Source organism: Undibacterium sp. Dicai25W (genome assembly GCF_049340505.1).
Classification (GTDB): domain Bacteria; phylum Pseudomonadota; class Gammaproteobacteria; order Burkholderiales; family Burkholderiaceae_D; genus Undibacterium; species Undibacterium jejuense.
In genome coordinates, this window is the sequence record NZ_JBMPOQ010000005.1 from 173,014 (window position 1) to 230,684 (window position 57,671).

Below are 57,671 nucleotides of genomic sequence, written 5' to 3' on the forward strand. Positions count from 1 at the left end.
GATACGGCAATTGACGGCATCATCACCGTAGATGAACAGCAAATTATCATCCTCGCTAATCCTGCCGCTGCCGCGATTTTTGGCTATCAGGCAGATAGTCTGATCGGTGCGCCACTAGACAACTTAATTCCTATGCGCCATCGTCATAGCCATGGCAATCATATGCGCGAATTTGGCGAAGCCGGTACAACACGACGCAAAATGGGAACGCATTATGAAGACTTTTATGTCACCGGCTGCAAAGCGGACGGCAATGAATTTCCGATCGAGGCATCGATTGCCCATCAATTAGAAAATGGTAAGCGTTATTACACCGTCATTTTCCGCGACATTACTGATCGCAAAATTGCCAGAGAAAAAATGGCAGCCTACCACACGCAATTGAGCCAGCTATCGAATACGCTACAAACCATACGTGAAGAAGAACGCAAGCATATTGCGCGCGAGTTACATGACGATCTAGGGCAACTGTTAGCAGCCTTACGCATGGATCTCTCTTTACTGCAAAGAGATCGTCAGCTCATAGAAAACAATCAACAAACCATGAAGAGCATGGATCAACTGATCTTAAGCGCGATCACAACGCTGCGCCGTATTGCAACCGATCTGCGACCACGGGCGCTAGATGAAGGTGGATTATTTTTTGCCTTAAAGACCTTACAAAAAGATTTTTCCCAACGGCATAAGATTGAATGTGAACTGGTTGCCGATGAAAAACATTTAATCCTGGACGATGACCGTAGTACGGCGATTTACCGCATTATCCAGGAGTCGCTGACCAATGTTGCGCGCCACGCAGAAGCAAACTATGTACAAATCGAATTTCATCATTCCAGTGACAAATTAAGTTTTACTATCAGCGATAACGGCAAAGGGATTGATGATCAAGACATGCAAAAAACGCAATCCTTCGGTTTAGTTGGCATGCGCGAGCGCGTCAAGGCGATGCACGGAGAATTTCATGTTGTTAGCAATAATATAGAAGGAACAACATTGAAAATCACATTACCTTTAGAACAGGAAACCTAAACTCAGCTCGGGTTCATTATCATTCGGTCAAGACAATCTCTTACCTTAAACACCATTGATTCTGCAGCGACGCTTGTGGTAACTTGAATTCCCCCCGTCTCGACCTGCTATTACAAAAAAATGGGCGCAATACTGAAAGAAACGGTATATGCTTCCCGTTAGCAAACAACGTGTTCACCCTGTCTGCAGGAGTTTATTATGTCAATTTCATCATTAAGCAGTGGCTTATCAGGCTTAATCGCCAACAGCACAGCACTCGACAGTTCGGCAAATAATATCGCCAATGCAAGCACTAATGGATACACACCTGAAGTCGCTAATTTCCAACAAGGAACCACGGGTGGTGTGAGTGTCAATATCAGCAAAGCGGGTGCTGCCGCCTCTGCCAATTCTAATGCCGATGCTAATGCGTCTAGCGGGACTGATTTGACCACGGAAACCGTTAATTCTATCCAATACAAAGCTGGTTTTGACTTGAATGCCCAGGTAGTAAAAACTGCCGATCAGGTTTTGGGGACATTACTAAACATCAAGGCCTGAAGCTCAGTCTGAAATTTTTATTCATTCGAAAGGCGACCTCTATCACGTCGCTGGCATTACGCATAAAAAGGCAGGCATCTGCTTCATATCAAAATACCACAAGCCTATCAAGCCTAAACCTATCAAACTCACCCCACCCGCATTTCTTAGCCAGGCGGGGGCTTTACGCTCACTGGCAAAGGCAAAAATACCCTGACTCAGCAACAGATGCGGCAAGGCACTTAGCCCGAACAAAAGCATCAACATTGCACCTGCAAACCAATCCCCCGACAAAAGTGCGAAAGGGATCACGCTGTAGAGCAAACCACATGGCAAACAGCCCCAAACCATGCCTGTCAAAAAAGGAAAACGCACGCCGCTTTTAAGTGCAGGCATACGTTCAAAGAGCTTTTGCTGGAATTGAGCGAATATCTTGCTTAGCCATGCAAAATGCAAATTAAATCCCAAAACCCTTAGACCCAGCGCCAGCAAAGCGAGATTGCCGAAGATAAATAAGATTTGATGCACCAGCAAATAAGGGCCAAACACCAATCCGGCACTGCCGAGACCGCCGAACATGGCGCCGATCAACATATACGTTGTCAACCGTCCAGACTGCAATAGCATTTGAAAATACAATGATGACCGTGTGCTGTCAGATACTTTGCTTCGCTTGTGGATCGAAGCGATATTAATTGGAATGATTTTAGTCTGACGAATAGCAGCCTTGCTTAACAAGGTCGAAATTCCACCACACATTCCTATACAGTGTACGCCTCCAGCAATACCGGCGGTTAAAGCTGCAAGTGCCAGAGGCAGGGTCAGCATAATTAAATCAGGCGCGAATATTTGGCCGCAGTCTGTTTTGCCAGATAACCGTCAAACGCCATGCCAAAAGCACGCACAAACAATCGCCCTTTCGGTAACACACGGATACCAGTGTCAGTCATCCCTACGAGGCCTTCCAATGCGTAAGCCCCCATCGTCTGCAATTCGTTGGCAAAATAATCGCGGAAAGAAATACCGTACTGATTCTCTACAGAGTCAAAATCAACGCCAGTGCTGCACATCATATCCATAATGATCTGGCGACGCATCAGATCATCTTGATTCAGATCGAAGCCTTTTTCGACTGGCAGCATGTCCCGATCAAGACACGCGTAATATTCGTCCAGAGTTCGCAAATTTTGCACATAAGAATTGCCCACCTTGCCAATGGCGGATAAGCCAAGAGCAATCAGATCACAATCAGAACGCGTGGTGTAGCCTTGGAAATTTCTGTGCAAACTACCATCCAAAGTTGCTTTTGCCAGACTGTCATCGGGTTTTGCAAAATGATCAAGACCAATATACACATAGCCTTCCGCCAGCAAGCGACGCAAGGACATCAGGAAAATTTCCAGACGTTGCTCCGCGCTCGGCAAATCCGCCTCCGCAATCCGACGCTGAGGTTTAAAGCGGGTCGGTAAATGCGCGTAGTTGTATAAGGCAATACGATCTGGCGATAAACTAATAACCTGATCGAGCGTCTTGGAAAAACTCTCAAGAGATTGCTTAGGCAGACCATAAATCAAATCGAAATTGATAGACTCAAAGCCAAAACGACGACTCTCGCTGATGGTATGTGCCACCATGTCAAACGCTTGAATTCTGTGCACCGCTTTTTGCACCTCAGGATCAAAATCCTGCACGCCAAGACTGGTGCGGTTAAAGCCAATTTCTTGCAGTATTTGCAAACTCTCTGAAGTAACAGTACGCGGATCAATTTCAATCGAGATCTCGGCGTCGTTGGTAAAATCAAAGTGCTGACGTAACATCGCCATCAGTTGACGCATTTCATCATGACTCAAAAATGTCGGCGTACCGCCACCCAGGTGCAATTGGCTCAGACTTTCACGCTGTGACAAATGCTGAGTGACCAGTTTTAATTCTTTTTCCAGATACGTCAGATATATTGCTGAGCGACTACGATCTTTGGTGATCACCTTATTGCACGCGCAGTAATAGCAAAGCGAAGCGCAAAATGGGATATGGATGTACAAAGAAAGCGGCGGCTTGTCGGATAAACCGTCACGCTCTTTCAGATAAGAAACGTACGAATCAGCATTGAATTCCGCATGAAACCGGTCAGCGGTTGGATACGAAGTGTATCTCGGACCGAAAGAATCAAAACGGCGAATTAATTCTTCTGGTATTTCTATCGCTGGGAAAATAGCTGATTCATGCATATTCATAAGTTTTGGTTCGATTCTAGTGAGCTTTTTGTACGAGTAAGGCAGTCAATCCACTAGAAAGAATTCCGAGCAACCAAAATGCAAAAAAGCCTATCGTATACACGCCTGAAATATGCATTTGCAGACGCTCATCCAACACGATAAGCTCCATCGGATCAACGAGACTAAAAAACAATCCTGTCGCAGCGCACGCCATTAAAAATGCTGGCCATAGCACTATCATCAACATCGGTCGCAAATGCGCTTTGCGGTGTTCAGAAATAGCATGTTCCAATCTCGTCCCCTTCTAGTGATTATATTTAGGACTCGCGCCAAACGATCCAGACGGTCCACGACCATTCAGGGATCACTATTCACAAGCCCTCAGACAACAAATCTTAGGGAAGCGCTACAATTATGACGCTTTTAGCTGCGCAACCTTTTGCTCTGGCTCAAACCAATCGCCTGTTAATCTCCAGTCAGAGGCTTCCAACTTGAGATGAAACAATTTAACAGAACTGGAAGAAATATTCGAGATCAGTTTTGAGTCGCCCTCATACACGCCCGGACTGACCTGCGTCATCGGCAAACGGCGTATGATTTCTGACACAGACATGCCATCATTTGCTGCATGAGCAATGCTTAATTGCAGAGAAGAAGGAAACTCTCCCTTGCCACTTAGTTGCATGCGTATTTTACTGTTGGCAGCATCGAAATTCAGCGTCGCGCTCAATTGCATTGCTCTGGCTTTGGCGTCGCGCTGGATATCTTTATCAATCGTCAAACCTTGCTTGTAATAATCTTCTGCGACGACTTTATCGGAGCCCATAAATGCAATGGCACCTGTAAAAATACTCGCGCAAACAACCACGGCAGGACCACCAACCACCAGGAGCAACCATGGCTCTTTATACCATTTATCTTTTTTCTTCGGAATCAGAACGGCGTCCATTACTTCTCCTAACGTGGAACTAAAAATACTGCTTTTTCTATCACTTTAACATCTGGCGCATCCAGATCTTTAATCTCAAACCGGATGCGGTTGGAACCTGGCTGCAATGTATTAGCTGGCACCCTGACCCGGATCGGCACCGCGGTCGCATTCGCCGACTTAACTTCGACGACAGGGTTATTCAGGATAGTTGCCCCCGGCAACCCGATAATCTCAACACTATATCTGCGCGCTGATTCCTGGGTGTTCATTACCTGCAAACGATAGACGTTTTCGATCGCTCCCATTTCAGTAATCTTAGGCATAGTGCGGTCACGGATAACATCGACTTTTAACGGTATATGATTAAACAAAGATACTGCAGTCGCCAAAATAATCAGCGCTAAAATTCCAGAATAAATCAAAGTACGGAGGCGGAAAACACGCGCCCACATTGCTTTTTGATCTAATTTTCGCGTCAAAGCGTGTTCAGTCGTGTAACGAATCAAGCCAGGCTCGTAGCCCATCTTATCCATGACCTGATCACAACCATCAATACACAAACCACATGCAATACATTCATATTGCAAGCCATTACGGATATCAATACCGGTAGGGCAAACTTGAACACAAATACCGCAATCAACACAAGAACCAAGTCCTTTGGCTTTGAAGTCGACTTTTTTATTACGTGATCCGCGTGGCTCGCCACGTGCTGTGTCATACGTCACAATCAGCGTATCTTTATCGAACATCGCACTTTGGAATCGCGCATACGGGCACATGTATTTACAGACTTGTTCACGCAACCAGCCGGCATTACCGTAGGTCGCAAAGCCATAAAATAAGAGCCAGAATATTTCCCATGGGCCGAGTGTAAAACTAAAAATTTCACTCGCTAATTGTCTGATCGGGGTGAAATAGCCAACAAAGGTAAAGCCAGTCCACAGGCCTATCATAAGCCAGATGAAATGCTTGATAAATTTGAGAGAAAACTTGTGTACAGTCAGAGGTCCTGCATCGAGTTTGATACGCGCATTCCTGTCGCCCTCAACCTTGCTCTCCACCCATAAAAAGATTTCGGTGTAGACCGTTTGCGGACACGCATAACCACAAAATAACCGCCCGGCGATTGCCGTAAATAGAAAAAGGGATAGCGCAGAAATGACCAGCAATACTGCCAGATAGATAAAATCCTGAGGCCAGAAAACAAAGCCAAAAATATAAAATTTACGTGCAACCAAATCAAATAATACTGCCTGCCTGTCATTCCAACCAAGCCAGACAGTGCCGTAAAACAATAATTGAGTCAAAGCCACCATTACCCAGCGCCGGGAGGCAAACCAACCTTTCTGCGAACGTGGATAAATCTTCTTACGTTCTTCAAATAAGGCTAACTCTGCCTCTTCAATTGGTACTGGAGTAATGGGGATATGCTTCATTGTTTGCTTCTTTATTTAATAAAACTTACTTCACAACATTGCTTGCATCAGGCGTCGCCGCAGTAGCAGTAATTTGCCTCAGGGCATTCGTATCCGCATCTGACACACTTGCTGCATTGCCAGTATTCGACAAACTCCAGACATAAGCTGCTAACAAATGAATTTTTCCTGGTGTCAGGATACTCTTATGTGCTGGCATCTGATTGTTACGGCCTTTGTTAATGGTTTCCATGATGGTATTGATATCGCCACCATATAACCAAATCTTATCAGTCAGGTTAGGCGCACCAACCATCTGATTACCCTTACCATCAGCGCCATGACATGCAGCACAAGCAGCAAATTTTGGCTTACCAATCGCTGCTTTGATCGGGTCATGTGCAGAATTGGAGAGACTCAGCACGTAGTTAGCAACATTACGTACATCATCATCTGTACCGACCACAGCACCCATTGGTGGCATGATGCCGTGGCGACCTTCTGTGATAGTCAATTCTATCGTTTTAGGATCACCACCATACAGCCAATCATTATCTGTCAGGTTTGGATAACCTTTACCACCCTGTGCGTCAGAACCGTGGCATTGAGCACAATTATTCAGGAACAAACGCTGACCAATTTCATGCGCCTGAGGATCACGAGCTACATCTTTAATATCCATCGCTAAAAATTTATTAAAGATAGGACCGTATTGCGCCTCGCCGTCCTTCATTTCTTTCTCATAGGCCCCTACCTGACTCCATCCCAAGGTACCCTGACGAGCACCGAAACCAGGGTAAATAATCAGATAAACCACGCTAAATGCGATCGTCAGATAGAACAACCATTTCCACCATTGTGGCAATGGATTATTCTGCTCCATTAAGTCACCATCCCATACGTGACCTGTGGTTTCTGCAGGCAAAGGTTTTCCGTCAGCACCCACTTTGACTTTGACCTTGGACTGCGACCACAACAACACGACGCAGGCAACCATACTTATGGCAACAACGATGGAAATCCCTATTCCCCACCATTCACTAAAGAAATCAGCCATGACTATTTCCCATCCTCATTTTCAATTGGCAACCGAGCCATTTTTTCGAAACGCTCCTTGTTACCGGAGCTGAACGCCCAGTAGACGATGCCCAGAAATACAAACAGGCTAATCACCGTCACCACACTGCTCAGGATCGTGAAATTCATAATTTTCCCCTTCTCAAAAAGTGATAACCCAAGGAAGCACTTTTCTTAATTTTTGTTTTTAATTGCAGTTCCCAGAACTTGCAGATAGGCAATCAGCGCATCCAGTTCTGTCTTGCTCTCGAGTTCAGCCGGACCTGCAGCAATTTCTTCATCGGTGTATGGAACACCTAAAGTTTTCATTGCTTTCAACTTCGGCACGATATCTGCAGGAACCAGCTGCGTTTTGCCCAACCATGGGTAGGCTGGCATATTAGATTCAATGACAACGGAACGTGGATCTGTTAAGTGATCACGGTGCCAGTTGTCACTGTAACGACCGCCAACGCGTGCCAGATCCGGACCAGTACGCTTACTACCCCATTGGAATGGATGGTCATAAACAGATTCACCTGCGACCGAATAATGGCCATAACGCTCGGTTTCAGCACGGAATGGGCGAATCATTTGAGAGTGGCAGCCATAGCAACCTTCTCTCAGATAAATATCGCGGCCTGCCAATTGCAGCGGCGTGTAAGGTTTGAGGCCTTGCACTGGCTGCGTGGTCGTTTTCTGAAAAAACAGCGGAACGATTTCCACCAAACCACCGACACTGATCGTCAAAATCACCAGTATCAGCATCAGGCCGACGTTACGCTCAATCAGATCATGAGTAAAATTACGCATCAAACTTCTCCTTTTGATTTCTCTGACTTATTTCTGCGAACTATGCATGCGCATGCGCAGCTGGTAAGGCAGGAATCGCATTATTGACAGGCTTTGCAGCCATCAACGTTTTCGCTACGTTGTATGCCATCACCAACATGCCGCCTAAGTACATCGCGCCGCCAGTGAGACGAATTACGTAGTAAGGGAAAGTTGCTTTTACAGTTTCCACGAAGGTGTAAGTCAAAGTACCGTCCTCATTCACTGCACGCCACATCAAACCTTGCATCACGCCTGCAATCCACATCGAAGCGATGTACAACACCACGCCGATGGTTGCAACCCAGAAATGCACCTCAATCAAACGCTTGCTATACATTTGTGTCTGACCAAACAAACGAGGAATCAGGTAATACAAGCTACCTATAGAAATAAAGCCGACCCAGCCCAGCGCACCGGAATGCACGTGACCAATTGTCCAGTCAGTATAGTGAGACAAAGAGTTGACGGTCTTGATCGCCATCATAGGTCCTTCAAATGTCGACATACCGTAGAACGATAAGGACACAATCAGGAAGCGCAGAATAGGATCGGAGCGCAACTTACTCCAGGCACCAGACAAAGTCATGATACCGTTGACCATACCACCCCAGGATGGGGCCAGCAGAATCAGAGAGAACACCATACCAATGGACTGTGCCCAATCTGGCAAAGCGGTGTAATGCAAGTGATGCGGACCCGCCCACATGTAGGTGAAGATCAACGCCCAGAAGTGAACAATAGACAAACGATACGAATACACCGGACGCTCAATTTGCTTAGGAATAAAGTAGTACATCATGCCCAGGAAACCAGCAGTCAGGAAGAAACCCACCGCATTATGACCGTACCACCACTGCACCATCGCATCTTGCACACCAGAATAGGCAGAATACGATTTCAACAGAGATACTGGCATTGCCGCACTATTGACGATATGAAGAACAGCAACCGCGATAATAAACGCACCGTAGAACCAGTTGGCGACGTAGATATGCTCAACTTTACGTTTGACCAGGGTTCCGAAAAACACGATGGCATATGCAACCCACACCACAGCGATCAGGATATCAATCGGCCATTCAAGCTCAGCATATTCTTTACCTTGGGTATAACCCAAAGGAAGGGTAATCGCCGCAGCAACAATCACCAGTTGCCAGCCCCAGAATGTAAATTCTGCCAGGCCATCAGAAAACAAACGCACGTTAGACGTGCGCTGCACTACATAATACGAAGTTGCCATCAATGCACAGCCGCCAAATGCAAAAATCACGGCATTGGTGTGTAAAGGTCGCAAGCGTCCATAGCTAAGCCAGGGGATTCCGGTTAAAAATTCAGGCCAGGCCAGTTGAGTCGCAATCACCACGCCTACCAGCATGCCGACTATTCCCCACACTACAGCCATGACTGAAAATTGGCGTACAACCCGATAGTTGTATGAGTTTTCTTTAGTTATCGTCATGATCTCACTCTGTTGTAAAAATACACCGTCAGAATAACAACCGCACTCATCAGTTACATTGATACACATCAAATGTTGCCAAAATCTAAGCAAGCTTAGGTCTCCGCGCGACCAGATGACAACAAATACCAGAATAACACCCAATGACTTTTTAGCAAAAAAAAAGCGGCGCCAAATTGGCACCGCTTTTTAACACAACTAAATAAAACTATTTCGATTATTGAACTGGCTGCGCTGGCGCTTCCAAGGCCGACTTATTGACTGTTACTTTGGCTTTTTTCTTCAACACTTCAACATAGTTTGCCAATTCTTGCTGCGCTAACAAATTCGACACTTGTTGTGCCTCAGCTGCACGTTTAGCAGGATCAGCTTTGCCTGCATTCACTTTGGAAATGCGATAGATAGCGTATCCGGTGTTCCCCAACGCAACACCAACAAATGATGGCAATTTTTGCGTATCCGCTTTCATGATCTGTGCCATTGCCTGAGGTGAAACATCTTCCTGCTTGGCGCGTGAAACCACTTTCACATCTGAAAAACCAGTCGTAGCATCAGCTTGTTTCAAGGCAGCTAATTTTGCTTTACCCTCTTTTTCAGCGAGATTATTTGCTTCCGTCTGTGTCAAACGCGCAACAATCATCGCCTTAACTTCTTCCAGAGGGCGCTTACTTGCCGACTTGTATTCCAACATGCGACCAGCAATCAACGTGTTTGGAGCAACCTCAATCGCCTCGGTATTGTGTTTTTTCTTCACAACATCATCGGCAAAAATTGCTTTTAAGAACTTAGGATTGTTCGCAAACATAGTTGCTGGCGCACCAGGGTTACCTTGACGAGTCAGATTATCTGCAGTTTCAATCTTCAGCTTGAGCTTGTCAGCAACTGCTTTCAGGCTATCAGACTGCTCATAGACGGTATTGCCAAAAGTTTCGGCAGCTTCAGCATAGGCTTTAGATGCTTTTTGCTTTTTAATATCCGCAGCAATTTGCGCTTTAACATCGTCAAGTGGCTTAATGCCCGCTGCTTTGATATCAGTTACCTCAATGATGTGGTAGCCAAAATCAGATTGAACGACATCACTGATTTCGCCTTTATTGAGTTTAAAGGCGGCATCCTCAAAAGGCTTAACCATCGCGCCTTTTCCAAAGAAATCCAAATCGCCGCCACGTTCAGCAGAAACAGGATCTTGTGAATTTTCTTTGGCTAACTTAGCAAACGCTGCCGGATTTTTACGCAAGTCAGCCAGCAATCCATCCGCCTTCGCTTTTGCTTTTGCTTTATCAGCCGCACTCGCGTCTTTAGCAACAGCGATCAAAATATGGCTGGCACGACGTTGCTCATCTACACTGTATGCCTTGGCATTATTTTTGTAGAAGTCCTGCACTTCAGCATCAGTCACGGAAATCTGATCTGCAAGAGCATCGTTACTCAATACCACATATTGAGCCTTAATCGATTCTGGGATCTCAAATTGTGTCGCATTTTTATCATAAAACGCCTTCACCATCTCGTCAGTAACTTTGACCTGAGAAACAAAATCAGACGCTTTAAATGTCAACGCTTGCACCTCACGCTCTTGCTCACCAATCAGAGCAATACGTTCAGCCACTGCCTTTGGAACGATGTTTGTATTTTGTACAGAGTCAATTAATTGTTGTAACGCCATATCCTGACGCAAGCTTTGCTCATACATGGCAGGCGTCATACCGCGCGAAGCCAAAATGTTTTTGTATTTTTCTGAATCAAAGCTTCCATCGGCTTTCAGCAAACCAGGGTTTGCCATAATTGCTTGCTGCAAGATGTGATCAGTAATAAATAACTTATTGTTTTTAACCTCGGATGCAACGACTTTACGAGAAATAATTTCGTCCAGAACGTTTTGCTTCACTTCTGGTGTGTTCATCAATTTCGGATCAAATTGCGCGCCATAGGATTGACGGAATTTTTCCAATTGGTCGCGCAATGCAGCATCGAGCTCAGCCTGCATCACCGACTGACCGCCGACGGTCGCCACTGCAGCGCCGGCAGCAGCTTGCGATCTGGTATAACTTTCAATACCGAAGAAAGCGAACGAAGGGAAAATAATCAGCAATAATAAAAATTGCATTAAACGCTGATGGGTACGAATATATTCAAACATGGTCAACCGATCGTATGACTAAGGATAACAATTTCGAAATTGCGAATACAAAAAAAGGCGAACTTTCGTTCGCCTTTTCGATTTTCTGGCGGAGCGGACGGGACTGTGAAAAACTTTCACCCATAAAATTTTTCCACCAATATAATCAAGGACTTAGCAACACTATTAATAAAAGGAAACAGAAAAACTCTTACCAATTCTGTTACCACTGCTAAACGAGCGAAGATTTTACCAGTATTTTAACGATACTTGAGAGAACAATATGAAATAATAAGCAGAGGACATGGTCACTTGCTTAACAATATCAAGTTTTGTTACAATTCAGTAATTGCAATAATTACAAACCATTAAACTCGGAGCATACTTTGTCTAAGATTTTTTCCTCTATAGCAATTTTATCAATTCTGTTATCTGGCTGTGCTTCCCCGCCAAGATACGATTATGTAAAACAAGGTGCAAGTCAATATGACAAGACGAATGCTATGTCTGAATGCAACTATCAAATCAAATTGAATAAAACTGCTGCTCAGGAGCAAGGAAATTTGTTAAATTTATGTATGCAAGGAAAAGGTTATCGCTATGTGCAGGTTCACTAACCTGAAATGCCCTAACTATATTGACAAGTATTAAATTCCTACTATTATCTGATTAGTGCTTATCAGCATATCAAATCTGGGAAGAATTGAATAAAGGAGCCAGCGAAAGCTGGTTTTTTTATTTCAAATGAATAATTTGACAAATTAAAAATTTTTAATATATTTGCATTATTGTTTATGTATTATTCGTCAATTCTTCCCAGTCTTCACGGTTCGTATATAAATAGCTAAATATTTTCAAAACTGGCACAGGTAACAATAGAGTGTAAAAACTTAACTGGAAAAGGCTCTGAGAAAAAGGTAGGCACTGAACCAATAAAATCATTCAGTAAGTAGGCAAGAACGGTAATCAAGCAAAGCCACAGGGAAGTCAATCAGAGAAACCCCGCTTGAGCAGTATTAAGACTGTGAATTCTCGAAACTGGAAAGCTTAATAAATTTCAGTCTGGTGCTATGTGGTTAGCCTCCCAGTAAAGACCTCAAGTTCAAATTTTTAAAATTTGTCCTTTGGGTAAGTCTTTGCTGGAACCGTGTGATAGCACGGTGAACAGCAAAGACACAAACAAGACCGATAGGTCTTGTATACAGAATCTATATTATTATTTTTACATATTATTATATTAATAACACACTAACAAAGAAGAACTCGTTAGAGATTTACGATAGTAAATAAAAAAGGAAACGGCGAAAAATTCCATTATTTTTTGTATTTTTGGAAATTATCAGGAGTTTTACCAAACTTTTTTTCATACCATTTCAAAGTATCAGCAAGGTCCTGAATTTTTTCCCTTTCCTTATCTAATTCTTTATTCAATTCTTCAGTTTTAGCCTTTTGTTCTGTAATCTGATTACTCACATTCGCAACTCGTTTATCAGCCCATTCCTTCGCTTGTTTTTTGTATTCTTCAGCTTTCTTTTTTTCTTTTTCAGCAAGTTTTTTTATCTGCTCTAATTCTTCATTCACTTCAATACTTGGTTTATGCCAAGCAGATAAAACACCCGTCATTACACTGCCAATTTTTGCACCCAGACTTTGAGCATTTTTTTCTGCTAATTCTATTATTTCATTCGCTTTATTTTCTGCTTTGGCAATTCCTGCTTTATAACCTTTTTTCATATACTGCTTTGCTACAGCCTTGGCATCTGCAAAAAATCTTGCTTGTGATTTTTCTGCTTGCCACTCACCACGAGTTAATCTTCTACGACCTGGACCTAATCTAGTTAACCCGTGTTTCAATGCTACCTGATTAGAATAATCGTCTTGAATATGTCGCATTGATTCAATGTAGGCAAGATTTTGTGCACCTGCATTTTTACCTTCTTTTTTAGCTAAATTTTTAGCTTTAATTCCTTCGTGAATATCGTCAAATCGTTCGCCAATTCTTGGCACTACTGTGAAATGTAAATGTGGGTGCGATTCGTCGTCATGCACCACAACACTTTTTAATCTGTCACCGTATTTATTTTTTAACCATTGCAAAGTATCTTCTGCAAATTTTGGGAAATTATCTTCCATTTCACGAGGAAGACTTGCCACACCAACCAGAGCAACCATACCGTCTTTTCTTAATTTTCTACCAATAGAATCGGTTGCCCATTCTGCCCATTCTTCTGCAATAGGTAAAACTTCCATTGGTGGAACACCGTAAAGTATTCCTGGTCTTCGTGGTTCTTGAATATGAGGGCAAGCCTTTTCAATACGAGCTTGTTCCTCAAGAATTTCACGAAGACTTTTAACTTGTTTTGTTGTAGTTATTTTATTACCGTTCTTTTTGGTAACTGTTTTAGTTTGCTTTGAACCTTCACGAGCATAAGCATCAAAATGGATAAATTGATAGGACATATTATTATATTTTTGTTATTATTTAATATATCTTTTTTTATCTCCTTGTCAACGAATTGGCTTTTAATTTTCCTTGTATAGTGACCGACTATACTTATTGCATAAGTGTCGGTCCTGCGGAGCAAAAACCAAATCAAAACCAACAGCCAAACCTTAAGGGTTTCACCCTTAAAATCCCGTTCCGAATAAAAAAAATCCAGCTCAAGGCTGGATAATTTTTTAATCGGCTTGAGGTAATTTTTTAAACATTTCACTTTCAGGAATAAGCTTTGTCATTCGCAATAATTTAAGTTGTTGCTGAATAATAATTTCAGCCAATTTATCCACACCAAATTTATTGGAGTAGGTTGCTACATTGACAGATTCAATTTCGTGCCCAAAAAATTGGCAACGAGGTTCATAAGGAATTTCATTTTTCATAAAATAATCATTCAGAAATTTTCTGAGTGAATGAAAAACTAACTTACCCCGATTAATTTTCAGTTCAGCCAAATGCCGAGCAAATTTTTTACCTACTGCATTTCCTGAGCCCTTACCTTCACGACTCACATATCTAAAAATAAAATCTTCTTTTGAATCAAAATATTTTTTGAAGTCATCATCAAAAAAATGACTCGGCAATGGAATCTCTCTTTTTCCTGCTGAAGTTTTAGAATCCCGAATCACAATAAAATTATTGCGGTGTTCGGAAATTTGAAACTGCGATTTTGTCAGGGTGGTTATTTCTGAAATTCTGCACCCAGTGACTAACCCCAATAACAGCACATAATAATAATCGGGGTCAGATTGTTTCTGTTCCTTGTAATAATCACTGGTAAAAATCTGTTTAATTTCTTCAGTTTCAAAAATCAAATAACCGTCTGATAATTTCTGCCGTTTGGTCATTAAGGACATATTTTCAGCAGGATTTTTCTGATTCAAGAGATACCCCTGTTTAATCGCAAAATTTAATAATGCTTTAATGTAGCCAATTTTCCCGTCAATGGTCCGAGGAACATTTCCCTTACTTGCTAAATATTCTTGAAATCGGGTTATATCTCCAACCTGAATTTCAGAGATATGACATTTCAATTTAAAGAAAGCTTCAAATTCTTTTACGGTATTTTTGTGAGCCAATATCGTGGCAGGTTTTACTTTTTTCAGTAAAAAATATTTGTCTAATAATTCCAACAGAGTCAGGGACTTCGTAGAAGGAAATGGACTGGCTCGCCCAGGTCCTTCCGATATATGGGGTTGCTTTTGACTTTGATTTTGACTTTCTCGCATAAATGCCATTGCTTCTAATAATCGCTGGTGGTCTTCAGGACCATCCGATTTAGCAATACCCCTAGACAGGTCCAGTTCGTATTTTTTTATGTTTTTGAAGTCAATATCCATTTGAATGCATTCAAGTAGCCTAGAGGCTCTTATAATAGCAATTTGACGGTCTGCTGTATGTAATGACCGTTTAAATTGCTTACCGTGAATACGGGTATGGAAATAATAGGAAGAATTTCGGAAATAAACTGGCAAATTGAGCATAGATTGCTACCAAATTTGCTACCAGCCCAAAAGGAAAAGGTCTTATAACTCATTGAATTATAAGACCTTCTTTATACTGGCGGAGCGGACGGGGCTCGAACCCGCGACCCCCGGCGTGACAGGCCGGTATTCTAACCAACTGAACTACCACTCCTAAATACTGCAATGTTTAACATGGTGGGCGCTGAGAGGCTCGAACTCCCGACCTAAGCCTTGTAAGGGCTCCGCTCTACCAACTGAGCTAAGCGCCCGCACCTACATCAAACTCGCGCCACCAGTCACAGAAGCGCGAAAGAGCATTAGTTTACAGCATCTTTCAAAGCTTTGCCAGGTTTAAATTTAGGAACCTTGGCAGATTTGATTTTAATTGCTTCACCAGTACGTGGATTACGGCCAGTTCTTGCTGCACGTTTACCAACAGAAAATGTACCGAAACCAACTAGAGTAACTGTTCCATTTTTCTTCAAGGTTGTTTTTACCGCACCGATCAACGCGTCCAGGGCGCGGGAAGAAGCCGCTTTAGAAATGTCCGCTGTTTTCGCAATATGATCGATCAACTCAGTTTTATTCACGTAAAGCCCCCTCACAAAAATTTGAATTCGCGACGATGTCTTCGATTATTTGATAAGTCGTGCATCAATCGCGGCAAGCAGGAAGTCTGCATTCAGTATTAAAACAAGCCGCAAACCCTTGTGTCAAGCGGTTTGCATCGTTTCAATATAATCTACAGATTAAATTCCGATTTCATCAGTATAATTTCATTTTTAATCGGTAACAAACGACACCGATATAATGCAATGTTAGATCAGACGAGACAGAATCAGCTAAACTAGCTATAAAGTTCCGATCCGCGCAGCCACTAGCACTTCCAGAATACCTTACCACTCAATCAAAAACGCTATGAAACTTCCTACCGTCTTAGGCACCCCACTATCATCCACAGCCACCAAGGTTATGCTCCTGGGCTCCGGCGAATTAGGCAAGGAAGTCATAATTTCTCTACAACGCTTAGGTGTCGAAGTCATTGCCGTTGATCGCTATGAAAACGCCCCCGGTCATCAGGTAGCGCATCGCGCCTATGTCATTGACATGACAGACGGTGACGCGTTGGCAGCGTTGATCGAAAAAGAGCAACCAGATCTCGTGGTGCCAGAGATTGAGGCTATCGCAACGCCGATGTTGGTCAAATTGGAAGGCGCTGGCAAGGTTCAGGTCATCCCTACCGCAAGAGCAGCATGGCTGACCATGAACCGCGAAGGCATCCGCCGTCTTGCCGCTGAAACGTTGGGTTTAGCGACCTCACCCTACCGTTTTGCCGACAGCCTCGATGACTTGAAAGCGGCATGCGCAGAAATTGGTTTTCCTTGTATCGTCAAACCTGTCATGTCTTCATCCGGCAAGGGTCAATCCAAGCTCGACAGCGCTGCTGATGTAGAAACCGCGTGGAATTACGCTGCAGCGGGTGGCCGCGTCAATTCTGGACGCGTGATTGTCGAAGGTTTTATCGATTTCGATTATGAAATCACACAACTGACTGTGCGCGCTATCGGCAAAAACGGGAATGTTGAGACGCATTTCTGCGAACCTATCGGCCACGTGCAAGTTCACGGTGATTACGTCGAATCCTGGCAGCCACAAGCAATGCATCCTGTTGCACTCGACCGCGCGCGCGATATCGCTAAAAAGATTACCGATGACCTAGGTGGCCTGGGCTTATTTGGGGTCGAGTTATTTGTTAAAAACGACATGGTCTGGTTCTCAGAAGTTAGCCCAAGACCGCATGATACTGGCATGGTGACCATGGCGAGTCAGACACAAAATGAATTTGAATTGCACGCCAAAGCGATACTAGGCTTACCGGTTGACGTTTCATTGCACACACCAGCCGCATCTGCCGTCATTTACGGTCAGCATGAAGCCAAAGGAATTGCCTTTGAAGGCGTAGCAGAAGCTTTGCAAGTTCCTGGCACAGACATCCGCTTATTTGGCAAACCAGAATCATTTACGCGCCGCCGTATGGGGGTCGCCCTCGCAAAAGCTGTCGATACGGATACTGCCCGCAACATGGCCAAAGCGGCGGCAGCCAAAGTTAAGCCCGTGATCTTTAAAGGCAAGTAAAATCATTGCTTTCGAAGAGTAATTATTTAAATAGTTAATACCAGCCAGAGCCCTCCATCTTTGGTTGGTAGCAATTTCACCATCGCGCAGCAAATTTAAAGCACATACCAATGAAGAATTTCGATGTTGCCATCGTTGGCAGCGGCCTCGCAGGACTCTCGGTTGCACTGCACCTGGCACAAACCCGTAAAGTAGCCATTATTTCAAAACGCGAATTACTCGATGGCGCCAGCAGTTGGGCACAAGGTGGAATAGCTGCAGTTCTGGACTCTCACGACAGCCATGAGCAGCATATTTCGGATACCTTGATCGCTGGTGGCGGTTTGTGCGATGAAGGTGCAACGCGCTACATCGTTGAACACGGGCGCGAAGCAATCGACTGGCTAATCGAACAAGGCGTGCCTTTTACCCGCGATGAAGAAGCTGAATTAGGATTCCACCTCACGCGCGAAGGCGGTCACAGCCAGCGCCGAATTATTCATGCTGCCGATGCAACAGGTCATGCGGTACAAGTCACACTTGAACAAAAAGTGCGCAATCATCCGAATATCTCCTTGTTTGAACATCACTACGCCATTGATGTAATTACGTCAGGCAAGTTAGGTGATGCATCAGCCACACCACACTGCCTCGGCCTATATGTGCAGGACGTAAAAACCGGCAAAGTTGACACGTTTTCAGCGCAACATACCGTGTTAGCGACGGGCGGTGCTGGCAAAGTTTATCTCTATACGACCAATCCAGATACCGCAACCGGAGATGGCATCGCGATGGCGTGGCGTGCAGGCTGCCGCGTCAGCAATATGGAATTCATCCAATTCCACCCGACGTGCTTGTACCATCCGTACGCCAAATCTTTCCTGATCACCGAAGCAGTTCGTGGCGAAGGCGGCATTTTGCGCCTACCGCCAGAAGCAGGTAGCGCTGCCGGAACACGTTTTATGCCAACGCATGATGAACGCGCAGAACTCGCACCGCGCGACGTGGTAGCACGCGCAATCGACTTTGAAATGAAAAAACGCGGTCTTGATTACGTCGAACTCGATATAACGCATAAATCTCCGGAATTTTTAAAAGAACATTTCCCGACCATTTACGCGCGTTGCCTTGAATTCGGCATCGACATCACCAAGCAAGCAATACCGGTCGTTCCGGCAGTTCACTTCACGTGTGGCGGCATCGTTACCGATACCGATGGACGCACTGATTTACCTGGCTTATACGCTGTTGGAGAAACCGCCTACACCGGCCTGCATGGCGCCAATCGTCTCGCCAGCAATTCTTTACTAGAATGCCTGGTGGTGGGTCGCGCGACTGCAAAACATATAGAAAAGCAAGAACGCGTCACGCCGATTGCCCTCCCCGACTGGGATGAAAGCAGGGTTTCCGATGCTGATGAAGAAGTCGTGATTGCGCACAACTGGGATGAGCTGCGTCGCTTCATGTGGAATTACGTCGGCATCGTTCGCACCACCAAACGTCTGGAACGCGCAAAGCATCGGATACGCTTACTGAAAGAAGAAATTGACGAGTACTACGCGCATTTTCGAATTTCAAATCATCTGCTGGAGTTGCGCAATCTGGTTGAAGTCGCATCACTGATCGTCAATAGCGCCCTGAGCCGTCGCGAAAGCCGTGGCCTACACTACAGCCGCGACTATCCAGATACCTTACCGAAGGCGCTACCAACGGTACTAATGCCAAAACGAAAAAAGAGCTAAATCAGCTCTACCTAGTGCAATAAACGAGCATTTTTGCAGGGCGGAGACAATCCGCCCGCAAGACTATCTCCGCCATCACATCTGCTGAAACAAATGCGCATGGTTGCGACTGATTTCCAATTTCTCACTGCGGCCTTTCAACCCCATCAATTGCTTACCGCGAAAGTCGCGCGTGACGTCGGCGATCGCAGTAACGCGCACCAGCGTGGAACGATGAATGCGCCAAAACTCATCAGGATCCAATTCATCTTCCAATTCTTTTAATGACTTCCGGATCAGGTATTCTGCTTGCTCAGTTTGTACCAACGTATATTTTTCGTCAGATCGAAAGAATACAATTTCTTTGGTACTAATCATACGTAAAGCATTGCCAACGCTCGCTTGTATCCACCGTAAATATTCGCGTTGCGGCGCTTGGCGCAGCATCAGTTGTTGCAAAATTTCCTTCATTTGTTGTGACTGCTGATCAGCAGTCACAACAGTTTGCGTCGATTTAATATCTGGCGTTGAAGACTGTAAAACTTGTGCGCGCTTTTCTCTTATCCGCAGTTGCAGGCGCTCAACAGTTTGCTGCAGACGCTCCAGCTCAACCGGTTTGAGCAAATAATCTACCGCCCCGCGTTCAAATGCCTGAATCGCATATTCGTTGTATGCAGTTACAAAAACAACTTGCGATCGCTGCGCCAACTCGACCGCTGCTTCAATGCCATTTTTGCCGGGCATACGAATATCAAGAAAAATAATATCCGGCGATAATTGAGCGGCTTGTTCTGCGGCCGCGATACCATTAGCGGCTTCACCAATGATTTGCAATTCCGGCCACACTTTGAGTAAACCACCGCGCAAATAGTCGCGCATTGGCGCCTCATCATCGACCAACATGGCAGTCACTACGAAATTATCATGCATAGCAGATCACTTTATTATTGATGATTAACATTATTGATTCAGATACGGAATTTGAATACGGAATCGGGCACCACCTTCGAACGGCACTTCAATTACCAGACTGGCCTTAGCACCGTACAACATTTTGAGCCGCTCACGAATATTCGTTAAGCCGAGACCTTCTGCAACATGCACGTCAAAGCCCATGCCATTGTCACTGACCTCGACCCATAGTTCATTGTCGTGACGTTGAGCGCTAATACAAATCTGACCACCTTCAATTTTAGGCTCAAGGCCATGCTTAATCGCATTCTCCACCATAGTTTGTATCATCATGGAAGGAAATTGCGCCTGATCTAAGCCCTCACCAACCTCAATCTGATACTGCAAGCGTTCTTGCATCCTCGCTTGCATGATATTAAGATAAGCACGTGACAAAGCCATTTGCTGCCCAAGCTGCCCTATTCCCTGCTGACGTATTTGCGGCAAGGCAGCTCGCAGATACTTAATCAGATCTGCATGCACCGAGGCCGCCCGCTCCGCATCGGTAGCCATTAACTGGCCAATCAAAGCCAATGTATTAAACAAAAAATGCGGCTCTATCTGCGCCTGCAGGGCTGCCATTTCCGCTTCCAACAAACGTCTTTCAAGCGACTCGACATTGGCACGCGTTACAGCGGCACTTGCCATCAATTCTGCTTTTCGCTTTCCACCGGCAACGGTTTTGATCACGATGGCGGCTAAGACCATCATCACCATAAATGGTCCGATACCTATAAAGCCAGCAAAAATCATCGCAAAAAAACTGGTTAAACCAAGAGAGAGCCAAGGAACCACTGCAGCCCAATCAAAAAATTTCCACCACAAAACACTAACTGTTTCCGCCACGTTTAACACTGCATGCAACACCGGGTTTTCGTCTTTGGTTTTCATTTTACTTCTCCATCAAACTGATTTGAAGACGCAGATCCGAGCATGATAACTGCCCCCTTCTCTGCACGGTGACGCAGAAATAATTTATTCAATATCGAGATAGTAACGATTAACTTCGCCAGCGTCGTGAGATGTAAAACTGCACCTGCAATCAGCACCATAATACAGCCAACAAAGACACGCGCCCACGATGTAGCGTGAAGGCGACTACCGAACGCTGACCAATAGGTAGAAATTCTGGAAAATATTCCTGTTTGCTTGCGACTCATCACCATTCTCCATAAGTTAGAAACCGGACATCAATCAGGTCCGACATCATTTTTACTTCGATGTATGGAGAATAATGGTAATGAAGGCCAACCCCTATTGAAATGCGACTAAGTGTTGCTTGGCGGGGTTAAGTGGTTGAGAAGACGGATAAATGGGACATCGAACATCCCTGCTTGTCCGTTAGTTCACCTACCAGAGCTAGCTAAACCAAGCAATAACGCCAATAACTCATTGAAAATAAAAAAACGCCACACCCTTTCTATTAGGGTGTGGCGCTTATTGTTCTCATTGAAGGCTAAATCAGAGTACCCGCAAAGAATAATCTGTTGCCTTGATATCCTTGGTCAAACTGCCAATAGAGATGCGGTCAACGCCGGTTTCTGCGATGGAACGTACAGTGCGCTCATCGACGCCACCTGATGCTTCCAGCAATGCACGACCAGCATTCAAGACGACTGCTTCCCGCATCATGTCGGTGGTGAAATTATCGAGCAGCACTGAAGTAGCGCCAGCAGCTAAAGCCGCACGCAATTCAGCGATGTTCTCTACCTCAATTTGTATCATCGCATTGGATTTTAAATCAAACGCCTGCTGCATCGCTGCTGCAATTCCACCTGCTGCAGCAATGTGATTTTCTTTGATCAAAATACCGTCGTACAAAGCTAGCCGTTGATTTTTACCACCACCAACCCGGACTGCGTATTTTTGTGCAAGGCGCAATCCTGGCATGGTTTTGCGCGTATCTAGAATAGCTGCTTTCGTGCCAGCGATCATGGCAACGTATCTGGCGGTGGCAGTCGCAACGGCAGAGAGCAATTGTAAGAAGTTCAGTGCTGAGCGTTCTGCAGTCAACAAAGCGCGCGCTGGCGCATCGATTTTGCAAACAACAGAATTGGCGATCATTGCATCACCTTCGGCGTATTTCCAGTCAATACGAATATCTGGGTGACAGCGCTCCATCACAGCATCAAACCACGGTGCGCCGCACAGGATCGCGTTTTCACGCACGATCACTTGCGCCTTAACACGTTCTTCAGAGGGAACCAGCAAGCCCGTCAGATCTACCACACCAACATCCTCCACCAAGGCATCACGCACGTTGCGATCAAATGCCTGCTGCAAATCTGCATCGAATGGAAAATGCTTATTTTTTAAATTACTGGACATAAAAAACTATCCTTGTTTCAGATAAATATTCAATCAAATGACGAAACTACTCAGGCGGGGCCTATCCCAGAAAACAAAGCGCCGTCTTTCGCCAGATCGCCGGATGGACGGACATTCGCTTTTTTCGCGGCAGCAAAATCGAGCATGCGGTTGATGCATAATTTAGCCTTGTCGGCCGTGTCAGGGTCAACCTGAATTTCATTATGACCTTGCTCTAGTACCTGCACCAGATTGCGTAAGCCATTCATTGCCATCCATGGGCAGTGAGCGCAGCTCTTGCAAGTCGCACTATTACCAGCAGTTGGCGCAACGATGAAGCGTTTGCCAGGTGCAGCCATTTGCATTTTATGCAAAATACCGTTATCGGTCGCAACGATAAACTCTTGCGCATCCAGCGTTTGTGCAGCATGGATCATTTGCGACGTTGAGCCAACCACGTCTGCCAGCGCCACGACGGATGCGGGCGATTCAGGATGCACCAGGACTTTAGCGTTTGGATATTCGGCTTTCAACACATCCAGCTCTATACCTTTAAATTCATCGTGTACCAGACAAGAACCCTGCCATAACAGCATGTCAGCTCCAGTTTGCTTCTGGATATAGCTACCCAGATGTTTGTCCGGTGCCCACAAGATTTTTTTACCTTGCGCGTGCAAGTGGGCGACGATATCCAGACCAATGCTTGATGTCACCATCCAGTCAGCACGCGCCTTGACTGCGGCACTGGTATTGGCATAGACGACCACTGTACGATCCGGATGCGCATCGCAAAACGCTGCAAATTCATCAGCAGGACAACCCAAATCAAGGGAACAGGTGGCGTCCAGATCTGGCATCAGAATTGTTTTTTCCGGGCTCAGTATTTTGGCGGTTTCGCCCATGAACTTAACGCCAGCCACGACCAATGTTTTGGCAGGATGATCCCGACCAAAACGCGCCATTTCTAAAGAATCGGAAACACAACCACCAGTTTCTTCCGCTAAATCTTGTAATTCGGCGTCAACATAGTAATGCGCCACTAGCACAGCCTGCTTTTCTTTAAGCAGTTGTCTAACGCGGGCTTTAAGAGCCAATTTTTCTTCCGCATCCGGCGCTTCCGGAATACGTGCCCAGGCATTGGCGGTACAGCTCAGGCCTACGTCCATTTGCGGACGTTCAAATTCGATAACTTTGGTGGTTTCCATACTTAGTCAACGTAAACTAACAAAAGCAAAAAAGTAAAAATGATGGGTGAGAAAACCATTTCAAACTTGGTCGACTGTCTGATCAATCTCACCTTCAAATCTATACTGGGTAGGTGTATATAAAAACACCCTAATATCCGTAAGGACAAAAGGGTGTATTTTTAAATATACTCCTACCTCACCCTGAAATTTCTAACTACATGTAGCAAGCCATGCGACATTTTTAGCTTGCTACCATGGATTAGAAACAATTAATTCAGGCGATAGTATACGCTGTTACCAGATAATTACCTGCTTACCGCCATGACGCAAAGGCGAGCGTTCCCCTTTGCAGCTAAATGCCTCGGAAAATTCTGGCATATTTGCCAATGGTGCAATAACGCGATATTTATCTGGAGAGTGAGGATCGGTAGCCAATTTTAGGCGCAAACTCTCGTCACGAATCAGGCTACGGAAACTTTGACCATTCGCCACAAAGAAACGCTGCTCCGGCGTCAAACCATCAATTTCTGCTGCCTGTGGCTTCGTCTTCAGGGATTTACGCAAAGCTTGCAAAGCGATCTTCATACCGCCAAGATCGGCGATATTTTCACCGGCCGTTAATTTGCCATTGATATGCAATTGATCGATAGGATTAAATTCATCGAATTGCTGCTCTATGGTTTTGACACGCGCCAGGAATTGCTTTTGATCTTGTTTGGTCCACCAGCTCTTCAGATTACCTTGCGCATCAAATTGGCTACCTTCATCGTCAAATGCATGCGTCAATTCATGGCCAATGGTAGCGCCGGTATTGCCGTAGTTAGCCGCAGGATCGGCATTAACGTGATATAGCGGCGGTTGCAAGATACCCGCAGGGAAAACGATTTCATTCATCGTCGGGTTGTAATAGGCATTGACTGTCTGCGGTGTCATGCCCCATTCATTGCGGTCAATTGGCTTACCTAATCTTGAAAGGACGCGATTGAATTCGAATTCATTCGCGCGAGCAACGTTGGCAACATACGAGCCATTGTCAATATGCAGAGCGCTGTAATCACGCCAGACATCTGGATAGCCTATTTTTACCATGACAGTATCAAGCTTTTTGTAGGCTTGTTGTTTGGTGATGTCGGACATCCATTCCAACTTGCCTATGCTTTCACGCATAGCATCTTTGATGTTATTGACCATTTCAAGCACACCAGCCTTGGCTTCCGGACTAAAGAATTTAGCCACGTATAATTCGCCCAGCGCCTCACCGGCATCCATATCTATCTTCGCCAGAACGCGCTTCCAGCGCGGCTGCAACTCTTTGGTGCCAGCCAGAGTTTTGCCATAGAAATCAAAATGCGCATTGACAAAAGCAGAGCTCAGTTCATTGGCATAATCGTTCGCCAGATGCCAGCGCAAATAGGTTTTCCATTGATCGAGTGAAACACCATTAATCATACGCCCCGCTTCAGCGATGAATTTTGGATGGGCTACATTCAGTTGACCCGGCTGATTTAAACCTACCGCGTTAAAGTAAGTCGGCCAAGATGTAAAGTGATCAATTTTATGCAAGCCATTCAGATCTGACAGGTGGTAGCTGGCTTCCGGATCACGCAAGGCAACCTTGGTCAATGATGCTTTTGCCAGGCGCGTTTCCAGATCCATGACTGTCTTAGCATTTTGTTTAGCAACATCAGGTGCATCACCAATCAACTCAAACATTTGCGCAACATAAGCTTGATACTTATTGCGAATTTCTACCGTTTTTGCGTCTGTCTTCAGATAGTAATCGCGGTCCGGTAAGCCAAGACCACCTTGCATCAATTGAGGAATGTAGCGTGTCGCTTTTTTCGCATCTTGCTGGACATCGAAACCAAACAAAGCATTCACACCCTGCTTATGCAAACTCGCAATAGCCGCCATTAATTGTTGTTTGTCTTTGATGTTATTAATCGCATCCAATTGTGGTTTCAACGGCGTTGCACCATCTTTTTCAATCTGCGCCTCATTCATACCACTGGCATAAAACGCACCGACTAACTGACCGACTTTTGATTTCACTTCGCCTGCTGCTGCCGCTTCGGCAATTTGCTTCAATGCTGTCAGGTTGCGTTCAGTCACTTCGTCATAAGCGCTGTAACGGGAGCGGTCCGCAGGAATTGGATTATTTTTGAGCCAGGTACCATTTGCGTATTCAAAAAAATCCGTACAGGGATCTACTTTCAAATCCATGGTCGCAGATTCCAACACGAGTTGGTTTGAGGTCGCAGTATTTGCCAGTGCCGTTGTTGGCGTTTGTGCATGAGCAGAAGCTGCGCAGACCAAACCAACCAGAGTGCTGATAGAAGTACGTTTGAAATATGGAGATAGCATGAATTGCATCCTATTTATCGAAAGAAGTGAAGTGTGAATGTCTATTTTGTTCAGATCCGGCATTCTACTTTGCCAAAACTTGTACTGCTACGCCAGAATATTGACCTGGCGTACGGTAGATACGCTGCGTCGCTTTTTGAAAATCTTCCGGGTTGGCCTTAGGAATATCCATGAATTGTTGCGGATTCAAATCCACCAACGGGAACCAGGAACTTTGCACCTGCACCATAATCCGGTGACCACGACGGAAGGTGTGATTAATATCAGGCATTTTATACGTCAAGGGTGTAATTTGATTAGCAACTAAAGGCTCTGGACGTTCGAAGCTATTGCGGAATTTTGCACGCATCGGTTCGCCACGTACCAGTTGCTGATAACCAGCCATCGTCACCGTAGGCGGTGGCACATCATGACCTCGTTCACGCGGTGCGTGTTCATCCGGATAATCTGATGGATACACATCAATCAGCTTAACCACCCAATCCGCATCAGTGCCTGTTGAAGACACAAATAACTTAGGCATAACCGGCCCGACTACCGTAACGTCTTCTTGCAGCACTTCAGATTGGTACACCAACACATCTGAACGGGTTGAAGCAAAGCGTTGATCCGACACCATGTACTCACGCGGAACACCAATCGCCACGTAAGAAATATACGGTACAGGTTTTTTAGGATCGCTAACGTATTCATCATAGGCTGCGGCTGTCACAGCTGGCGGCGTCCAACTCAAAGTGCCATCAGCACCAAAATACAAGATCTTGCTTTGTGCCTGCTGAGGCGGCCAGCTCGCATATTCACGCCAGACATTGGTGCCAGTTTCGAACACAGTTGCCTCGGCCAAGGGTTTAGCCTCTACGCCTTTCAAGTAGTGTTCAAAGAATGGGAAAAGGATGTTTTTGCGGTAGTATTCGCCCGTTTTGGCTCCAAAGTCGACGTCTCCCAACATTCTTCCGTCGGCTCCGGCCCAGCCACCATGAACCCAAGGGCCAAGTACAAGACCATTAAATTGACCTTTATTATTAGCTTTAATGCTGTCATAGGTGGCCACCGGACCATGAACATCTTCAGCGTCGTACCAACCACCTACCGTTAATACCGCTGCTTTGATATTTTTGAGATGTGGGGCAATATTCCTGGACTTCCAAAAATCATCGTAAGTACTGTGCTCAACATTCGGCATGAATAGTTCACGCTGCTTATCACTGAGTTGTGCAGCGATATTTTTAAGGCTTTGATATTTCAGAAAATATTGATAAGCATCTTTTGTCCCATAATCAAAAGATCCCCAGTTTTTAGGCAGTGGTGTAGGATTTTTTTCTGTTGTGAAACTAGAGTAAAAATCAAAATTTGCCGCCAACATGAACGCGCCACCATGATAAGAATCGTCGCCCATAAACAAATCAGTCACTGGTGCCTGTGGTGAGGCCGCTTTAATCGCCGGGTGCGAATCAATGATGCTGGCCGATGTATAAAAGCCTGGGTAAGAAATTCCCCAAATCCCGACTTTACCATTATTGCCTGGTATGTTTTTCAACAACCAATCGACCGTGTCGTGCATGTCCCGGCTTTCTATCCCCTGACCAGGTTGAAGGCGAGAATTGTTATGCGGAGTCATTTCTTGCCACACCCCCTCCGACATATAACGACCACGAACATCTTGATTTACAAAAATATAACCGCTATCTTCAAAATCCTTGGATGGACCAAGACTTTTGGGATAAAAATCAACACCATAATGTGATTCATCGTTGTAATGCACCCCCGTCCCGTATGGTGTACGTACCATCAAGAACGGATAAGTGTGCGCCTTGTCTTTGGGTACATAAACCACCGTGAACAAGCGCGTACCATCACGCATGGGGATCTGGTATTCGTATTTTGTATAATGTTCACGCACATTCGACGTGACTGTTTCTGTACTTTCCGAACTGGAGGCGACGGCAGTCGTAGCGGCTAATGCCTCCCCGCTCACTGAAATAATTGCAAATATAAATAATACTTTTTTTAATTGTAAAAACATGTCGTCCTTTATTTTTATCAATTGAACTTTTTGGCGAAATAACTGCACTAAGTAAGGTGCAGTGATGAATACCAGCAGAAAAGTCAACCCCGAAGTCTTTTAAACGCTTTTTGGGAATTTCAACCACTGGTAACAGAGTACAATTTACGCAAATAGTTTCGTTTTTTTGACGCAAACTTATCTATTTACAATAAAAGGTAGTCACAACATGAAAACCTTGAAAATTTCCTTACTACTCTTACTCAGTCTGTCGATGGTAAGTAGCAGCTTTGCTGGCCCATATGGATACTGGAGAGGACCCAGAGTTGGATTTGGTGTTTATATCAACCCGTTTCCAATCGTGGTTGGCACACCTTACTATGCACCGACTTATTATGGTCCAACTTATTATGGTCATTCTTATTACTACGGTTCACCGTATTATTCTTATCCGCGTGAAGTCGTTATTCAATCTCCAACGGTGATTTATAGCCCCCCAAGCTATTCCACCGCGCCAGCGACCACCTCAACCTATAACCTGTACGAAGCTCAGCCTTCTGCACCAGCATTAAATGGCAATGAATGGTTATATTGCGACCAGCCAGATGGCTTCTACCCTGCCATCAAGGACTGTCCGGGGGGATGGAGAAAAATAAGTAAATAAGCTTTCTCACCCTAAAAAAAAGGGGAGCAATATAAATTGCCCCCCCCTTTTTTATTCGAATATATTTTACTTCGCGGCCAATACCTTGCGAATTGCAGCAGCCAGCTCTTCAGCCACAAACTTTGCAACATACGCATCAGCACCAACCGTTTTAATATGCTCTTCATTTGTCTGGCCAGACAACGACGAATGGATAATGACAGGCAAAGACTTATAGCGGTCGTCCTGCTTAATTTTACGTGTCAACGTAAAACCATCCATCTCAGGCATTTCAAGATCAGTCAACACCATTGCAACTTTATCACGTAACCCTTTACCTTCAGATTGGGCAGCAGCAGCCAGAACTTGCAGCTTATCCCATGCTTCCTTACCAGTTTTGGTCATAATGAATGGCGCACCTATCGCGCCCAACGCCTTTTCGATCAGGCTGCGAGCTACACCTGAATCATCTGCCGCCAAAATCACAGAACCTTCTTTCATCTGCAAACGATCGCCTATTGTCTCAGGGTCGACGTCTTTTGCATCTGATGGTGTAATCTGACGCAAGATTTGCTCTACGTCCAGTACTTGTGCCAAGCGGGTATTTTCTGTATCACCATCCAGACGAGCGATACTGGTAACCATACCACCGACGGCACTGTTTTCTGCTGACAACACCTGACTCCAATCGAGACGCACGATTTCTTCGACTGATTCAACCGCAAAACCTTGGGTCGTGCGCGCATATTCGGTGACCAGCATAATGTTTAAGCCGGTTTTTGGCACGCAGCCAACCACTGATGGCAAATCGATCACAGGGATAATTTGACCCCGCAAGTTAACGACACCCAACATATGTGGCAATGAACCTGCAACCGCAGTAATCGCAGGCATAGCAACGATTTCGCGGACTTTAAAAACGTTGATACCAAACAACTCGGAGCGATCACCACCACCATCGCCACCCAATCTGAAAAGCAGCAATTCAAACTTGTTTGAACCGGTAAGATTGGTGCGCTCATCAACTTCTTGCTGTACGGTGCTCATAATTATGATCCTCTAAATTGATAGAATTGATTTGCCAACATCTTACCAACTTCAAACAAATTGCCCAAAATAAATTTATGTCTTTTCAGAAATGTTCATCATAGTACGAAATTGAAACACGACAGCACCATCAAGGACTATGCCACATAAGTTCACAATAAGCGGTGTAGCAATATAACCCAATCACATTACCTGTCTATTTCATTATTTTATGATGCGATAGCAAGGAGTGTAAGCTTTACCTGGTAATTTCATGCGATTTTGCACAACAAAAGAACTTAGTAATGCGTCCATCGATTCCATAATAGCAATATCACCACAAATTTCAAAGTTTCCGTATTGTTCAATGGCACGAATTCCTTGATTTTTCACATTTCCAGCCACCACACCCGAAAAAGCACGTCGCAAATTCGCTGCCAGCAAATGTGGCTCCTGATTTTTGTGAAGTTCCAGACTACGCATATTTTCATGGGTAGGCTCAAATGGTTTTTGAAATTCAGCGTCAATTTTCAATAACCAGTTGAAATAATAAGCATCACCTTTTTGTTTGCGATATTCACGCACTTGCTTAATGCCCTTTTCCACTTCCTGTGCCACCTGAGCCGGATTATTAACAATGATCTGGTAATGTTTCTGCGCGGCCACGCCTAAGGTATCAGCAATAAAGCGATCAATTTGAGCAAAGTATTCAGCGGCACTTTCTGGGCCCGTGAAAATCAATGGGAACGGCAATTCTGCATTTTCAGGATGCAACAAAATCCCGAGCAGATACAAAATCTCTTCCGCTGTTCCAGCACCACCAGGAAACACAATCACCGCATGACCAACCCGAACAAAGGCCTCAAGCCGTTTTTCTATATCCGGCATAATCACTAAATCATTCACGATAGGATTAGGCGCCTCAGCAGCAATAATGCCAGGCTCAGTCAGCCCCAGATAACGGCTATGCGTCAATCTTTGTTTAGCGTGACCTATGGTTGCGCCCTTCATTGGGCCTTTCATTGCGCCCGGGCCACAACCAGTACAAATATCCATGCCGCGCAAGCCCAGTTGATAGCCAACCTGCTTGGTGTAATCGTATTCAACACCTGAAATCGAGTGCCCACCCCAGCAAACCACCAAATTAGGGTTAACCTGAGGGCGCAACAAATTCGCATTCCGCAGCACATGAAAAACCGTATCGGTAATACCTTCAGACGATTTCAGGTCAAATTTCTTACCATCGGCAATCTCAACATTGATAAACAAAATGTCGCGCAGGACTGCAAACAAGTGCTCCTGTATACCTTTGATCATGACACCATTGACGAACGCACTTGCTGGCGCGCCTTTGACATCAAGCTTAATGCCGCGCTCACGTTGGATGATACTGATATCAAAACTTTTATAACGCTCGAGCAACTCCTTCCCATCATCCAGACCACTACCACAATTCAGTACCGCCAATGCACAGCTACGAAACACCTGGTACAAACCACCATGACTATTGTCGAGTAATTTGCCAACCTCGGCCTTCGATAATACTTCCATACGGCCTTCTGGTGAAATTTGGGTGTCAATTACGTCATATTCGATCACAGTAATACCTCCTCATCATGCACACCATATCCCGTTTAACTACAGCCACCAACAAAGTCACTGCGATGCAACTCCTGGATATGTTTAAAAATAAATGCAGCAGCATTTCTAGCCAGACTTCATTATGCACGGATTAATGAAAATGCTTGTTATATCTACTATATTTTCTTCAATTAACATCAGCCATACAAATAAACTAAACCAATTCAACGGAATCAATTTAAAATATTTTGCTTAGTCACTTGTATATTCGCACTGCGCCCTGTATAGTTCGCCCTCTCAGACGCGGGGTGGAGCAGTCTGGCAGCTCGTCGGGCTCATAACCCGAAGGTCGTAGGTTCAAATCCTGCCCCCGCAACCAAACAAATTCAATAAAATCAAAGGCTTACAGATTTCTGTAGGCCTTTTCTGCTTTTAAAACGTATTTTTTGCTGCATTTATGCTGCACTTGGCAGCATAAAAAATCTTTAATACGTAGAAAAAAAGCGTAGCTATCCCTTGTTCCTTAATAATTTGGAGCATCAGAGTATGGCAACTATCAATCACCGCGGCCCGTATCAATTTCAAGCGATTGTCCGTCGCAAAGGTTAAGCTCTACAGCACCAAAACCCCGATTACGGCTGCTGATCTGCTCAATGACAAGGTGTTACCGCTCTTTGCCTAATACGAAATGGGCTTAATTCGAATCCTGACTGATCGAGGAACCGACTATTGCGGCCGACAAGAAGCGGACAATTATCAACTCTATCTTGCGTTAGATGAAATCGAACACGCAAAAACCAAAGTGCGTCATCCTCAGACGAATGGCATCTGCGAACGCTTCCATAAAACCATTCTGAATGAGTTTTACCAGGTCACGTTTCGGAAAAAGATTTACTTGTCGATTGATGCGTTGCAGAAAGACCTGGACGACTGGCTGCATTACTACAATCACGAACGTACTCATCAAGGAAAAATGTGTTGTGGTCGCATACCAATTCAAACACTAATTGACGGAAAGGAGGCGTGGCACGATAAAATCACAAAACTAAATAACTGAATTTGATCTGACAATTCCACACTTCAAACCGGGTGACTGTCAGATCGGGGCGCAACTACTACAAAATCACATAAACGAGACAAACACCAACATCTCATCAACTCGGTGATCAAGGCGTAGCATTCGTCTGCCCTACATGCGAGCGACATAACTCTACTAATTGTCGTAATACTTCAGTCGTTGCCAGCCTGCTAGCGATAACTCCACCATAGGCATCCTCAGTAGGTGCAGCCTGCGTGACGTTAAATTCTTGCCAAGCGACGATCGTATGGGATTTATTTTCAGTTAAATAAGCGCGCAGCCCTAAATGAATCACGCTTGGATACGTTGTGAATTCCTGTTCCAGTTGGACGAGCTCCAACTCTAAACGGTAGTTAACATTGGTCGGATTAGGTGACCGCAAAACAACTTGAAATAAGCCGCTGGCTTCAAGCGCTGCCACCACAAGAGGCGTTAGCATGCTTGCCGGCTTTTGCTGCCATTCACTTTGCTGAAAGCGTTCAATTTGATAAGGGTGTTGAACATAGAGCATATGACGGCTATCGAGCTCCGGAACTGCCCGGATAGTGCTAATCTCAATACTCAAAGAGGATGGTGATGACACCATCGATTTAGCCATCGAAGCTGCCTCTAAACGATACTCTTTCAATACTGGTGGCGATACCGGTTGTAATATCGAGCAACCTGACAAGAGCAGAGCAAACGCTAGTATGAGGGATCTATAATGAAAGACAATCATGGTGCCACGACCTCGTTCTGCATTTCACCAGGACCGGGCGGTGCAGCCTTGCGACCACGCAGCAGACTTCCAGGGTCTTGCTGAGTTTGTTCAGCCAGACTTTTTAATGTAGCGGATAACTCTGTTATTTCTAACATCATTTTTTGCAGTTCAGGCAAACTATCGACGCGTACCTGATGGATGCCACCGCCAAGTTCTTGCGCGGTTTTTTGCGCCTCTCCACTGGCTTCGCTCAGTTTATTTGCCATGGCAGTGATAGCATTGGCACTATCGCTGATGCGTAAAATTAAAGGATCTAGTTTGGTGCTTGCCTGCGCGGTATTGTCCATAGTAACGGCTGCCTTGTTTATGCCGCGGCTGATATTGGCTTTCTGCGAAGCTAAACTCGCCATTAAGCTTGACGTATCAATGAGGATTTTTGTTATTGATTGTCTGTTCTCGTCGCTTAACATTGCATTAATGTTGGCTGTTGTGTGATCCAGGTTGGCCATTGCAGTACTTAAAACATTTTCCAGACGAGTACTTAAAGATGGCTTACTTGGAATCTGTGGGTATTCAAAACCTGATTGAGCCATCAATACCGGTGCCGCGGGCGTACCACCACTGAGTTCAACATAAGCAATACCTGTGAGCCCCTGCGTTTCGAGCACCGCTTGTGTATCGGTTTTGATTGTCGTGCTTGGGTCAATGGCAAAAATGAGCAGAACCTGCTGCGGATTTAGTCGATTGAGGGTGATTGAATGTACCTTACCAACAATCACGCCTTGATACTTCACTGGCGCATCCAGATTAAGTCCGGCAACGGATTCATTTATCACGGACAAATATAATTTAGGTTTGTCATGATGGTTCAGGCCGACAGACAACCACAATACAATAACCACAAATAGAGTCCCGAGAAGTATGGCAAAGAGCCCTACGACCACAAAATTCACTTTGGTTTCCATGCTACCACCTTTTTATCATTGACGTTGATGGTGCGATTTGCTGCAAGATTGCTTGCCTGCTCTTGTGCAGCGCGTCCACGTGCGCCATCAAAGTATGCTCTTATCTCTGGATTTTCTAGCTGAGATAGCTCCATCATCGAGCCAACTGCAAGCACTTTACCGTCCCCTAAAACGGCAACCTGATGCGTCACTTGCCATAGCAGATCCAAATCATGGGTAATCATCACAATGGTCGGGCGATAAACCGAGTGAAGCTGCAAAATCAAGGTATCGATCCCATCTGCACTCGTAGGATCAAGTCCGGCGGTTGGTTCATCCAGAAACAATAACTCGGGATCAAGCGCTAATGCGCGCGCCATCGCAGCACGCTTCAACATGCCACCACTGAGTTCGGCGGGATATAAACTGGCGGACTCCGGCTGCAATCCTGTCTGTGCTAATTTCCAAAGCGCGACTTGATCAATCAGGACATCATCTAAATCGGTATGTTCGCGCAAAGGGAGGCCTATGTTTTCGCTGACAGTCAAGGTTCCAAACAATCCGCCTTTTTGAAACAGGACGCCACAACGTTGACGCAAATCTTTGGTCATTGGCTCACTTATATCGGCTAGGTCTGTACCAAGGATTTTCACGCTTCCGCTATCAGGCTTGTGGAGTAAGATCATCTCTCGCAGCAAGGTTGATTTTCCCGAGCCACTACCACCGACAATAGCAAAGATGTCACCACGCCTCACTTGCAGGTCGACACCATCGTGGACGATTTTTTCACCAAACCGGGTACAAATCTGCTGCATCTGAATGACATAATCATCCTTTCTTGCCTCGGACTCTATCTTGCCGGAATTCATCAAAGATCCAGCAAGTTGAATACAATAGAAAAGCCAGCATCGAGCACAATCACGATAAAGATGGATTGCACCACGCTACGCGTAGTTTGCTGACCAACACTATCGGCATTGGACTTAGTACGAAAGCCTTGATAACAACTAATCAAAACAATTACGATCGCAAAAACCCATGATTTACCCAGACCAATGAATAAGGTTTTAAGCGGAATTTCTGTTCCAAAGCGAGCCAAAAACTCATGCGGTGCTACTTGCAACTTATTATTGGCCATCCACATGCCACCAAGCACACCAAGTACATCTGCAAACAAAGTCAACAATGGTAAGGCAAGCATGAGTGCAATCAACTTGGGCAGCACTAATAAATTAATCGGTTTGATCCCTATGGTTTTAAGAGCGTCTACCTCTTCAGTCACCAGCATGGTGCCAATCTGCGCGGCATAGGCGGAACCCGAGCGTCCTGCAACGATGATAGCGGTAATCAACGGAGCGAACTCCCGCAACATCGCATAACCGACCAGTTCCACCACAAAAATATTAGCGCCATAATGTCGCAGTTGATCAGCACCTTGATAGGCAACGACAATGCCCAATAAAAACGAAGTTACGCCGACGATGGGTAAGGCATTGACACCGCTGATTTGCACATTATGTAATACGCTGCGCACTCTGGCACGATTGGATTGTCGCAACACGGCCAACAAACTGAGAGTAGTTTCGCCGATAAAACTAAGCAAAGAAAAACCGTTTGTACAGATCGTGAAGCTATCTTTACCTAGCGTTTCTAACATCCCTGATTTCAAATGCTGATGGAGTGGCGGTTGTGATTTTGATGGCAAATTATCGACTAACAATTGATATTCTCCAGGCCAATCCAGCATATCAATCTGTGCACCCTTCGCTCTCAATTTTTGCAATCTGGATTGCAAAATCCACACTGTAATGCTGTCAATGTTAACTATTTTTTTACCGTCCAGATTTAATTGGGTAATTGGCAAATCTAATAATTGATCCAGTTCACGTATCACAGCGCCTAAATGGCAAACCGTCCAAGAGCCAGAAAATTCCAAGCTTCCGGGGGCCGTTTGCACAATTCTAGCTTTCTCTGCGGCGTTTATCTGGGTAGTTCGCATGTGATAGTCCAGGAGTAGGTCTATGCATTAAACAGATAACTGAACCGCTACCCCATTCCGGAACTCATTTGCCGCCGGTTGCTCAGTATCTATATTTGAAGATAATTCGTGGTTTAGAAATTTTTTCCTTTTATCACCCATCAACTTACGTAACTCCTTGATCTCTATGCCGCTGATTTCATTCATACGTATCAGCAGCGTCGCTCCCACTGCCAGATGCCGATGCCTGATTTTACTAATCACAGGCGGAGCAACTTCCAGTGCTCGTGACAGCGCAGCGTCATTTTTCAGATGGAGATTTTTTATGATGGTGTTTAATAAATGGTTCGGATCGTAATTGAGTTCTTTCGACTTAGCATCGAGATGAATTGAATTTGTCATATTTTTTCCATGTGATTGAATAGTTAAGCCAATTCCCAACATCGATTTCTGGGTTACTCATTACCATATACAATTTGGTGCTGGAATATTTCCCGACCGCCAGCCCCGGTAGTTCGGATAAATATAAAATGCCCGCAGAGTCATTAAATTAATTTTTGGTGTGTCAAGAGTGATCAATAGTCAAAAAATTCCTATCCAGTGATCAGCGAGTTATTTCATATTTCCGAAGTAAAAATGATACTTTTTATTGTAATTACGTTCCGTTCGTTTGCGTACACACCATTCCATTAAGACAGTGCAGAATAAAAGGTACTAGCAGGCAAACATGCTCTTAGAACGCTTAGCTCTTCTTGTAAGATATCGATTTTACGCAGCAGATTTAAGGCAAGAATCAGTCCATTGCAATCAAGTTCAAAATCATCACGCAGCCGCCTTGCGTTCGTCGCAAAAAGCACCGCATGCAACGCAAAATGTACCGTATCACCTGCTCTCACGGACTTGCCTGTTTCATTGCGCTTACTCAATGGCGTGAGTAAATCGTGGTCGATAAGTGCTTCTATTTCAGATTCACTTAAGCCTGATATCTCCATCAAATAATAGCCATTGCATACTGTTTTTTCTGTCCCTAGTTGATGCGGGCTCGCCCTTGCTACTTGAATCATGCTCATGTCGTTTCCTTCGCAGCAGATGATCGCGTTGGCGATACCGTGATCGCAGCTAATTGGAGGTAAAGTGCGCGCTGCTCGTCACTGAGTTTTTTAGGTACCAGAATTTGTATCACTGCAAAAAGGTCACCACTTTCAGCGATCGTATCTTTGTCCGCAGGTATACCTTTGCCGGTAAATCGTAAGCGTTGCCCTGAGCAAGTTCCGGGTTTAATGTCAACGGTGAGTCGGGTACCAAAGAAAATAAGGTCTACGCTATCGCCCAAAGCAGCTTGCGAAGGTGAAATCGGTAGATCAACATATAAATCGCGCCCCGTAATTCGGTATATCAGATCGGGAGTGATCGTTAATTTGACATACAAGTTCCCATTTGGTCCGCCGTTTGCTCCACTACCGCCTTTGTTTGCCAGGCGCAATCGTTGCCCTTCAGTCGCACCACGTGGTATTTGTATGCGAAAGGTATGTGGCATACGATGCGGCAAGCCATGAGCATCAGATTCTGGCAATTCAACGGTGACATCTGTTTCTCCGCCAGACATCACCTTATCCAGACTAATGGCTACAGTGACAGAATAGTCATCCCCCCGGATGGGAGCTGCCTTGCGGTGAGCACGTCCTTTACCGTGCCCCATACCGCTCGCGCCACCACTTCTTGAACGATTGAATGCATTAAAAATATCCGAGATATCGACATCGTCGAAATCACCTGCCTGACTAGCAAATTCATCCTGCCATTGTGGTGGTGGTGTAAATTGGTCGCCCGCTGATTGCTGCCCCAAATTATCGTATTCTGCTCGCTTCTCTTTATTTTTTAAAATCGCATACGCTTCGGCAACTGCTTTAAATTTTTCTTCCCCTGCGGGATCTTTGGAAATATCCGGATGAAACTGATGCGCCAATTTCCGATACGCTTTTTTTATGTCGGATTCAGTTGCTGAGCGAGGAACACCCAAAACCTGATAATAGTCTTTGTATTTCATGGTTTCCACATAACGTGTTTTGGGTTTTCAGTCGAGAATGAACAACGCTGCCGTTCAAAAAAACCGTTTCACGTTTGTTTGACCTCTTTAAAATCTGCTTCCATAACATCATCAGGATGTGTAGAACCTTGCGATGCATTCCCCTGCCCTTCATGCTGATTTGCGCCAACATTACTCGCTTGTTGTTCACCTGCTTGCATAGTCTGATTCAGTTTTTGCAGTAAGCTCTCCAGATATTGATGCCTTGTCGATAACGCCGCTTTATCGCCCTCTTTTATCACTGATTTGAGAGAGAGTATTGCCTCATCAAGCTCAAGTCGATCTGATGCATTCAGTTTTTCGCCAGCCTCGGTCATTGATTTATGTGCTGCATGAATAAGTGCATCTGCGTGGTTATGCGCTTCAGCGAGCTCACGAAGTTTTTTATCGCCTTCAGCATTTGCCGCTGCGTCCTCCACCATATGACGTATTTCTTGCTCAGTTAATCCAGAATTAGCTTTGATCGTGATTTTGTTTTCTTTCCCGGTCGCTTTATCTTTAGCGCCAACATGCAAGATACCGTTTGCATCAATGTCAAAGGTAACTTCGATTTGTGGCAAGCCTCGTGCAGAAGGTGGGATTCCTTCCAGATTAAACTCACCTAAAGTTTTGTTGCCAGCCGAGATCTCTCGTTCGCCCTGAAAGACTTTTATCGTCACTGCTGCCTGATTATCGTCAGCGGTAGAAAAGATTTGACTGAATTTGGTTGGTATCGTGGTATTTTTAGGGATCATCTTAGTCATCACCCCACCCATAGTTTCTATACCCAGGGACAGTGGCGTAACATCCAATAGCAGCAAATCTTTTTGATCGCCGGATAAAACAGCCCCCTGAATTGCAGCGCCAACAGCGACTGCTTCATCAGGATTAACATCCTTACGTGCCTCTTTACCAAAAAATTCTTTGACCTTCTCCTGAACTTTAGGCATACGCGTCATACCACCGACCAAGATCACATCATCGATTTCTTTGACTGAAATTCCCGCGTCCTTCATCGCAATACGGCATGGTTCTATGGTGGCACTAATTAATTCTTCAACCAAGGATTCTAATTTTGCGCGGGTAATTTTTTGCGTCAAATGAATAGGAGCACCATTTGCCATCGCAATATACGGCTCATTGATTTCGGTTTGTTGCGCTGATGAGAGTTCTATCTTGGCACGTTCGGCTGAAGCTTTAATGCGTTGCAGTGCAATGGGGTCTTTTTTCAAATCGATGCCATGCAAGGATTTGAATTCGTCAATGATGTAGTCAATAATACGTTGATCAAAATCTTCGCCACCAAGAAAGGTGTCGCCGTTGGTAGACAGTACTTCAAATTGCTTTTCGTTCTCAACAGCAGCGATTTCTATGATGGAAATATCGAAGGTACCGCCGCCCAGATCGTAGACCGCAATCTTTTTATCACCTTTTTCATTTTTATCTAAACCAAATGCCAAAGCGGCGGCAGTAGGTTCATTGATAATGCGTTTGACGTCGAGGCCAGCGATCCGTCCGGCGTCTTTAGTTGCCTGTCGTTGTGCGTCATTAAAATAGGCCGGGACGGTAATCACCGCTTCCGTGACCTCATGTCCGAGGTAGTCTTCGGCCGTCTTTTTCATCTTGCGCAAGACTTCAGCAGAAATCTGTGGTGGTGCAAGGCGTTTGTCACGCACAGCAATCCATGCATCGCCATTGTCTGCTTTGACTATTTTAAAGGGCATCAGATCAATATCTTTTTGCACTTCTTTTTCATCAAATTTGCGACCAATTAAGCGTTTGACGGCATACAAGGTGTTGACCGGATTGGTTACTGCTTGTCTTTTTGCGGGAGCTCCAACCAGAATTTCGCCATTTTCCTGATAGGCGATGATGGAGGGTGTGGTGCGCGCACCCTCTGAATTTTCGATTACCTTGGCTTTGCCGCCCTCCATGACAGCGACGCAAGAATTTGTCGTGCCCAGATCGATACCTATCATTTTACTCATCTTATTTCCTTGGTTAGTGTTGTTCGCAGCGCTGGTTCTCTTCAAGTTTTTGAAGGAGAAGCCTGCGCAGCAGTGACGATGGCGGGACGTAATAATCTGTCAGCCAGCATGTATCCCTTTTGTAAAACACTGACGACCGTGTTTGATTCTTGATCATTAGTAGGAATTAAAGCGACTGCCTGGTGCTTTTCAGGATCGATTTTCTCTCCTCTGGCTGGCGTGATTTCCAACAACCCATGACGTTCAAATGCCGAATTCAATTGTTTTAAGGTGATCTCTACGCCTTCGCGCAAAGCCTCAAACGATGGCCAATCAAGCATCAAGGCCATTTCGAGACTATCTTTCACAGGCACCATCGCCTCAGCAAAGCTTTCTATGGCAAATTTCCTGGCCTTTGCCATGTCGTCTAGCGAACGCCGTCGCGTATTCTCTGAATCGGCTCTGGCGCGCAGAAGCGCATCTGACGTCTCGGCTAGTAAGGCTTCGGTTTTGGCCAATTGCGCAATTAAGCGTTGATCATTCAGTGCGATGACGGGTATCGGTGACAGATCGGGTGCAGTTACATTGCTTGCTGCACTATTGTTTTCCTGTTCTTGCATTACGCTACTTTCAAGAGACTTCAGCTTAACGATTGGCCCCGCTGCATCTACCCGCGACGAGAAAAACCGATTCAAGTTTCAATGATGACCTTGAGCGCATCGGTCGTCGCGGCATGGCCAAAAGTTTCATAGGCTTTCAAAATCTCGGTTAATTTGAAATGATGGGTAATTAATTGTGTAGCATCCAGACGTTTCGACTGAACTACATTGAGCAACATCGGCGTGCTAACGGTATCTACCAGGCGGGTGGTGATTGTCAGGTTACGATCCCAAAGGCTTTCTAAATGCAGGTCTACCTTAGTACCATGTACGCCTATATTGGCAATTGTTCCTCCAGCGCCGATAATTTTCTGGCAAAGTTCGAATGTAGCGGGGACGCCTACGGCCTCAATAGCCGTATCGACGCCTCTGCCACCAGTCAAATTCATGACCTCTTCACTGGCTTTGCCATCCTTACTATTGATAGTTTTTGTAGCACCGAATCTCTTTGCCACTGCGAGTCTATTGTCATCAAGATCGATCATGATGATCTCGGCAGGTGAATAAAATTGCGCCGTCAACAAAGCAGCCAGCCCGATAGGACCTGAACCGACGATTGCTATCGTATTGCCGGGTTGGACCTTACCATTCAGAACACCGCATTCAAAACCTGTTGGCAATATATCGCTCAACATGACCAACGCCTCTTCATCAGCACCATCAGGAATCGGATATAAACTCGTATCAGCGTATGGAATTCGAACAAACTCGGCTTGCGTCCCATCAATGCTATTTCCGAGTATCCAGCCACCAGTCGTGCAATGCGAATACATTTGCTTGCGACAAAATGCGCATTTACCGCAAGCGCTGATACAAGAAATTAATACTTTGTCCCCTGTCTTAAATGCGCTGACTGAGGAGCCGACTTTTTCAATAACGCCGACACCTTCATGCCCAAGAATACGACCAGGTTTGCAAGTAGCGACATCTCCTTTGAGAATATGCAAATCGGTGCCGCAGATCGTGGTTTTCGTGACTTTTACGATGGCATCAGTTGGATCAATAATTTCTGGCTTTGGGCATTCATCAAGCGACTTCTTGCCGGGTCCGTGGTAGACGAGAGCTTTCATAGACGACTCCATATCAAGGTAAATCAACGTGGTGCAAAATGCTTTTTGGACGAAATACCCACTGTAGCCTAGGCAATTTTGCTCAGACTTAGATTTATTCCCATCTGGTCTTTGATCATGATGGGAGGAAACTGGCAGTGCCTTGTTTAAAACCACCTTTAAAGCCAATGGTAGAACCTATGGTTAAACCGTTAGTTAAACACTACAGAACAGAAGTTCGCTTTTCAGTACGCTAACGTACTTTCATATTAATTTTTTTTGACAATGAATATCGCGTTTCTGATCGCACTCTGCCACCCTATATCGATTCGTCAATTAATTTTTAATTGTGTTTGTTATCGAACAGATTTGATTGATGCGTTGAAATACAGTCCGAGCAGGCATGGCAATTGCCATGTTTCGGCGATGTGCCGCAAAACATATCAGGAGTCATCATGAATAAAGATCAGATCAACGGAAGAACAGAAGAAGTCAAGGGTAAAGTAAAGGAAATAGCCGGTAAGATTACAGGTAAAAAAGGCCTGCAAGTCAAAGGCAATATGCAAAAAAATGCCGGTGCCGTTCAGGCCACGACAGGCGATGCGAAAGCGGATATTGCAAAGGCAATCAACAATATTTAAGCGCTTAGGCAACACGAGCAATAGGTTAGGATGCATTACCTGTTGCTCGCTTCCATAAAGCACAGACGTTCAACGCAAGGAAAAATCGTGCACAATATTCCCATGAAATCCGTTAATAGCGACAACTTAAGCATCATCGAAGCGATTTATCAGCGACGGGCGGTGAGAAATTTTACAGATGAGAAAACAAGCCGCGAACGGATACTGCAATTGCTTGATGCCGCGGTTCAGGCGCCAACAGCCATGCACGAAGAGCCGTGGGAATTCATGGTCATCCAGGACCCAACGCTATTAAAACGGATATCCGAATCTGCAAAAAATGCCCTGAGCCTTTCTACTGAAAAGCCAGCATTCACCGCGAGCGCTATGCATCAGCACTTTACTGCGACAGATTTCAATATTTTTTATAATGCACCGAGTTTGGTGTTGGTATGCGCCAAACCGGTAGGTGAATTTGCGAGTGCAGATTGCTGGTTGGCGGCAGAAAATTTGATGCTTGCAGCGTGTGCATATGGTCTCGCGACTTGTGTGATCGGCTTTGCCGTACAGATCTTAAACACGTCAGAGTGGAAAAAAGAGCTAGGCATAAGCGACGAGATTCATATCATTGCCCCGATTATCTTGGGCGTCGCTGCGGAAAGCGCATTGCCAGTTCCACGTAAGAAGGCCAATATTCTGGCATGGAAGTAATCACATTTTCATCTTTCGTGAGGCGTACCAGAAGTAAGGTTATAGCTCGCTTCTGGTACTGTATTTTCAGTTTAAATCAAACTACGTACAATCGGGGCTGAACCCCTATCTTTTTTACTTCATTGCTTGCTGCCCTATCTTACTGGCTAGTTGCGAATATAAAGCCACGAATATTAAGACATCAAACAACATACCTAAACACACGTACAAAACAGGCATGATCAATAATGAACAATACTGCAGCAACAACATATGGAACATCACCTGAAACGGTACCAGCACCAAAAAATAGGTAAGAACGTAGATTGTGCTGATAATTTTTCGTAGCAAGCTTACTTCAAGCACGTAATAGCCCAGACTCAGCATGAAAGGAATTCCCAATATTACGACGTAGCCCATGTTGATCAGGTTCAGGCTATGGCTGTCAATGGTGTATGGAAACCGATCTGGAAAAAAAAAGAAAAAAGCCATCGAAAAAATTTGTAAAACGCAAATAATGCGCAACAAATATTTAAGAGGTATACGATGTTTATCCAACCAAAAGCTGCCGATCAACGCTAACAAAGTCATAAAAAAACTGACCCACCACGCATTGAGGTCACCCGCTGTTGCCGTGATTACACCGTTCCACGTAAAACCTAAATGGGAAAGGTCTGGCTGTTCATTCAACGCTAATAACGGTATTGACAATTGACGGGCAAAAAATAAAATACATTGCTGCCACCCGGCAAAAATGTAAGGTTTGAGTCCCAATAGCAAAATACAAAAGACGATCGGCAATACAATTATTTGAAACAACAATGCCGGTGCTAGCGAAAATGATCCCATAGATCGATGCGTGCTACTTTGGGAGTCGCGCTGCCTGATGGTCTCCAAGGCAAATAGGCCCTTTTGTAAAGCAGCGTCCTGAACTATGGCCTTAGTAAGTATGCTTTTATTTAGCTGTTCCATGGCTGACCAAGCTCAGAATTGCTGGAAATAGCCTATGCGGCCACCAGCGCGTTCGTATAGAGGGTTGCTATAGCGTTCGGCACTGAGCATGAATCCTGAAACCGGGGTCAGCCAGTGATGCCACATCACACTCACTTCGCGACTCTGAAAATTAACAATGGCCTCTTGCGATGAAATCTGTTGGTACGCCTCTCCCCCCCATCCGCTGCGCAATGTGATCTGATCATGCTTATCACGACCATAAGTGATAGCAATCAGTTGTTGATGGGTTCCCACCTGGCCAGGGTTACTCCGGTTGTAACGTAAGCCTAACTGAACAATCCATGGAGATTCAAAGTAATACACGCCACCGATATTCACATTTCGATCAATATGACCATCTGGGGAACTGTAGTAACCCACTCCCAAAGAAGTGACGAAATTGCGATGCTCCAACCATTTTTTGTATATAAAAAGATCCCCACGATACCGTGGCAAATAAAATGCGCCGTCGCCAGCGCCTGCAGATATCCTGGTGTACCAATCGTCATTGATTGTCACGGTATCCGCGAAGCCAAGAAAATTTCCGGCAGTGTTGAATTCTCGTTTGGATGCGAGTTCAAGTTGAAAAATCTGCTGCCCCAACGTATAAACACCATTAATGGAAATATCTCGCCAATCGCCATAGTCATTGGTGAGATGTTGATCGCCAACACTGATCTCAATGGAGCGAAGCGGTTGTGATTCCAGGCCTGACGTCAATAAGACAGGTATATTTCCATCGTCGGCGATGCCTTTATTTTGTTCTTGCGCCCTACCTGTTTGGCAGTGAAGGATTCCGATACTAAGAAGTGCGATCGCAATACAATCAGCAGATTTTTTTTCAAGAGACGTAGTAACGCGCTGTACAGTCTTCATGGTGTTGTCATTCATATTCACGGTTTCCTATTGATGAGATGAAGGCGAGGAATTTTTTAAATAAAAGTTCCTCGTTGAGAACCTTGGTCGAAGTTACTGGACAACGGTGGTGGGAAGTTCGGCAAGCTTTGACATCAAATTGCCCTGGCCTAAGGTCAACACATCCACAATACGACGAGCGCTGCAGCCATCTCCAAAGGGACTATCAGCAACTTGCATACTGCGATAAAACTGTGGATCAGAAAGCAGAGATTCTGCAGATTTCAATATCGTGGCAATGTCAGTTCCGACAAGGAGTGCACCACCGGAATCGACTAATTCTTGGCGTTCGGTACTTTTGCGCGTAATCAACACCGGCTTAGCAAACGCTGAAGCTTCCTCTTGTATGCCACCGGAATCGGTAATGACAAATTCGCAGCGAACCAGGGTAGCAATCAGTGCCTGATATCCTAAAGGTTCAGTTAAGCAAATACGACTTTGGGCATTGGCGGGTAATTGCCGCATAACAGCTTCCACATCCATTCTCACCGCAGGATTTGGATGAACTGGCCAAACTACCAGGATGTCTTCGTGTTGCTCAAGTAATTGTGCAACGGCTTGAGCTATATCACGTATGGGTTGACCCCAATTTTCACGGCGATGCGCGGTTACCAGGATAACTCTATGGCGATCAAATTCTTTCAGAAAACTCACCAATGCAGCCGGTGCAACGCTGGAGAAGTCGAATCCGGTACTGGAAATTTTCTGATGCGTCCAGAGTGCCGCATCAATAACGGTATTGCCTACTTCAAAGATACGGTCAGGTCTAATTCCTTCGTTGACGAGGTTTAGTGCGGATTGTTCAGTCGGAGGAAAATGCCAATCGGCCAACCGCCCTAACATTTCGCGGTTTTTTTCTTCTGGAAATGGCTCGCTTTCGTGAGTACGTAATCCGGCCTCGATATGCGCCAGTTGCTTACGATGATAATACGCAAGCAACCCACCGACAAATGCAGAGGTCGTGTCACCCTGAACCAAAATGACGTCAGCGTGAAGTTTGTCGATCGCCGTATCCACCGACTGCAATAAAGCACAGGTCAGATCTGTTAATGAAGGTGAAAGCCGCTTTAAGTGAATCGTGATATCCGGCGGCATATCAAAAAATGCATACAGTGCATCAGTCACCGCTTCATGTTGTCCAGTGTGCACTAACAACATTTGGTGTCCTCGCGCCTTCATCTCATGATAAATCGGTGCGATTTTGATGATTTCCGGACGCGTTCCTACGCACGCCAGATAGATTTTATTTTGCATTTTATAGCCTTCTTTATCAAAGAAATGACATTCGGAAAAAACTCAAAAGCGTGATCTGGTAAAACAAAGGTAAAGCGAAGGTAAAACATGTGCTGCCAAAAATCAGAGACACTTAGTGTTGTTCGCCGCTGGGTTTAATCCGTCTTTGGATAGTATTTGCCAGGCAACTTCGTCGCTGACTATCCAATGCGGTGTATGTCTTGTGCGCCCAGCGTCGCGCATCCAACAACGTGCAGATTCGCTGTCGCCCTCTTGCTGTGCAATGACGGCGATCAGCCCCCATGCAAAATCCTCACGTGACTGCATCAACCATTCTTGCCTGTGCCTGCGCATCCATTGTTGGTAATATTGATGGCGATTCGTCGTAATGATCCCGTTGTTGCGATAAAGTAGAGGGAAGATCTGGGCGACTTGATCAGGGTAGAATTTGCTTGCCATCTCTTTTTGTTCAGCTTGCGTCGAAACCAGGAAAATTTTCCTTTGCTGATCCCAAAATAAGCGGCGGATATTGTTTTCCAACGTCTTAGTTGGCAATAGCTTGTCGTTGTCACGATCTGTTGATTGATATGAGAGAACTTCCAGGTTATCCATAAATAGGCCGTGTTGATACACGGGAGAGACCAGATAAATTCCCCGATTGGCGTCAATTAATTGAGATAGAGCGTTGATACTGCGGATACGGCTCTGCTGCCATGTCAGACTTGTTTTGAGATCCTCCGGTAAAGCCTCAAGCAATCTAATCCATAGCGCCAACAAAGCATCATCTGCATCTGCAGTCTTACATGGTGCCCACACCGGCCCCACCTTACAAAAACGATCAAAAGTTGCATCGGGTTTTTGTCTGACAATCAACCAGTTGATCCATTTTTTGCTGATCACCTTATTGCTGAGTCCATGGTCATGTGCGAGTAATAAGGCTTGTAATACAAAATAGGGATCAATGGTGTCGCCATGTTCCTGAATAGAAATCGCACCGTCCTTGTCAGCGTATGTCGATAAATCCAATGTCGTGATCGCAGCGACCGCAGCAATAGCGTGCGCCGAAAAACATAAGATACAGTTGATAAATATAGTTCTTGTAAAAGCTCTCAGAATGACCATACGATACCCAGCTCACGCGCCCAAACGGTGCCGTGGACAATTGCCCCAGCTTCAGCAACAATATTTTTCGCTGTCACAGTCGTGGGAAATTCTAGTGAGCCAATAATGGAATGCTCGTTGAGATGAATAATGCTTTCTGAAATCAACGGCCCGCTAATTTCTGCGGATTGTAAGATTTGTATCCGTCGTTCACTAACCACAGAGCCTAAAATCTGTGCACCAGCCTCTATCACGATGCCCATTCGTGCTTTGATATCGCCGATAATTGTTGTTCCTGCGCCGACAAATAAGCAACCGGTCACAACCAAAGATCCATGATATATGGAGTGTGCCGGTAATACGCAGTCACCAGTAACTCGACACAGAACCTTCGTCCGAAGAATGGCATTGGGAATGTCTTTAAAAAAACGTTCTTTTTGAGGAGCCGGAACAGGTGAACTTAGTCTGGGAGTTCCACCACCGAAAGAGACTGTCGGTGCATGAACACGTTCAAAAGAAGATTCGACCCCCAGTTCAATGCTAGTCATAGAGGACAGCCGGCGTCGCACACTACAGCATGGCCCAAGAACGACGCCCTTTTCGGCATGTGCCCATCCATAAATTTCACTACCGGACTCCATATTTATGCTGCCCTGCGCAAACAGAGCAGCAAGCCGGTCGCCGTCATGTAAATGGATATCGCCGTCAATGAATAATGGCTGAACGCAATGAATCGCTTGTCGGCTCACCAACGAAGTCAAGGACAGCAATGGCCGCGTTACATTACTCCACCTCATTGTCTCTATATCCGCATTCACCATCTGGAATGAAGAACTTGCTTGTGGTTCGCCGCGCCGATATGCCTGTACCATCGTTCGGAATTTTTCAGCAAAATAAATAACGTCGTTGCTATAGTCGATTCCTACTGTCAAGGGCGCGCAGTCAGTCGGTTGGCGCCATTCACGCCATGCAGGCCGAAATGCGGTCAACATTAATCCAAGACAAATAAATCCAAAAGCGGGCCAAAACAAAAAAAGTGCGGTCATGGTTCACGCCTTCCGATAACGTATGGTTTTTTCCCACACCATATCGCGCTTGAATAGATGGTCGCCAATTAAGCTAGCGACCGATGATGAAATCGCAAACAGACTGATGAAAAAACCTAAAAGATTAAACGGCAACAACAAAATTCTTCGCCGGTTGCCATCTAACAGAACGGCAATTGTTATTTCAAAGAATGCCGCAAAATTACCCATGGTGCCGTAAGCAAGCAATGCAAACACAGGAATCAAAGCGGAAACTAAAGAACCAGCATTCAAAAAATACAAAGCGACGGCTAGAAACCAACCAAGCAACAATAAAGGCGGCATCACAAAGACGAATAGCAGCAATAAGCCATCGACGCGTTCGCGCAAACTCAAATAATCGCTTTTAATAAACGAATACCAATAGCGCACTAAAACCTGATTGTGACCTTTGGCCCAGCGTTTCACCTGTTTGATCCTTACTGCCCAGTCTTCAGGTACTTCTTCATAACATTCAGAGCGGTTGGTATAAATGGTTTTCCAGCCATTGATCAATAACCGATAGGTAATATCGGTATCTTCGGCCAACACATTGTCGTGCCACCCACCTGAAGCTTCAACGGCAGACAAGCGAACGCCCCCGACAGTACCGCCATATTGCGGTACTAATTTGAGATTCATCCTCGCTTGCTGATCAACTTGATAGCCGCCAGAACGTTCTAAGTCCAGCATGCGTGTGAGCAAATTGACACCTGCATTGATGGGCACCACCCGCCCCATCACTGCGCCTACTTCCGGATCAAAAAATGGTGCAATCAATTGCTTTAACAATCCCCGCCCGGGGATGTAGTCAGCGTCAAAAATGATCGCCAGATCGCCATGCGCATGAACCAACGCGTCTTTAAGTGCAGCGGCCTTGCCTGGTTTTCCACTGGTACGGTGAAATGGTGTAATGCGCCCGGGGAATTGGCTTACATATTGATCAATGATGTCGCGCGTGCCATCGCTTGATCGATCATTAACCGGCACAATCCTCAACGAGCTGACTGGATAATTACTGTTTAGAAGCGCTTTAAGACAACCTTCGATCACTTTTTCTTCGTTATGTGCAGCGATAAATACGGTCACCAAAGGCCATCGTGCGCAATCGATATCCAGATAGGGGTGACGTTGATTGCCAAAAAGACGATTCAAAGTGAAAAGTACATGCCGTACCGCATAGATCATCATAATCACGACGATAAATACCAATACTGACGCCATTAGAGAGACAAAAATCTGGATATATCCCTCATCGAAATGAATGTTGGCGCCATTAAACGGCATACTTTCTGGCCAAGATGGGATTTGCGACAGAAGAAATTGATAAAAATTAACTGCGTATAAGCTAGTAAGTGCGACAGTTTCAAGCTTATTTAGCGGAATGGGAGGCATAGAAAACGCCTTGGAAAGCAAGAGAATACTCAGAGCGCAGAGAGAAAATATGACCACAAGATTGCGCCCGACAGTCCAGATGAACCTGGCATATTGGCTAACGAACGCCCTCGCGTGGCTGAGCCAATTCTCAATTACTTTTTTATGTTTGCCGCCGAAACTCGGTAAAAACATGATTGCCCCTATCAAAATGTGCTCCACATGCAGAGTTTTCCGCAGTCAGGCAAATACTAGAGGCTTGCACTTTAAGCATCTGTGCGATAACGCACTTATATCGGATTGTTCAGCGATAAAGAAAGATTGAATGTGATATCTGCTTACAAGGGGCTTGATAGTTGGAACGGGGACTAGCCATCAGCAGATACGATCTGGAAACAAGATAAGGAAGTGAAAGCAAGGCAAAAAAAGGTACTTTTCCAAAATGAACTCTGGCAAGTACCTGGAACATATTGTCGAACTAATTTAATTCGCCATTTAATCAAATTCAATTTTTGGCGATAAATGCCTTAATATCGCCAAGAGATTTTTGTGATTTCCCTGATAATTGATTGGTCGTGCCCTTCTCTTTTTGTAACCTATTTCCAAATATTTCGCCAAAATTTTTCTGAAATTTTCCGACGATTTCTCTGGCGGTTCCCTGCATCTGATCTTTATTCATCATTTTCCTTATCCGCTACGTTCAAAAACAAATGTCATTTTTTAATCCCAATAAAAATTAATGCTGGCTTGGATTAATTTCTAAGGGTGGAATTCAGGCTAGCAGATTTGCTTGATTTTTCTGTACGCCAAAGAACATTCGCGGCAAATGATGAATAATAAAGGTCAAAAAAGAGGCTCCAATACTTAAACTACAGACCGATTTTTCTCAACAAAGAACGAAAATTTATCGGCTTCCATAGGCGAGGCAATGACATAACCCTGCCCTTCTTCACAACGTATCTTTTTTAAAAAATTCATTTGTGTCGTATCTTCTACACCTTCAGCAACGACAAGATAATTAAGGCTATTTCCCATAGCGACTATAGCACTGACAATGGCGCAATCTTCGTTTAATGCCCCAATATCACGGACAAAGGATTGGTCAATTTTTAGCACATCGATCGGAAATTTTTTCAAATAACTTAAGCTTGAATAACCGGTACCGAAATCGTCGACAGCAATTTTCACGCCCATTTTCTTTAGTTCTCGTAAGATATCTGTGCTGAGATCAACATCCTGCATCAACACGCTTTCAGTAATTTCTAACTGCAGGTATTTACCATCTAATTTGCAATCTGCCAGTATGTCTGCGACCGACGTAGCAAAATCAAGCCGACGAAACTCTAAAGCTGAGATATTGACGGCGATGTTGAGAATCAGAATGCCATTTTCTATCCACGATTTCATCTGTAAGCATGCCTCTCGCAATACCCACCGACCTATTTCAATGATCAAGCCTGAATCTTCCGCAATACCGATGAATCGTGCTGGCTTAACATTGCCCCACACTGGATGCGGCCATCGTAATAAAGCTTCGGCACCGGTAATTACACCACTTCTCAAATTTATTTTTGGTTGGTAATGCAAAACAAATTCTTTTTTGTCTATCGCTTGCCTGAGATTGGATTCAATCAATTGCCGCTCAACCGCACGCTCATTCATTTCTTTTTTGAAAAATTGGAAGTTATTTCTTCCTCGTTCTTTCGCTTGGTACATCGCCGTGTCAGCATTTTTAATCAGTGTTTCCGCATTTTCACCATCATTGGGATAAATACTAATCCCAATACTGGTTGTCACATGAAGAACATGTTCCCCGACATTCTGCGAGTTGGATAAAACGCGCAGAATTTTGTTTGCGGTCAGTGCAGCGTTTTCGCCAGATTGGTCTTCGTTTATCAGGATAATGAACTCATCCCCGCCTTGCCGACTCACGGTATCTGAATGACGGACACAACTACATAACTTTTCTGTTACCGACTGTAATAGCAGATCACCGACCCCATGTCCCAGCGAATCGTTAATGTGCTTAAAATTATCCAAATCCAAAAATAGAATAGCGAGTTGCGTATGTCTGCGGTTAGCGAGGTTAATTGCCTGGGAAATTCTATCGTTTAAAAGTATACGATTAGGGAGATTGGTTAAAAAATCGTGCTTAGCGAAATAGGCCAGTTTCGCCGACATCGCCTGCGTTGCAGTGATGTCATGAAACACCATCACGGCACCGACTAAAGACCCGCTAGAGTCATGCACGGGTGCGGTTGAATCTTCAATATTGAGCTCGCTTCCGTCAGGACGAACCAACACAGCTCCTGGTTGCAGAGTACTGGGATGGTCATTTTCGAGAACAACATCAACGGGATTGCGGGTACTCTTCCGTGTCTCTGCATTGATAATTGGCATAACATCGGAAATCGCACGCCCCTTAGCGTGTTGCCTTGTCCACTGTGTTAATTGTTCTGCAGCGACATTCAAATAGTCAATGTTTCCGGCCAAATCGGTTCCTACTACCGCGTCACCAATAGAGTTAAGAATGATTTCTGCACGTGTTTTTTCAATAAAGCTCACTGTTTGCTTTAACTGATGTTGAAGCACATTTCTCACGGTCTGCGCAACCAGATAATTAGGGGAATGCGACTTCGCTAAGTATCCCGCGATTCCGGTTGAGTCTGATTTATCAATCGATAAATTAGCGGCTTCATCAACTAATATCAATATCGGCGTAAAAGGGACGATTCTGCTCAAACGGTGAAAACTATTCATTCCCTGGCTGTCGGGCAAAGATAAATCCAATAAAATAGCGTCTACTTTATGTGAGGTCAGGTAGCTTATTGCTTCAGAGAGTTTGATCGCACTTTCTATGTCGTACTGATCAGCCGCCTCATTGCGTAATGCATAGTCAAGCTGCTTAATATCTGCAGCGTTATTGGAAACGATCAAGACTGAATTGGTCATGAGATGAAAATATGTTCCGTATTGAGACTAAGCTTCAACATTATTTACGCTCTTTTTTACAGAACTGTTCAACACCACAGCTGTTAAGCATACCAACCAAGCCAGCAACCGCCAACGCTTGCCACGGCGATTCTGAGGATATTTTCTCTCCAATATCCTGCACGGTTTCGTTTATTACTACCCTTGAAGGGGCTGGCGCGATGCGATTCATTATTTGCTCCAGACACTCTACTTTTTGCACCAATTCATTTCGTAATATTCTCATCTGAGGATTTGACTCCCCTTCCAATTTTTCTACAATATGCTCGACCTCGTGCATCAATATACGAACCTCAAATACCAAAGTAGTGAGATGCCAGGTCAGATCGTTTTCGGGAAGTAAATTCATGATCATTTTCGGTAGATGAACTGCAGCAGAATTTACGGTAGACGATTGTCGGCGTCAGTACGATATCGCACAGTCATTTAATCATCGGGATTGCTATCAGCACTGATCACGGCAAATCTGCCAACAGGGGGCGCTATTTATTTCAAAACTAGAATTAATTGAAAAATTTTGCGTCTGCTTAACTTGTTTTAATCATGTGTGTGACAGCGCGCATAGTATTTTTACCCGCTGTGATAGCCTTGGGATAAAGTTTTTATCATTGGGTCAGCTACCATTTGCTGATCCTATTGGATCTATTTGATGCACGATATTTTCTCTTATTTGTTGATTCGTCGGAATGCCTGTTTTTCCCGACAAAATCACTTGTTTCATGCGTCGATTTACATCGACGTTCAAGTTTTGACACCAAGGTTAATTAATTATGTCCACGCCTATCAGTCCGATGGAAAATCGTCTCCTGGCAAGCTTAGTGTTGGTTGAATTCGAGCGACTAAAGCCTAATTTAGAGGTGGTAAATTTGGCGGTTGGCGATATCATTTATGAATCTGGCGCTCGTCAGGAATTTGTCTATTTTCCTACGACAGCGGTCATTAGCTTGTTGTATATGATGGAAGATGGCGAACTCGCTGAAATTGCATCGATTGGTAGCGAGGGTATAGTTGGCATTTCCTGGTTTCTGGGCGGGCATAGCGCGATCAATTCTGCGACCGTGCAACGCGCCGGCGATGCATATCGGCTACGTGGTCGCTATCTCAAAGAAGAGTTCGATCGGGCTGGATCGTTTTTGCGCTTACTGTTGCGATATACTCAGGCACTGATTACACAAATGACGCAAATTGCACTTTGTCACCGCTATCACAATGTGGAGCAACAATTGTGTCGCTGGTTATTGCAAAATATGGATCGTTCATCGTCCAACACCATGAAGATGACGCAACAGTTGATCGCTAATAGCCTGGGCTTTCGACGTGAACGCATCACTGAAGTTGCGAGCAAACTGCAAGATCAACATATAATACGTTATAGTCGCGGCAGTATTGTTATCCTGGACCGCGCAGGTCTTGAAAAAAAAGTCTGCGAATGTTACTGGGTCATCAGGCAAGAATTTGATCACATGCTACACCAGCCGCAAGAACATCAAAATGCCTAGCAGGCGCTAAGTCTGGCAAGATTATCGATTATGTGTGCGCTATCGAACATACAAGGCACATAATACTGATACTCTATTGCAATAGAAGCCTTTGGGCATACTACGCAATTTTTTTCGATAGAGTTAAGAAAATACTTACTTTATTGTTAAAAAAATGATGTCTTCACATGAAGAGCGAGTCTGGTCTGAGCGTACCGGAAGACTATTCTTGTTATCTTAATTGAAGGCAATCAGACAAAGCTTACGCTTTTCTTTTTGATTGAATATCTTGAACAGTCCCTTAAAAAATCATCTGTTAGCTGCCATTCCGGCGACATCGTTAGAAAGACTGATTGCCCATTTAGAATTAGTCGAAATGCCTTTGGGGCAAACACTTTACGAAGCAGATTCGGCTATAGAGCACGTGTTCTTTCCGACGACATCAGTGGTGTCGCTCTTGTACGTGCTTGAAAATGGAACATCCGCTGAAATTGCAATTGTCGGCAATGAAGGCATTATAGGCATTTCTTTATTTATGGGCGGTGAAAGTACATCAAGCCAGGCAATCGTGCAAAGTGCAGGTTTTGGCTACCGCTTAAAAGCTGAATTTCTTAAAGATGAATTTAGCCGCGCAGGTCCATTTCTACGATTACTCCTGCGTTACACTCAGGCACTGATTACGCAAATGACACAAACTGCGGTATGCAATCGGCACCACAGCCTGGAACAACAGTTTTGTCGTTGGTTACTTTTAAGTCTGGATCGCATTCCTGTCGACAATATCGACATGACGCAAGGTTTGGTCGCCAATATGCTTGGAGTCCGCAAGGATAAAGTGAGTACAGCGACGGGTGAGCTTGAGCGCTTGAACATTATTCATTACCGTAACGGTCGTATTAGTGTACTGAAACGCGCTGAATTGGAAAATCATGTTTGTGAATGTTACGGCGTAGTAAAAAATGAATATCAACGCCTACTCTCGGAAATCAGTGAGAATGCAGCAATTGAAAAAAATACTGTACCAGCGATTGAGATAAACGCAAATAACCATGTTCATTGAATTGTATCGCGAAGGTAAAAACCACTCATCCGCTTAAAGTATCACTGTACCGATGAGTGGGAGGCGAAACTAGCAACTACCATTCAGCTACTAAGTAGTCCAGAACTATTCGACGTGACCGGGCGTGGTGGTGGTGGAAGCTTCGGCGTTACCGGAGGCGAGGCAGGTGTGAATATTGGTGCCAATACGATTGATGACGTTTGACGTATACGTTGTCGATGCAAGTCATCACACATGAGTCGGGCAAACTCTTTTTTGACAACAGCATGACACTCGCAAACAAGTCCTTGCAAACCAAGCGGATTGCTTATCGTAATGTGCCCGCGCCGGTAATGAATGTAACCAAGATTCTGTAGATGACCAGCTGCTTCGGTGACCCCTTCGCGTCTGACACCGAGGATGTTGGCGATCGTTTCCTGGGTCACTTTGATTTCTTTCGACACTACACGATCGTTTGTGATCAATAGCCATCTGCACAATTGTTGCTCTATGGAATGGTGACGATTGCAGACCGCTGTTTGAGTAGTTTGCGTAATTAAAGCCTGGGTATAGCGCAACAATAATCGCAAGGTAGGACCGGCAAGATAAAATTCTTTGAGCAGTATGTCCGCTTTCAGCTTATAAGCATGTCCTGCTATCTGTACTATTGCTCGGGTTGGCATGGTTTGCCCGCCCATCAACAACATCGTCCCCAACATTCCCTCGTTTCCGATCCCTGCAACTTCAGAGGAACTGCCATTTTCCATCAAGTTTTGCAATGAAATGGTTAATGAAATCGGAAAATAAACATAATTAAGTTTACCGCCAGACTCATAGAGTACATCCCCTGTTTTCAGGCTCACTAACTCCAGATAAGGAGCAAGTCTGTCGTATTCATTATCAGGTAAAGCGCCCAGTAGATGATTTTGATTCGGGTTATACGCACAATTATTCATGGTGAACATCCTGCTTTCATTCATTAAATTGATGAAGACAAAGCGGCGAAAAAGCATTTAAAACCAGACATCAATACAACGATGCAAATGCAGCTTAATGTTTCGTCAAGCATCTCTCTGTGCGGAAACGGACATATGACTAAAAACAAACAAAAAATTACTAAAAGACATCGTACACAAAAAAATCAATATTTCTATTTGTGCTCTGGCGCACCGACAGGCCAGGTAATTTTGCTGATCATAGGTAGTCAGGTGCTACCGATCGTTGTTGCGTATTAAGACACAACGGCATCAAACTAAATTGCTTCTATTTAAACCATCACTCGGAGAAACTCATGCTCTATACGATTGCTGTTGTCTTAATTATTCTGTGGCTGATTGGGATGGTGAGCGCCTATACCATAGGTGGGTTCATTCACGTACTGTTAGTGATCGCTGTGATTATGATACTGCTGCGACTAATTAGCGGAAGAGGCATTTAAATGCTTTAAATCTATACCTAAATTGGTAGTCGATCGGTTCAGATTGATTTACAGGGTTCAATCAAGTAAATCAGTATACCGATCGAAATAAACGTTACGCTTATGTACAGATTCAATAGTAACAAGCATTTCGCTGTACGCGACGATATTTATGTCACTATGTGTTCGCTAAGTGCGCACTATGTGCTATAGCGCACATACAAAATGTAACAATTAGAACAATCTAATAATAAATACCGCCTGGCGGATCGGTAATTTAGCCGTTATAGACTATCCCCCAATACAGCATGGCGTAGAAGTGCCAGCAATGTTGTTCAGAGTTAGAAATTTTCCCAAAAATTTTATGTGAAAATAGGTATTAATCAATACCTCGTAGCGCGCTGCATTGAACACTTGCCGTAACATCAACATCGCTTTCAGGTAAAGAAACGTTATGAACCCGAGTACAAAACCGCAAGAAAACCATTTGTTAGCTTGCATGCCGGAAGATGTACTGACCAGATTACTTTCAAAACTAGAAGCTTTTGATTTGCCACTTGGCAAAGTTTTGTATGAATCTGGTGGTGTGCAAAACTACGTCTTCTTCCCGACTACGGCCATTGTCTCTTTGCTTTATGTTCTCGAGGATGGTGGATCGGCCGAGATTGCCGTGGTTGGCAATGAAGGCATCGTTGGTGTGTCTTTGTTTATGGGAGGCGAATCAACACCTAGCCGTGCCGTTGTGCAGAGCGCAGGAGCGGGTTTTCGACTACCTGCCTCCGCCATCAAGGAAGAATTCAACAAAGCAGGACCTGTTCTACATCTGTTACTCCGTTACACGCAGGCACTTATTACGCAAATGTCGCAGACTGCCG

At 44.8% G+C, this 57,671-nt stretch carries 55 protein-coding genes, 3 tRNA genes and 1 pseudogene (2 of these 59 only partly in view); 15 read left to right on the forward strand and 44 right to left on the reverse strand.

Annotated features, from left to right (window positions below; translation table 11 throughout):
• Both ACO0KY_RS08225 and ACO0KY_RS08230 read left to right on the forward strand, forming a co-directional pair.
• Nucleotides 1-1,029 carry the 3' portion of an MASE3 domain-containing protein gene (locus tag ACO0KY_RS08225; RefSeq protein WP_423045200.1) on the forward strand. 918 nt of this gene lie to the left of the window's left edge, so only the last 1,029 of its 1,947 coding nucleotides appear in the window; the start codon falls outside the window, past its left edge; it ends in the stop codon at nt 1,027-1,029.
• A gap of 198 nt (nt 1,030-1,227) precedes the next feature.
• Nucleotides 1,228-1,569, forward strand: a complete 342-nt coding sequence (locus ACO0KY_RS08230; protein WP_423045201.1) for a flagellar basal body rod C-terminal domain-containing protein — start codon at nt 1,228-1,230, stop codon at nt 1,567-1,569.
• Between the two features lie 42 nt (nt 1,570-1,611).
• Here ACO0KY_RS08230 and ACO0KY_RS08235 read toward each other — a convergent pair whose 3' ends face one another.
• From ACO0KY_RS08235 to ACO0KY_RS08280, 10 genes are all read right to left on the reverse strand, one after another.
• Nucleotides 1,612-2,376 carry a sulfite exporter TauE/SafE family protein gene (locus tag ACO0KY_RS08235; RefSeq protein ID WP_423045202.1) on the reverse strand — a complete coding sequence of 255 codons (765 nt, stop codon included), beginning with the start codon at nt 2,374-2,376 and terminating at the stop codon, nt 1,612-1,614.
• Nucleotides 2,377-2,378: 2 nt separating this feature from the next.
• Nucleotides 2,379-3,782 (reverse strand): oxygen-independent coproporphyrinogen III oxidase, encoded by a 1,404-nt coding sequence (hemN, locus tag ACO0KY_RS08240; RefSeq protein ID WP_186914097.1) that lies wholly within the window; start codon nt 3,780-3,782, stop codon nt 2,379-2,381.
• Between the two features lie 16 nt (nt 3,783-3,798).
• Complete coding sequence (locus ACO0KY_RS08245) at nt 3,799-4,056, reverse strand: hypothetical protein (protein WP_246447492.1); 258 nt, start codon at nt 4,054-4,056, stop codon at nt 3,799-3,801.
• Between the two features lie 120 nt (nt 4,057-4,176).
• Nucleotides 4,177-4,713 (reverse strand): FixH family protein, encoded by a 537-nt coding sequence (locus ACO0KY_RS08250; protein ID WP_186914098.1) that lies wholly within the window; start codon nt 4,711-4,713, stop codon nt 4,177-4,179.
• 8 nt (nt 4,714-4,721) lie between these two features.
• Nucleotides 4,722-6,134, reverse strand: coding sequence for a cytochrome c oxidase accessory protein CcoG (gene ccoG, locus ACO0KY_RS08255; RefSeq protein ID WP_423045203.1), 1,413 nt, complete (start codon nt 6,132-6,134; stop codon nt 4,722-4,724).
• 25 nt (nt 6,135-6,159) lie between these two features.
• Nucleotides 6,160-7,170: a cytochrome-c oxidase, cbb3-type subunit III gene (ccoP, locus tag ACO0KY_RS08260; RefSeq protein WP_423045204.1), complete on the reverse strand. Its 1,011-nt coding sequence runs from the start codon at nt 7,168-7,170 to the stop codon at nt 6,160-6,162.
• A 2-nt stretch (nt 7,171-7,172) separates the two neighbouring features.
• Nucleotides 7,173-7,319, reverse strand: coding sequence for a cbb3-type cytochrome oxidase subunit 3 (locus ACO0KY_RS08265; protein ID WP_186914101.1), 147 nt, complete (start codon nt 7,317-7,319; stop codon nt 7,173-7,175).
• Between the two features lie 45 nt (nt 7,320-7,364).
• Nucleotides 7,365-7,982: a cytochrome-c oxidase, cbb3-type subunit II gene (gene ccoO, locus ACO0KY_RS08270; protein WP_186914102.1), complete on the reverse strand. Its 618-nt coding sequence runs from the start codon at nt 7,980-7,982 to the stop codon at nt 7,365-7,367.
• Nucleotides 7,983-8,022: 40 nt separating this feature from the next.
• Nucleotides 8,023-9,462: a cytochrome-c oxidase, cbb3-type subunit I gene (gene ccoN, locus ACO0KY_RS08275; protein ID WP_422996117.1), complete on the reverse strand. Its 1,440-nt coding sequence runs from the start codon at nt 9,460-9,462 to the stop codon at nt 8,023-8,025.
• 217 nt (nt 9,463-9,679) lie between these two features.
• On the reverse strand, nt 9,680-11,602 hold the full coding sequence (locus ACO0KY_RS08280; protein ID WP_423045205.1) for a SurA N-terminal domain-containing protein: 1,923 nt from the start codon (nt 11,600-11,602) through the stop codon (nt 9,680-9,682).
• A 365-nt stretch (nt 11,603-11,967) separates the two neighbouring features.
• Here ACO0KY_RS08280 and ACO0KY_RS08285 point away from each other — a divergent pair, with 365 nt between their 5' ends.
• The gene (locus ACO0KY_RS08285) at nt 11,968-12,198 is read left to right on the forward strand and encodes a hypothetical protein (protein WP_423045206.1); all 231 of its coding nucleotides are present in this window, start codon (nt 11,968-11,970) and stop codon (nt 12,196-12,198) included.
• A gap of 697 nt (nt 12,199-12,895) precedes the next feature.
• On the opposite strand, the gene ACO0KY_RS08290 is transcribed toward ACO0KY_RS08285, so the two are convergent.
• From ACO0KY_RS08290 to ACO0KY_RS08310, 5 genes are all read right to left on the reverse strand, one after another.
• Nucleotides 12,896-14,041 carry a plasmid recombination protein gene (locus tag ACO0KY_RS08290; protein WP_423045207.1) on the reverse strand — a complete coding sequence of 382 codons (1,146 nt, stop codon included), beginning with the start codon at nt 14,039-14,041 and terminating at the stop codon, nt 12,896-12,898.
• A 219-nt stretch (nt 14,042-14,260) separates the two neighbouring features.
• Complete coding sequence (locus ACO0KY_RS08295; protein ID WP_423045208.1) at nt 14,261-15,418, reverse strand: phage integrase SAM-like domain-containing protein; 1,158 nt, start codon at nt 15,416-15,418, stop codon at nt 14,261-14,263.
• 221 nt (nt 15,419-15,639) lie between these two features.
• Nucleotides 15,640-15,716 (reverse strand) — tRNA-Asp (locus ACO0KY_RS08300).
• 21 nt (nt 15,717-15,737) lie between these two features.
• Nucleotides 15,738-15,813, reverse strand: a tRNA-Val gene (locus ACO0KY_RS08305).
• Between the two features lie 48 nt (nt 15,814-15,861).
• Entirely contained in the window at nt 15,862-16,134 is a 273-nt protein-coding gene (locus tag ACO0KY_RS08310) for an HU family DNA-binding protein (protein WP_162018311.1), read from the reverse strand.
• Nucleotides 16,135-16,462: 328 nt separating this feature from the next.
• On the opposite strand from ACO0KY_RS08310, the gene purT reads away from it, so the two are divergent.
• Complete coding sequence (gene purT, locus ACO0KY_RS08315; protein ID WP_423045209.1) at nt 16,463-17,680, forward strand: formate-dependent phosphoribosylglycinamide formyltransferase; 1,218 nt, start codon at nt 16,463-16,465, stop codon at nt 17,678-17,680.
• Nucleotides 17,681-17,790: 110 nt separating this feature from the next.
• Nucleotides 17,791-19,401, forward strand: coding sequence for an L-aspartate oxidase (gene nadB / locus ACO0KY_RS08320; RefSeq protein ID WP_423045210.1), 1,611 nt, complete (start codon nt 17,791-17,793; stop codon nt 19,399-19,401).
• Between the two features lie 75 nt (nt 19,402-19,476).
• Here the strand turns inward: nadB and ACO0KY_RS08325 are convergent, their stop codons facing one another.
• From ACO0KY_RS08325 to ACO0KY_RS08355, 7 genes are all read right to left on the reverse strand, one after another.
• Complete coding sequence (locus ACO0KY_RS08325; protein WP_423045211.1) at nt 19,477-20,310, reverse strand: LytR/AlgR family response regulator transcription factor; 834 nt, start codon at nt 20,308-20,310, stop codon at nt 19,477-19,479.
• A 30-nt stretch (nt 20,311-20,340) separates the two neighbouring features.
• On the reverse strand, nt 20,341-21,222 hold the full coding sequence (locus ACO0KY_RS08330) for a sensor histidine kinase (protein WP_423045212.1): 882 nt from the start codon (nt 21,220-21,222) through the stop codon (nt 20,341-20,343).
• Nucleotides 21,219-21,491 carry a hypothetical protein gene (locus ACO0KY_RS08335; RefSeq protein WP_423045213.1) on the reverse strand — a complete coding sequence of 91 codons (273 nt, stop codon included), beginning with the start codon at nt 21,489-21,491 and terminating at the stop codon, nt 21,219-21,221. The genes ACO0KY_RS08330 and ACO0KY_RS08335 overlap by 4 nt, the downstream gene beginning before the upstream one ends.
• 301 nt (nt 21,492-21,792) lie before the next feature.
• Complete coding sequence (nadC, locus tag ACO0KY_RS08340; RefSeq protein ID WP_423045214.1) at nt 21,793-22,659, reverse strand: carboxylating nicotinate-nucleotide diphosphorylase; 867 nt, start codon at nt 22,657-22,659, stop codon at nt 21,793-21,795.
• Nucleotides 22,660-22,709: 50 nt separating this feature from the next.
• On the reverse strand, nt 22,710-23,843 hold the full coding sequence (gene nadA / locus ACO0KY_RS08345) for a quinolinate synthase NadA (RefSeq protein ID WP_186913277.1): 1,134 nt from the start codon (nt 23,841-23,843) through the stop codon (nt 22,710-22,712).
• A 276-nt stretch (nt 23,844-24,119) separates the two neighbouring features.
• The gene (locus tag ACO0KY_RS08350) at nt 24,120-26,189 is read right to left on the reverse strand and encodes a M13 family metallopeptidase (RefSeq protein ID WP_423045215.1); all 2,070 of its coding nucleotides are present in this window, start codon (nt 26,187-26,189) and stop codon (nt 24,120-24,122) included.
• 64 nt (nt 26,190-26,253) lie between these two features.
• The gene (locus ACO0KY_RS08355; RefSeq protein WP_423045216.1) at nt 26,254-28,212 is read right to left on the reverse strand and encodes a CocE/NonD family hydrolase; all 1,959 of its coding nucleotides are present in this window, start codon (nt 28,210-28,212) and stop codon (nt 26,254-26,256) included.
• A gap of 253 nt (nt 28,213-28,465) precedes the next feature.
• Here ACO0KY_RS08355 and ACO0KY_RS08360 point away from each other — a divergent pair, with 253 nt between their 5' ends.
• The gene (locus ACO0KY_RS08360; RefSeq protein ID WP_423045217.1) at nt 28,466-28,855 is read left to right on the forward strand and encodes a hypothetical protein; all 390 of its coding nucleotides are present in this window, start codon (nt 28,466-28,468) and stop codon (nt 28,853-28,855) included.
• 66 nt (nt 28,856-28,921) lie between these two features.
• On the opposite strand, the gene ACO0KY_RS08365 is transcribed toward ACO0KY_RS08360, so the two are convergent.
• Nucleotides 28,922-29,881, reverse strand: a complete 960-nt coding sequence (locus tag ACO0KY_RS08365) for a chemotaxis protein (RefSeq protein ID WP_186913281.1) — start codon at nt 29,879-29,881, stop codon at nt 28,922-28,924.
• A 204-nt stretch (nt 29,882-30,085) separates the two neighbouring features.
• Nucleotides 30,086-31,456 carry a nucleotide 5'-monophosphate nucleosidase PpnN gene (gene ppnN, locus ACO0KY_RS08370; RefSeq protein ID WP_423045312.1) on the reverse strand — a complete coding sequence of 457 codons (1,371 nt, stop codon included), beginning with the start codon at nt 31,454-31,456 and terminating at the stop codon, nt 30,086-30,088.
• 287 nt (nt 31,457-31,743) lie between these two features.
• On the opposite strand from ppnN, the gene ACO0KY_RS08375 reads away from it, so the two are divergent.
• Nucleotides 31,744-31,820: transfer RNA gene (locus ACO0KY_RS08375), tRNA-Met, on the forward strand.
• A gap of 216 nt (nt 31,821-32,036) precedes the next feature.
• Nucleotides 32,037-32,498: pseudogene (locus ACO0KY_RS08380) on the forward strand (integrase core domain-containing protein); the annotation flags it as partial.
• Between the two features lie 109 nt (nt 32,499-32,607).
• On the opposite strand, the gene ACO0KY_RS08385 reads toward ACO0KY_RS08380, so the two are convergent.
• The 10 genes from ACO0KY_RS08385 to ACO0KY_RS08430 form a co-directional block, all read right to left on the reverse strand.
• Nucleotides 32,608-33,237, reverse strand: coding sequence for an ABC-type transport auxiliary lipoprotein family protein (locus ACO0KY_RS08385; RefSeq protein WP_423045218.1), 630 nt, complete (start codon nt 33,235-33,237; stop codon nt 32,608-32,610).
• The gene (locus ACO0KY_RS08390; protein WP_186913283.1) at nt 33,234-34,184 is read right to left on the reverse strand and encodes an MlaD family protein; all 951 of its coding nucleotides are present in this window, start codon (nt 34,182-34,184) and stop codon (nt 33,234-33,236) included. Before ACO0KY_RS08390 ends, ACO0KY_RS08385 begins: the two co-directional genes overlap by 4 nt.
• Complete coding sequence (locus ACO0KY_RS08395) at nt 34,169-35,032, reverse strand: ABC transporter ATP-binding protein (RefSeq protein ID WP_423045219.1); 864 nt, start codon at nt 35,030-35,032, stop codon at nt 34,169-34,171. Before ACO0KY_RS08395 ends, ACO0KY_RS08390 begins: the two co-directional genes overlap by 16 nt.
• Entirely contained in the window at nt 35,032-36,162 is a 1,131-nt protein-coding gene (locus tag ACO0KY_RS08400) for an MlaE family ABC transporter permease (RefSeq protein WP_423045220.1), read from the reverse strand. The genes ACO0KY_RS08395 and ACO0KY_RS08400 overlap by 1 nt, the downstream gene beginning before the upstream one ends.
• Before the next feature lie 27 nt (nt 36,163-36,189).
• Complete coding sequence (locus tag ACO0KY_RS08405; RefSeq protein ID WP_423045221.1) at nt 36,190-36,543, reverse strand: hypothetical protein; 354 nt, start codon at nt 36,541-36,543, stop codon at nt 36,190-36,192.
• 287 nt (nt 36,544-36,830) lie between these two features.
• Nucleotides 36,831-37,205: a chaperone modulator CbpM gene (locus ACO0KY_RS08410; RefSeq protein ID WP_423045222.1), complete on the reverse strand. Its 375-nt coding sequence runs from the start codon at nt 37,203-37,205 to the stop codon at nt 36,831-36,833.
• 2 nt (nt 37,206-37,207) lie between these two features.
• Nucleotides 37,208-38,188, reverse strand: a complete 981-nt coding sequence (locus tag ACO0KY_RS08415) for a DnaJ C-terminal domain-containing protein (RefSeq protein WP_423045223.1) — start codon at nt 38,186-38,188, stop codon at nt 37,208-37,210.
• 68 nt (nt 38,189-38,256) lie between these two features.
• The gene (dnaK, locus tag ACO0KY_RS08420) at nt 38,257-40,194 is read right to left on the reverse strand and encodes a molecular chaperone DnaK (RefSeq protein WP_423045224.1); all 1,938 of its coding nucleotides are present in this window, start codon (nt 40,192-40,194) and stop codon (nt 38,257-38,259) included.
• A gap of 41 nt (nt 40,195-40,235) precedes the next feature.
• Complete coding sequence (gene grpE / locus ACO0KY_RS08425) at nt 40,236-40,793, reverse strand: nucleotide exchange factor GrpE (RefSeq protein WP_423045225.1); 558 nt, start codon at nt 40,791-40,793, stop codon at nt 40,236-40,238.
• 71 nt (nt 40,794-40,864) lie between these two features.
• Nucleotides 40,865-41,902 (reverse strand): zinc-dependent alcohol dehydrogenase family protein, encoded by a 1,038-nt coding sequence (locus ACO0KY_RS08430; RefSeq protein ID WP_423045226.1) that lies wholly within the window; start codon nt 41,900-41,902, stop codon nt 40,865-40,867.
• 434 nt (nt 41,903-42,336) lie between these two features.
• On the opposite strand from ACO0KY_RS08430, the gene ACO0KY_RS08435 reads away from it, so the two are divergent.
• Both ACO0KY_RS08435 and ACO0KY_RS08440 read left to right on the forward strand, forming a co-directional pair.
• Complete coding sequence (locus tag ACO0KY_RS08435; protein ID WP_423045227.1) at nt 42,337-42,522, forward strand: CsbD family protein; 186 nt, start codon at nt 42,337-42,339, stop codon at nt 42,520-42,522.
• An 87-nt stretch (nt 42,523-42,609) separates the two neighbouring features.
• Nucleotides 42,610-43,212: a nitroreductase family protein gene (locus ACO0KY_RS08440; protein WP_222613125.1), complete on the forward strand. Its 603-nt coding sequence runs from the start codon at nt 42,610-42,612 to the stop codon at nt 43,210-43,212.
• A gap of 114 nt (nt 43,213-43,326) precedes the next feature.
• Here the strand turns inward: ACO0KY_RS08440 and ACO0KY_RS08445 are convergent, their stop codons facing one another.
• The 9 genes from ACO0KY_RS08445 to ACO0KY_RS08485 form a co-directional block, all read right to left on the reverse strand.
• On the reverse strand, nt 43,327-44,040 hold the full coding sequence (locus tag ACO0KY_RS08445) for a hypothetical protein (protein WP_423045228.1): 714 nt from the start codon (nt 44,038-44,040) through the stop codon (nt 43,327-43,329).
• Nucleotides 44,041-44,175: 135 nt separating this feature from the next.
• Nucleotides 44,176-45,075, reverse strand: a complete 900-nt coding sequence (locus ACO0KY_RS08450) for a YaiO family outer membrane beta-barrel protein (RefSeq protein ID WP_423045229.1) — start codon at nt 45,073-45,075, stop codon at nt 44,176-44,178.
• A 78-nt stretch (nt 45,076-45,153) separates the two neighbouring features.
• Nucleotides 45,154-46,353 (reverse strand): non-hydrolyzing UDP-N-acetylglucosamine 2-epimerase, encoded by a 1,200-nt coding sequence (wecB, locus tag ACO0KY_RS08455; protein WP_423045230.1) that lies wholly within the window; start codon nt 46,351-46,353, stop codon nt 45,154-45,156.
• A gap of 102 nt (nt 46,354-46,455) precedes the next feature.
• Nucleotides 46,456-47,454, reverse strand: coding sequence for a hypothetical protein (locus ACO0KY_RS08460; RefSeq protein ID WP_423045231.1), 999 nt, complete (start codon nt 47,452-47,454; stop codon nt 46,456-46,458).
• Nucleotides 47,442-48,479: a polymer-forming cytoskeletal protein gene (locus ACO0KY_RS08465; protein WP_423045232.1), complete on the reverse strand. Its 1,038-nt coding sequence runs from the start codon at nt 48,477-48,479 to the stop codon at nt 47,442-47,444. The genes ACO0KY_RS08460 and ACO0KY_RS08465 overlap by 13 nt, the downstream gene beginning before the upstream one ends.
• Nucleotides 48,480-48,482: 3 nt before the next feature.
• Nucleotides 48,483-49,721, reverse strand: coding sequence for a glycosyltransferase (locus tag ACO0KY_RS08470; protein ID WP_423045314.1), 1,239 nt, complete (start codon nt 49,719-49,721; stop codon nt 48,483-48,485).
• Between the two features lie 655 nt (nt 49,722-50,376).
• Entirely contained in the window at nt 50,377-50,550 is a 174-nt protein-coding gene (locus tag ACO0KY_RS08475) for a CsbD family protein (protein WP_186913297.1), read from the reverse strand.
• Between the two features lie 185 nt (nt 50,551-50,735).
• Entirely contained in the window at nt 50,736-52,823 is a 2,088-nt protein-coding gene (locus ACO0KY_RS08480) for an EAL domain-containing protein (protein ID WP_423045233.1), read from the reverse strand.
• Nucleotides 52,824-52,863: 40 nt separating this feature from the next.
• Nucleotides 52,864-53,211: a hypothetical protein gene (locus tag ACO0KY_RS08485; protein WP_423045234.1), complete on the reverse strand. Its 348-nt coding sequence runs from the start codon at nt 53,209-53,211 to the stop codon at nt 52,864-52,866.
• A gap of 421 nt (nt 53,212-53,632) precedes the next feature.
• Between ACO0KY_RS08485 and ACO0KY_RS08490 the strand changes: the two genes are divergently transcribed.
• Complete coding sequence (locus tag ACO0KY_RS08490) at nt 53,633-54,361, forward strand: Crp/Fnr family transcriptional regulator (protein ID WP_423045235.1); 729 nt, start codon at nt 53,633-53,635, stop codon at nt 54,359-54,361.
• A gap of 259 nt (nt 54,362-54,620) precedes the next feature.
• Entirely contained in the window at nt 54,621-55,400 is a 780-nt protein-coding gene (locus ACO0KY_RS08495; protein ID WP_422988297.1) for a Crp/Fnr family transcriptional regulator, read from the forward strand.
• An 83-nt stretch (nt 55,401-55,483) separates the two neighbouring features.
• Here the strand turns inward: ACO0KY_RS08495 and ACO0KY_RS08500 are convergent, their stop codons facing one another.
• Nucleotides 55,484-56,335: a Crp/Fnr family transcriptional regulator gene (locus ACO0KY_RS08500; RefSeq protein ID WP_423045236.1), complete on the reverse strand. Its 852-nt coding sequence runs from the start codon at nt 56,333-56,335 to the stop codon at nt 55,484-55,486.
• Nucleotides 56,336-56,470: 135 nt separating this feature from the next.
• Here ACO0KY_RS08500 and ACO0KY_RS08505 point away from each other — a divergent pair, with 135 nt between their 5' ends.
• The 3 genes from ACO0KY_RS08505 to ACO0KY_RS08515 all read left to right on the forward strand — a co-directional run.
• A complete protein-coding gene (locus ACO0KY_RS08505) occupies nt 56,471-56,614 on the forward strand; it encodes a hypothetical protein (RefSeq protein WP_423045237.1) in 144 nt (47 codons plus the stop codon).
• Between the two features lie 56 nt (nt 56,615-56,670).
• Nucleotides 56,671-56,817, forward strand: a complete 147-nt coding sequence (locus ACO0KY_RS08510; RefSeq protein ID WP_186913303.1) for a lmo0937 family membrane protein — start codon at nt 56,671-56,673, stop codon at nt 56,815-56,817.
• A 433-nt stretch (nt 56,818-57,250) separates the two neighbouring features.
• Nucleotides 57,251-57,671: the 5' portion of a Crp/Fnr family transcriptional regulator gene (locus tag ACO0KY_RS08515; protein WP_423045238.1), read on the forward strand. The gene runs 299 nt beyond the window's last position; only the first 421 of its 720 coding nucleotides appear in the window; it begins with the start codon at nt 57,251-57,253; its stop codon lies beyond the right edge, outside the window.

Bases quoted from the DNA above. Each gene is read 5' to 3' on its own strand.
- ACO0KY_RS08235 (WP_423045202.1), bottom strand. From the start codon at position 2,376: ATGCTGACCCTGCCTCTGGCACTTGCAGCTTTAACCGCCGGTATTGCT.
- ACO0KY_RS08390 (WP_186913283.1), bottom strand. From the start codon at position 34,184: ATGGAAACCAAAGTGAATTTTGTGGTCGTAGGGCTCTTTGCCATACTT.
- ACO0KY_RS08295 (WP_423045208.1), bottom strand. From the start codon at position 15,418: ATGGATATTGACTTCAAAAACATAAAAAAATACGAACTGGACCTGTCT.
- ACO0KY_RS08490 (WP_423045235.1), top strand. From the start codon at position 53,633: ATGTCCACGCCTATCAGTCCGATGGAAAATCGTCTCCTGGCAAGCTTA.
- nadC (WP_423045214.1), bottom strand. From the start codon at position 22,659: ATGTCCAGTAATTTAAAAAATAAGCATTTTCCATTCGATGCAGATTTG.
- ACO0KY_RS08325 (WP_423045211.1), bottom strand. From the start codon at position 20,310: ATGCATGATAATTTCGTAGTGACTGCCATGTTGGTCGATGATGAGGCG.
- ACO0KY_RS08480 (WP_423045233.1), bottom strand. From the start codon at position 52,823: ATGACCAATTCAGTCTTGATCGTTTCCAATAACGCTGCAGATATTAAG.
- ACO0KY_RS08385 (WP_423045218.1), bottom strand. From the start codon at position 33,237: ATGATTGTCTTTCATTATAGATCCCTCATACTAGCGTTTGCTCTGCTC.
- hemN (WP_186914097.1), bottom strand. From the start codon at position 3,782: ATGAATATGCATGAATCAGCTATTTTCCCAGCGATAGAAATACCAGAA.
- ACO0KY_RS08465 (WP_423045232.1), bottom strand. From the start codon at position 48,479: ATGACCGCACTTTTTTTGTTTTGGCCCGCTTTTGGATTTATTTGTCTT.
- ACO0KY_RS08450 (WP_423045229.1), bottom strand. From the start codon at position 45,075: ATGAATGACAACACCATGAAGACTGTACAGCGCGTTACTACGTCTCTT.
- ccoO (WP_186914102.1), bottom strand. From the start codon at position 7,982: ATGCGTAATTTTACTCATGATCTGATTGAGCGTAACGTCGGCCTGATG.
- ACO0KY_RS08500 (WP_423045236.1), bottom strand. From the start codon at position 56,335: ATGAATAATTGTGCGTATAACCCGAATCAAAATCATCTACTGGGCGCT.
- ccoG (WP_423045203.1), bottom strand. From the start codon at position 6,134: ATGAAGCATATCCCCATTACTCCAGTACCAATTGAAGAGGCAGAGTTA.
- ACO0KY_RS08405 (WP_423045221.1), bottom strand. From the start codon at position 36,543: ATGACAAATTCAATTCATCTCGATGCTAAGTCGAAAGAACTCAATTAC.
- ACO0KY_RS08265 (WP_186914101.1), bottom strand. From the start codon at position 7,319: ATGAATTTCACGATCCTGAGCAGTGTGGTGACGGTGATTAGCCTGTTT.
- ACO0KY_RS08410 (WP_423045222.1), bottom strand. From the start codon at position 37,205: ATGATTCAAGTAGCAAGGGCGAGCCCGCATCAACTAGGGACAGAAAAA.
- ACO0KY_RS08475 (WP_186913297.1), bottom strand. From the start codon at position 50,550: ATGAATAAAGATCAGATGCAGGGAACCGCCAGAGAAATCGTCGGAAAA.
- ACO0KY_RS08365 (WP_186913281.1), bottom strand. From the start codon at position 29,881: ATGAGCACCGTACAGCAAGAAGTTGATGAGCGCACCAATCTTACCGGT.
- ACO0KY_RS08460 (WP_423045231.1), bottom strand. From the start codon at position 47,454: ATGGTCATTCTGAGAGCTTTTACAAGAACTATATTTATCAACTGTATC.
- ACO0KY_RS08250 (WP_186914098.1), bottom strand. From the start codon at position 4,713: ATGGACGCCGTTCTGATTCCGAAGAAAAAAGATAAATGGTATAAAGAG.
- ACO0KY_RS08510 (WP_186913303.1), top strand. From the start codon at position 56,671: ATGCTCTATACGATTGCTGTTGTCTTAATTATTCTGTGGCTGATTGGG.
- ACO0KY_RS08360 (WP_423045217.1), top strand. From the start codon at position 28,466: ATGGTAAGTAGCAGCTTTGCTGGCCCATATGGATACTGGAGAGGACCC.
- ACO0KY_RS08280 (WP_423045205.1), bottom strand. From the start codon at position 11,602: ATGTTTGAATATATTCGTACCCATCAGCGTTTAATGCAATTTTTATTA.
- ACO0KY_RS08485 (WP_423045234.1), bottom strand. From the start codon at position 53,211: ATGAATTTACTTCCCGAAAACGATCTGACCTGGCATCTCACTACTTTG.
- grpE (WP_423045225.1), bottom strand. From the start codon at position 40,793: ATGCAAGAACAGGAAAACAATAGTGCAGCAAGCAATGTAACTGCACCC.
- ACO0KY_RS08435 (WP_423045227.1), top strand. From the start codon at position 42,337: ATGAATAAAGATCAGATCAACGGAAGAACAGAAGAAGTCAAGGGTAAA.
- ACO0KY_RS08330 (WP_423045212.1), bottom strand. From the start codon at position 21,222: ATGAAAACCAAAGACGAAAACCCGGTGTTGCATGCAGTGTTAAACGTG.
- ACO0KY_RS08350 (WP_423045215.1), bottom strand. From the start codon at position 26,189: ATGCTATCTCCATATTTCAAACGTACTTCTATCAGCACTCTGGTTGGT.
- nadB (WP_423045210.1), top strand. From the start codon at position 17,791: ATGAAGAATTTCGATGTTGCCATCGTTGGCAGCGGCCTCGCAGGACTC.
- purT (WP_423045209.1), top strand. From the start codon at position 16,463: ATGAAACTTCCTACCGTCTTAGGCACCCCACTATCATCCACAGCCACC.
- ACO0KY_RS08290 (WP_423045207.1), bottom strand. From the start codon at position 14,041: ATGTCCTATCAATTTATCCATTTTGATGCTTATGCTCGTGAAGGTTCA.
- ACO0KY_RS08470 (WP_423045314.1), bottom strand. From the start codon at position 49,721: ATGGCGTCAGTATTGGTATTTATCGTCGTGATTATGATGATCTATGCG.
- ACO0KY_RS08230 (WP_423045201.1), top strand. From the start codon at position 1,228: ATGTCAATTTCATCATTAAGCAGTGGCTTATCAGGCTTAATCGCCAAC.
- ACO0KY_RS08415 (WP_423045223.1), bottom strand. From the start codon at position 38,188: ATGAAATACAAAGACTATTATCAGGTTTTGGGTGTTCCTCGCTCAGCA.
- ccoP (WP_423045204.1), bottom strand. From the start codon at position 7,170: ATGGCTGATTTCTTTAGTGAATGGTGGGGAATAGGGATTTCCATCGTT.
- ccoN (WP_422996117.1), bottom strand. From the start codon at position 9,462: ATGACGATAACTAAAGAAAACTCATACAACTATCGGGTTGTACGCCAA.
- ACO0KY_RS08430 (WP_423045226.1), bottom strand. From the start codon at position 41,902: ATGAAAGCTCTCGTCTACCACGGACCCGGCAAGAAGTCGCTTGATGAA.
- ACO0KY_RS08355 (WP_423045216.1), bottom strand. From the start codon at position 28,212: ATGTTTTTACAATTAAAAAAAGTATTATTTATATTTGCAATTATTTCA.
- dnaK (WP_423045224.1), bottom strand. From the start codon at position 40,194: ATGAGTAAAATGATAGGTATCGATCTGGGCACGACAAATTCTTGCGTC.
- nadA (WP_186913277.1), bottom strand. From the start codon at position 23,843: ATGGAAACCACCAAAGTTATCGAATTTGAACGTCCGCAAATGGACGTA.
- ACO0KY_RS08400 (WP_423045220.1), bottom strand. From the start codon at position 36,162: ATGCGAACTACCCAGATAAACGCCGCAGAGAAAGCTAGAATTGTGCAA.
- ACO0KY_RS08335 (WP_423045213.1), bottom strand. From the start codon at position 21,491: ATGAGTCGCAAGCAAACAGGAATATTTTCCAGAATTTCTACCTATTGG.
- ACO0KY_RS08505 (WP_423045237.1), top strand. From the start codon at position 56,471: ATGACTAAAAACAAACAAAAAATTACTAAAAGACATCGTACACAAAAA.
- ACO0KY_RS08445 (WP_423045228.1), bottom strand. From the start codon at position 44,040: ATGGGATCATTTTCGCTAGCACCGGCATTGTTGTTTCAAATAATTGTA.
- wecB (WP_423045230.1), bottom strand. From the start codon at position 46,353: ATGCAAAATAAAATCTATCTGGCGTGCGTAGGAACGCGTCCGGAAATC.
- ACO0KY_RS08395 (WP_423045219.1), bottom strand. From the start codon at position 35,032: ATGAATTCCGGCAAGATAGAGTCCGAGGCAAGAAAGGATGATTATGTC.